Annotated in this window: 66 protein-coding genes (1 of these 66 only partly in view); 9 read left to right on the forward strand and 57 right to left on the reverse strand. The window is 67.7% G+C overall.

Annotated features, from left to right (window positions below; genetic code table 11):
- The first annotated feature begins 161 nt into the window (after positions 1-161).
- Positions 162-635 carry an aminoglycoside 6'-N-acetyltransferase gene (aac(6'), locus tag ABT170_RS28710; protein ID WP_351872206.1) on the forward strand — a complete coding sequence of 158 codons (474 nt, stop codon included), beginning with the start codon at positions 162-164 and terminating at the stop codon, positions 633-635.
- 65 nt (positions 636-700) lie between these two features.
- Here the strand turns inward: aac(6') and ABT170_RS28715 are convergent, their stop codons facing one another.
- From ABT170_RS28715 to ABT170_RS28735, 5 genes are all read right to left on the reverse strand, one after another.
- The gene (locus tag ABT170_RS28715; protein WP_351872209.1) at positions 701-1,276 is read right to left on the reverse strand and encodes a hypothetical protein; all 576 of its coding nucleotides are present in this window, start codon (positions 1,274-1,276) and stop codon (positions 701-703) included.
- Positions 1,273-2,670 carry a hypothetical protein gene (locus ABT170_RS28720; RefSeq protein WP_329940658.1) on the reverse strand — a complete coding sequence of 466 codons (1,398 nt, stop codon included), beginning with the start codon at positions 2,668-2,670 and terminating at the stop codon, positions 1,273-1,275. Before ABT170_RS28720 ends, ABT170_RS28715 begins: the two co-directional genes overlap by 4 nt.
- Entirely contained in the window at positions 2,667-3,473 is an 807-nt protein-coding gene (locus ABT170_RS28725; protein ID WP_329940659.1) for an ABC transporter ATP-binding protein, read from the reverse strand. Before ABT170_RS28725 ends, ABT170_RS28720 begins: the two co-directional genes overlap by 4 nt.
- Before the next feature lie 119 nt (positions 3,474-3,592).
- A complete protein-coding gene (locus tag ABT170_RS28730) occupies positions 3,593-4,408 on the reverse strand; it encodes a zf-HC2 domain-containing protein (RefSeq protein ID WP_351872212.1) in 816 nt (271 codons plus the stop codon).
- Positions 4,405-4,968, reverse strand: a complete 564-nt coding sequence (locus tag ABT170_RS28735) for an RNA polymerase sigma factor (protein WP_329940661.1) — start codon at positions 4,966-4,968, stop codon at positions 4,405-4,407. Before ABT170_RS28735 ends, ABT170_RS28730 begins: the two co-directional genes overlap by 4 nt.
- 180 nt (positions 4,969-5,148) lie before the next feature.
- Here ABT170_RS28735 and coaA point away from each other — a divergent pair, with 180 nt between their 5' ends.
- Positions 5,149-6,144, forward strand: a complete 996-nt coding sequence (gene coaA, locus ABT170_RS28740; RefSeq protein WP_351872216.1) for a type I pantothenate kinase — start codon at positions 5,149-5,151, stop codon at positions 6,142-6,144.
- 13 nt (positions 6,145-6,157) lie between these two features.
- Positions 6,158-7,111 (forward strand): DUF389 domain-containing protein, encoded by a 954-nt coding sequence (locus ABT170_RS28745; RefSeq protein ID WP_329940663.1) that lies wholly within the window; start codon positions 6,158-6,160, stop codon positions 7,109-7,111.
- Positions 7,112-7,351: 240 nt separating this feature from the next.
- Here ABT170_RS28745 and glmM read toward each other — a convergent pair whose 3' ends face one another.
- The 4 genes from glmM to ABT170_RS28765 all read right to left on the reverse strand — a co-directional run bounded on the left by glmM (position 7,352) and on the right by ABT170_RS28765 (position 11,795).
- Positions 7,352-8,710: a phosphoglucosamine mutase gene (gene glmM / locus ABT170_RS28750; protein ID WP_329940664.1), complete on the reverse strand. Its 1,359-nt coding sequence runs from the start codon at positions 8,708-8,710 to the stop codon at positions 7,352-7,354.
- Between the two features lie 211 nt (positions 8,711-8,921).
- A complete protein-coding gene (gene rpsI / locus ABT170_RS28755; protein WP_014154572.1) occupies positions 8,922-9,449 on the reverse strand; it encodes a 30S ribosomal protein S9 in 528 nt (175 codons plus the stop codon).
- Between the two features lie 44 nt (positions 9,450-9,493).
- Entirely contained in the window at positions 9,494-9,937 is a 444-nt protein-coding gene (gene rplM / locus ABT170_RS28760) for a 50S ribosomal protein L13 (RefSeq protein ID WP_037688030.1), read from the reverse strand.
- Between the two features lie 229 nt (positions 9,938-10,166).
- Positions 10,167-11,795 (reverse strand): ABC-F family ATP-binding cassette domain-containing protein, encoded by a 1,629-nt coding sequence (locus ABT170_RS28765; protein WP_329940665.1) that lies wholly within the window; start codon positions 11,793-11,795, stop codon positions 10,167-10,169.
- A 227-nt stretch (positions 11,796-12,022) separates the two neighbouring features.
- Between ABT170_RS28765 and ABT170_RS28770 the strand changes: the two genes are divergently transcribed.
- Positions 12,023-12,877 (forward strand): hypothetical protein, encoded by an 855-nt coding sequence (locus ABT170_RS28770; RefSeq protein WP_351872222.1) that lies wholly within the window; start codon positions 12,023-12,025, stop codon positions 12,875-12,877.
- Positions 12,878-12,938: 61 nt separating this feature from the next.
- On the opposite strand, the gene truA is transcribed toward ABT170_RS28770, so the two are convergent.
- From truA to ABT170_RS28940, 34 genes are all read right to left on the reverse strand, one after another.
- Complete coding sequence (gene truA, locus ABT170_RS28775) at positions 12,939-13,793, reverse strand: tRNA pseudouridine(38-40) synthase TruA (RefSeq protein ID WP_329940667.1); 855 nt, start codon at positions 13,791-13,793, stop codon at positions 12,939-12,941.
- 100 nt (positions 13,794-13,893) lie between these two features.
- Positions 13,894-14,397 (reverse strand): 50S ribosomal protein L17, encoded by a 504-nt coding sequence (gene rplQ / locus ABT170_RS28780; protein ID WP_266931740.1) that lies wholly within the window; start codon positions 14,395-14,397, stop codon positions 13,894-13,896.
- 200 nt (positions 14,398-14,597) lie between these two features.
- Positions 14,598-15,620 (reverse strand): DNA-directed RNA polymerase subunit alpha, encoded by a 1,023-nt coding sequence (locus ABT170_RS28785; protein ID WP_003966937.1) that lies wholly within the window; start codon positions 15,618-15,620, stop codon positions 14,598-14,600.
- A 145-nt stretch (positions 15,621-15,765) separates the two neighbouring features.
- A complete protein-coding gene (gene rpsK, locus ABT170_RS28790) occupies positions 15,766-16,170 on the reverse strand; it encodes a 30S ribosomal protein S11 (RefSeq protein WP_003956432.1) in 405 nt (134 codons plus the stop codon).
- A gap of 105 nt (positions 16,171-16,275) precedes the next feature.
- Positions 16,276-16,656 carry a 30S ribosomal protein S13 gene (gene rpsM / locus ABT170_RS28795; RefSeq protein ID WP_018490826.1) on the reverse strand — a complete coding sequence of 127 codons (381 nt, stop codon included), beginning with the start codon at positions 16,654-16,656 and terminating at the stop codon, positions 16,276-16,278.
- A 194-nt stretch (positions 16,657-16,850) separates the two neighbouring features.
- A complete protein-coding gene (rpmJ, locus tag ABT170_RS28800; RefSeq protein WP_003956441.1) occupies positions 16,851-16,964 on the reverse strand; it encodes a 50S ribosomal protein L36 in 114 nt (37 codons plus the stop codon).
- 60 nt (positions 16,965-17,024) lie between these two features.
- Positions 17,025-17,246, reverse strand: coding sequence for a translation initiation factor IF-1 (gene infA / locus ABT170_RS28805; RefSeq protein WP_003956442.1), 222 nt, complete (start codon positions 17,244-17,246; stop codon positions 17,025-17,027).
- Between the two features lie 165 nt (positions 17,247-17,411).
- Positions 17,412-18,248, reverse strand: coding sequence for a type I methionyl aminopeptidase (map, locus tag ABT170_RS28810; protein WP_329940668.1), 837 nt, complete (start codon positions 18,246-18,248; stop codon positions 17,412-17,414).
- 123 nt (positions 18,249-18,371) lie between these two features.
- Positions 18,372-19,031: an adenylate kinase gene (locus tag ABT170_RS28815; RefSeq protein ID WP_329940669.1), complete on the reverse strand. Its 660-nt coding sequence runs from the start codon at positions 19,029-19,031 to the stop codon at positions 18,372-18,374.
- Complete coding sequence (gene secY, locus ABT170_RS28820; protein ID WP_266931743.1) at positions 19,031-20,350, reverse strand: preprotein translocase subunit SecY; 1,320 nt, start codon at positions 20,348-20,350, stop codon at positions 19,031-19,033. Before secY ends, ABT170_RS28815 begins: the two co-directional genes overlap by 1 nt.
- Before the next feature lie 222 nt (positions 20,351-20,572).
- A complete protein-coding gene (rplO, locus tag ABT170_RS28825; RefSeq protein WP_014047794.1) occupies positions 20,573-21,028 on the reverse strand; it encodes a 50S ribosomal protein L15 in 456 nt (151 codons plus the stop codon).
- Between the two features lies 1 nt (position 21,029).
- Positions 21,030-21,212, reverse strand: coding sequence for a 50S ribosomal protein L30 (rpmD, locus tag ABT170_RS28830; protein WP_003966943.1), 183 nt, complete (start codon positions 21,210-21,212; stop codon positions 21,030-21,032).
- Positions 21,212-21,817, reverse strand: a complete 606-nt coding sequence (gene rpsE / locus ABT170_RS28835) for a 30S ribosomal protein S5 (protein ID WP_266931744.1) — start codon at positions 21,815-21,817, stop codon at positions 21,212-21,214. The genes rpmD and rpsE overlap by 1 nt, the downstream gene beginning before the upstream one ends.
- A gap of 47 nt (positions 21,818-21,864) precedes the next feature.
- Positions 21,865-22,248, reverse strand: a complete 384-nt coding sequence (gene rplR / locus ABT170_RS28840; RefSeq protein WP_266931745.1) for a 50S ribosomal protein L18 — start codon at positions 22,246-22,248, stop codon at positions 21,865-21,867.
- 2 nt (positions 22,249-22,250) lie between these two features.
- Complete coding sequence (gene rplF / locus ABT170_RS28845) at positions 22,251-22,790, reverse strand: 50S ribosomal protein L6 (RefSeq protein ID WP_329940670.1); 540 nt, start codon at positions 22,788-22,790, stop codon at positions 22,251-22,253.
- Between the two features lie 21 nt (positions 22,791-22,811).
- Positions 22,812-23,210 (reverse strand): 30S ribosomal protein S8, encoded by a 399-nt coding sequence (gene rpsH, locus ABT170_RS28850; RefSeq protein WP_028439249.1) that lies wholly within the window; start codon positions 23,208-23,210, stop codon positions 22,812-22,814.
- 224 nt (positions 23,211-23,434) lie between these two features.
- Positions 23,435-23,620 carry a type Z 30S ribosomal protein S14 gene (locus tag ABT170_RS28855; protein WP_003948630.1) on the reverse strand — a complete coding sequence of 62 codons (186 nt, stop codon included), beginning with the start codon at positions 23,618-23,620 and terminating at the stop codon, positions 23,435-23,437.
- A gap of 2 nt (positions 23,621-23,622) precedes the next feature.
- On the reverse strand, positions 23,623-24,180 hold the full coding sequence (gene rplE, locus ABT170_RS28860) for a 50S ribosomal protein L5 (protein ID WP_073718383.1): 558 nt from the start codon (positions 24,178-24,180) through the stop codon (positions 23,623-23,625).
- Positions 24,180-24,503 (reverse strand): 50S ribosomal protein L24, encoded by a 324-nt coding sequence (gene rplX / locus ABT170_RS28865; protein ID WP_018550616.1) that lies wholly within the window; start codon positions 24,501-24,503, stop codon positions 24,180-24,182. The genes rplE and rplX overlap by 1 nt, the downstream gene beginning before the upstream one ends.
- Positions 24,504-24,505: 2 nt before the next feature.
- Positions 24,506-24,874, reverse strand: coding sequence for a 50S ribosomal protein L14 (gene rplN, locus ABT170_RS28870; protein ID WP_003966950.1), 369 nt, complete (start codon positions 24,872-24,874; stop codon positions 24,506-24,508).
- Positions 24,875-25,003: 129 nt separating this feature from the next.
- Positions 25,004-25,288: a 30S ribosomal protein S17 gene (gene rpsQ / locus ABT170_RS28875; RefSeq protein WP_073718385.1), complete on the reverse strand. Its 285-nt coding sequence runs from the start codon at positions 25,286-25,288 to the stop codon at positions 25,004-25,006.
- Complete coding sequence (rpmC, locus tag ABT170_RS28880; RefSeq protein ID WP_014047786.1) at positions 25,288-25,512, reverse strand: 50S ribosomal protein L29; 225 nt, start codon at positions 25,510-25,512, stop codon at positions 25,288-25,290. Before rpmC ends, rpsQ begins: the two co-directional genes overlap by 1 nt.
- Positions 25,512-25,931, reverse strand: coding sequence for a 50S ribosomal protein L16 (rplP, locus tag ABT170_RS28885; RefSeq protein WP_014047785.1), 420 nt, complete (start codon positions 25,929-25,931; stop codon positions 25,512-25,514). Before rplP ends, rpmC begins: the two co-directional genes overlap by 1 nt.
- A gap of 5 nt (positions 25,932-25,936) precedes the next feature.
- On the reverse strand, positions 25,937-26,773 hold the full coding sequence (gene rpsC / locus ABT170_RS28890) for a 30S ribosomal protein S3 (protein WP_007446736.1): 837 nt from the start codon (positions 26,771-26,773) through the stop codon (positions 25,937-25,939).
- A complete protein-coding gene (rplV, locus tag ABT170_RS28895; protein WP_004571827.1) occupies positions 26,773-27,120 on the reverse strand; it encodes a 50S ribosomal protein L22 in 348 nt (115 codons plus the stop codon). Before rplV ends, rpsC begins: the two co-directional genes overlap by 1 nt.
- A gap of 42 nt (positions 27,121-27,162) precedes the next feature.
- Positions 27,163-27,444: a 30S ribosomal protein S19 gene (gene rpsS, locus ABT170_RS28900; protein ID WP_003966956.1), complete on the reverse strand. Its 282-nt coding sequence runs from the start codon at positions 27,442-27,444 to the stop codon at positions 27,163-27,165.
- Positions 27,445-27,456: 12 nt separating this feature from the next.
- A complete protein-coding gene (rplB, locus tag ABT170_RS28905; RefSeq protein ID WP_003966957.1) occupies positions 27,457-28,293 on the reverse strand; it encodes a 50S ribosomal protein L2 in 837 nt (278 codons plus the stop codon).
- A gap of 39 nt (positions 28,294-28,332) precedes the next feature.
- On the reverse strand, positions 28,333-28,656 hold the full coding sequence (rplW, locus tag ABT170_RS28910) for a 50S ribosomal protein L23 (protein ID WP_014154589.1): 324 nt from the start codon (positions 28,654-28,656) through the stop codon (positions 28,333-28,335).
- Positions 28,656-29,306, reverse strand: coding sequence for a 50S ribosomal protein L4 (gene rplD / locus ABT170_RS28915; protein ID WP_073718389.1), 651 nt, complete (start codon positions 29,304-29,306; stop codon positions 28,656-28,658). The genes rplW and rplD overlap by 1 nt, the downstream gene beginning before the upstream one ends.
- A 4-nt stretch (positions 29,307-29,310) precedes the next feature.
- The gene (rplC, locus tag ABT170_RS28920) at positions 29,311-29,955 is read right to left on the reverse strand and encodes a 50S ribosomal protein L3 (protein WP_329940671.1); all 645 of its coding nucleotides are present in this window, start codon (positions 29,953-29,955) and stop codon (positions 29,311-29,313) included.
- 13 nt (positions 29,956-29,968) lie between these two features.
- Complete coding sequence (gene rpsJ, locus ABT170_RS28925; RefSeq protein ID WP_003948644.1) at positions 29,969-30,277, reverse strand: 30S ribosomal protein S10; 309 nt, start codon at positions 30,275-30,277, stop codon at positions 29,969-29,971.
- Between the two features lie 456 nt (positions 30,278-30,733).
- Positions 30,734-30,943: a DUF397 domain-containing protein gene (locus tag ABT170_RS28930; RefSeq protein ID WP_351872235.1), complete on the reverse strand. Its 210-nt coding sequence runs from the start codon at positions 30,941-30,943 to the stop codon at positions 30,734-30,736.
- A gap of 22 nt (positions 30,944-30,965) precedes the next feature.
- Entirely contained in the window at positions 30,966-31,175 is a 210-nt protein-coding gene (locus ABT170_RS28935; protein WP_351872238.1) for a DUF397 domain-containing protein, read from the reverse strand.
- Positions 31,172-32,068, reverse strand: coding sequence for a helix-turn-helix domain-containing protein (locus ABT170_RS28940; RefSeq protein WP_351872241.1), 897 nt, complete (start codon positions 32,066-32,068; stop codon positions 31,172-31,174). Before ABT170_RS28940 ends, ABT170_RS28935 begins: the two co-directional genes overlap by 4 nt.
- 164 nt (positions 32,069-32,232) lie before the next feature.
- On the opposite strand from ABT170_RS28940, the gene ABT170_RS28945 reads away from it, so the two are divergent.
- Both ABT170_RS28945 and ABT170_RS28950 read left to right on the forward strand, forming a co-directional pair.
- Complete coding sequence (locus tag ABT170_RS28945; protein ID WP_329940675.1) at positions 32,233-32,670, forward strand: ATP-binding protein; 438 nt, start codon at positions 32,233-32,235, stop codon at positions 32,668-32,670.
- A gap of 316 nt (positions 32,671-32,986) precedes the next feature.
- Positions 32,987-34,066 carry a hypothetical protein gene (locus ABT170_RS28950; RefSeq protein WP_351872245.1) on the forward strand — a complete coding sequence of 360 codons (1,080 nt, stop codon included), beginning with the start codon at positions 32,987-32,989 and terminating at the stop codon, positions 34,064-34,066.
- Between the two features lie 38 nt (positions 34,067-34,104).
- Here the strand turns inward: ABT170_RS28950 and ABT170_RS28955 are convergent, their stop codons facing one another.
- Positions 34,105-34,365, reverse strand: a complete 261-nt coding sequence (locus tag ABT170_RS28955) for a YbjQ family protein (protein WP_329940677.1) — start codon at positions 34,363-34,365, stop codon at positions 34,105-34,107.
- 122 nt (positions 34,366-34,487) lie between these two features.
- Here ABT170_RS28955 and ABT170_RS28960 point away from each other — a divergent pair, with 122 nt between their 5' ends.
- The 3 genes from ABT170_RS28960 to ABT170_RS28970 all read left to right on the forward strand — a co-directional run bounded on the left by ABT170_RS28960 (position 34,488) and on the right by ABT170_RS28970 (position 37,578).
- Positions 34,488-34,982, forward strand: a complete 495-nt coding sequence (locus tag ABT170_RS28960) for a GNAT family N-acetyltransferase (protein WP_329940678.1) — start codon at positions 34,488-34,490, stop codon at positions 34,980-34,982.
- 78 nt (positions 34,983-35,060) lie between these two features.
- Positions 35,061-36,638 (forward strand): hypothetical protein, encoded by a 1,578-nt coding sequence (locus tag ABT170_RS28965; protein WP_351872249.1) that lies wholly within the window; start codon positions 35,061-35,063, stop codon positions 36,636-36,638.
- Positions 36,639-36,855: 217 nt separating this feature from the next.
- Complete coding sequence (locus tag ABT170_RS28970; RefSeq protein ID WP_329940680.1) at positions 36,856-37,578, forward strand: S1 family peptidase; 723 nt, start codon at positions 36,856-36,858, stop codon at positions 37,576-37,578.
- A 119-nt stretch (positions 37,579-37,697) separates the two neighbouring features.
- Here the strand turns inward: ABT170_RS28970 and tuf are convergent, their stop codons facing one another.
- The 13 genes from tuf to nusG form a co-directional block, all read right to left on the reverse strand.
- Positions 37,698-38,891 (reverse strand): elongation factor Tu, encoded by a 1,194-nt coding sequence (gene tuf / locus ABT170_RS28975; RefSeq protein WP_329940681.1) that lies wholly within the window; start codon positions 38,889-38,891, stop codon positions 37,698-37,700.
- A 160-nt stretch (positions 38,892-39,051) separates the two neighbouring features.
- Positions 39,052-41,181, reverse strand: coding sequence for an elongation factor G (fusA, locus tag ABT170_RS28980; protein ID WP_329940682.1), 2,130 nt, complete (start codon positions 41,179-41,181; stop codon positions 39,052-39,054).
- Positions 41,182-41,219: 38 nt separating this feature from the next.
- Complete coding sequence (gene rpsG, locus ABT170_RS28985) at positions 41,220-41,690, reverse strand: 30S ribosomal protein S7 (protein ID WP_003966970.1); 471 nt, start codon at positions 41,688-41,690, stop codon at positions 41,220-41,222.
- A gap of 2 nt (positions 41,691-41,692) precedes the next feature.
- The gene (rpsL, locus tag ABT170_RS28990; protein WP_003948652.1) at positions 41,693-42,064 is read right to left on the reverse strand and encodes a 30S ribosomal protein S12; all 372 of its coding nucleotides are present in this window, start codon (positions 42,062-42,064) and stop codon (positions 41,693-41,695) included.
- 254 nt (positions 42,065-42,318) lie between these two features.
- A complete protein-coding gene (locus ABT170_RS28995) occupies positions 42,319-42,750 on the reverse strand; it encodes a hypothetical protein (protein WP_351872255.1) in 432 nt (143 codons plus the stop codon).
- 231 nt (positions 42,751-42,981) lie between these two features.
- Positions 42,982-46,881, reverse strand: a complete 3,900-nt coding sequence (locus ABT170_RS29000; RefSeq protein WP_266931763.1) for a DNA-directed RNA polymerase subunit beta' — start codon at positions 46,879-46,881, stop codon at positions 42,982-42,984.
- Positions 46,882-47,009: 128 nt separating this feature from the next.
- Entirely contained in the window at positions 47,010-50,492 is a 3,483-nt protein-coding gene (rpoB, locus tag ABT170_RS29005) for a DNA-directed RNA polymerase subunit beta (RefSeq protein ID WP_329940684.1), read from the reverse strand.
- A 598-nt stretch (positions 50,493-51,090) separates the two neighbouring features.
- Entirely contained in the window at positions 51,091-51,474 is a 384-nt protein-coding gene (rplL, locus tag ABT170_RS29010; protein ID WP_329940685.1) for a 50S ribosomal protein L7/L12, read from the reverse strand.
- A gap of 85 nt (positions 51,475-51,559) precedes the next feature.
- Positions 51,560-52,120 carry a 50S ribosomal protein L10 gene (gene rplJ, locus ABT170_RS29015; RefSeq protein WP_329940686.1) on the reverse strand — a complete coding sequence of 187 codons (561 nt, stop codon included), beginning with the start codon at positions 52,118-52,120 and terminating at the stop codon, positions 51,560-51,562.
- A 288-nt stretch (positions 52,121-52,408) separates the two neighbouring features.
- Positions 52,409-53,332 carry an SCO4651 family lipoprotein gene (locus ABT170_RS29020; protein ID WP_329940687.1) on the reverse strand — a complete coding sequence of 308 codons (924 nt, stop codon included), beginning with the start codon at positions 53,330-53,332 and terminating at the stop codon, positions 52,409-52,411.
- A 173-nt stretch (positions 53,333-53,505) separates the two neighbouring features.
- Positions 53,506-54,228: a 50S ribosomal protein L1 gene (gene rplA / locus ABT170_RS29025; RefSeq protein WP_266931768.1), complete on the reverse strand. Its 723-nt coding sequence runs from the start codon at positions 54,226-54,228 to the stop codon at positions 53,506-53,508.
- Positions 54,229-54,308: 80 nt separating this feature from the next.
- Positions 54,309-54,743, reverse strand: a complete 435-nt coding sequence (gene rplK, locus ABT170_RS29030) for a 50S ribosomal protein L11 (RefSeq protein WP_003967000.1) — start codon at positions 54,741-54,743, stop codon at positions 54,309-54,311.
- 176 nt (positions 54,744-54,919) lie between these two features.
- Positions 54,920-54,924, reverse strand: the 3' portion of a protein-coding gene (nusG, locus tag ABT170_RS29035) for a transcription termination/antitermination protein NusG (RefSeq protein ID WP_351872262.1). The gene runs 919 nt beyond the window's last position; the window shows 5 of its 924 coding nt (coding positions 920-924); its start codon lies beyond the right edge, outside the window; it ends in the stop codon at positions 54,920-54,922.

The raw sequence follows: 54,924 nt of genomic DNA on the forward strand, positions 1-54,924 counted from the left end.
GGCCAACTCTCCCCCTACAACCAACCCCAATACCCCGGCATGCTCGCCTCCCTCCTCATCCGCCAACTACGCGACGTAAAAGTCGTCGAACACCCATGACGGCAAGGGCCGCGTGTACCGAAGGCCGCATGCCCGCCCTCGCCCTCCGGGAGAATGAGGGCATGGAACTGCATGGGGACAAGGTCGTGCTGCGTCCGGTGGCCGACGGCGATACCGAGATCCTCGAAAGGATCGTCCGTGAACCGGAAGTCGCGGCGTGGTGGTCGCCGCCGGATGACTATGAGGGCATGCTGGCCGTGGTGTTCGAGGGGGAGGTCGTCGGCGCCGTCCAGTTCGCCGAGGAGACCGATCCCGAATTCCGCCGTGCGGGCATCGACGTCTTCCTGACGGCGAAGCGTCACGGGCAGGGGCTCGGTGCCGACACGGTGCGCACGCTGGCCCGGTGGCTGGTGCGGGAGCGCGGTCATCACCGGCTGACGATCGATCCCGCCGCGGACAACACGGTGGCGATCCGCTGCTACGGCAAAGTCGGGTTCAAGCCCGTGGGAATCATGCGGGCGTACGGGCGCGACCACCGGACGGGGGTCTGGAAGGACGGGCTGCTCATGGACCTGCTCGCGGACGAGCTGGTCTGAGGCGGTCGGCAGTCACGGCCGCGGGGCACGTACGCCACGACCACCACCACCGGCACCCGCTCCCTCTAACGCCTGGGCCCCCCGACCACGTAGACCGCCGTGCCCACGACGGCCAGGACGGCGGCCGTCCAGGTACCGGCCGTCGTGCCGGACGGCAGCATCATCCAGGTCAGCACCTGCGTCGCGACGCCGTCCGAGGGCGGGACGACGAGGGAGACCGACAGCCCCGCGAACGGCGGGATCCACGCGTACTGCGCCCCGCACCAGGCCGCCCCGAGGGCGACGAGTCCTGCCAGGCCCGCGCTGTCGCGCACGACGAAGGCGGTGGGTGCCTGTTGCCCGCTGATCGCCTGTACCGCCGACAGCACCGCGCCGATGAGCGCCCCGCAGAGCAGTACGTGCGCCGCCCTGCGGGGCATCCAGCGGATGGCTGCCGTGCGGTCCAGTCCGAGGTCCTGCCCGCCCAGACCGACCGAGAACGCGATGGCTCCCGCGGCGAGGACGAGCATGGTCAGCCGCGGGTCTCCCAGTGTTCCGCCGCCGATCCGGGCGAGCGCCCACACCGCCGCCGTGCTGAGCAGCGCCGCGGCGAGCGAGGCGGGGACGTGCCGCGAACGCGCGTACAGCGTCAGCCATCTCACGGGGTGGGACCGCCGTTCAGCAGGTTGAGCGGGTCGCCCGAGCAGGAGACGGCGGCGGCGTGCACGGCGCTGATCCGCTGCCGCTGATCAGCCTTCGGCAGCGCGGTGAACCTCTTCCACACCGGGCGGGCCACGTCGCTCTGGTCCTTCGCGGAATACATGGTCCCGTCGAGCGGGCGGAGGTCTTCCCCGAGGACCCACGCGGTCGCGATGCTCTGCGCGGCGGCGTCCTCCCGGGTGCCGCTCTCGGTGTCGCTGCGGGGGTGGCACAACGGGACCATGCCCTGTGCGACGAGAGCCCGGGTGAGGGGCCGCTCGCCCTCGGCCCCGCCGATCATCCGGTCGTCGAAGTCGAGGAGAACGGCGTCGCGCGACCGTTCCGGTGTGGCGCCGAGCGCCTTCGGCACGGTGGTCTCACGGATGGCGACGGGGGCCCGGTCACCCAGGGCGCCACGCATCAGGCGAAGTGCCTCCTTGCCGGGACCCGCCAGGTCGTCGAGCCGCGGCTGCTGGAGCGAGGTCACGCACACCGGGCCGTCGCACACCTGCTCCGCCGCTGCCCGGTCGACGACGTACGTGTCACGGGCGGCGGCCGGGAGCAGGAGCAGGGCGAGCGCCCCGCCCGCCAGCAGGGGGGTGAGGGCGAGCAGCCGGGTACGCGGGCGGGCGGCGGCCAGCAGGGCCAGGCCCGTCGCGGCCATGCCGAGCAGCCAGATCGTCTGACCGAGGTGGACCGGGACGGAGAGGGTGAGCAGCGTTTCGCGTACGTCCGCCACCGCCGGGGACAGCAGCGAGAAGGAGTTCGGCACGGCGGCGGAGGTCGGCAGCGGGGCGTCCGACGTCTGTACCTGCCGAAGGAAGTTGGTCATCGCGAGCGCGGCCACGGCCAGCGCGGGCGGGGTGAGGACGGAGGGCAGGACCCGCGCGACCCCCATGCCGAGGACGGCCCCGGCGCCCAGTGCGAGTGCGCCCACCAGCGAGAGGGGCAGCCAGCCGGCGTGGGCGTACGAGGCGTCGCCCGCGAGGACCCGTACGGCGCCCAGGAGGACGAGGAGGGTGAAGGCCGCGGCCAGCGTGAACGCCGTCGTGCCCGCCAGGGTGGCCGCTCGGTCCCGGGCGGGGCGCGGGGTGCTGGTCAGCAGTTCGGACATCTTCGAGCGGTGGTCGCGCAGCCCCTGGAGCGCCCCGAGCCCCACGGCGAGCGGCCACAGGAAGATCAGCAGGTACCGGGTCCACAGGGCCATGGAGGTCCACTGGGCCGTCCACAGAGCCGTTCCCTTCGACCACGGTCCGGGGATGAGATGCAGGAACGCGAGCGCGGCCACCAGGATGACGGCGCCGGCCCATGGGGCGACGGAGCGCCGTAGTTCGATGCGCAGGATACGGGTGTTCACCAGGCGCTCCTCGTCTGTGCGGGGTCGGCCAGCAGGGCCGAGTAGCCGCGCTCCAGCGGGCTGTCGCCCACGTGTTCCGGGCCGCCCGCCGCCGCCAGCTCGTCCGGGGTGCCCTGGAAGACCAGCCGTCCCTCGGCGAAGAGCACCACATCGGTGCAGGCGGCGGCCACGTCCTCCACCAGGTGGGTCGAGACGACCACGCAGGCGTCCGTCCCCAGCTCCTGGAGCAGTTCACGGAAGCGCAGCCGCTGTGCCGGGTCGAGGCCGACCGTCGGCTCGTCGAGCAGCAGGACCGAGGGGTCGTTGACGATGGCCTGGGCGATGCCGGCCCGTCGCACCATTCCGCCCGAGAGGGCCTTCATCCGTTCGTCGGCGCGGTCGGCCAGGCCGACCCGCTCCACGGCGCGCTGTGTCGCCGCGGGGATGTCCGCCTTGGGCACCTCCTTGAGCCAGGCCATGTACTCCACGAACTCCCGCACGGTGAAGCGCTTGTAGTAGCCGAACTCCTGCGGCAGATAGCCGATCCGGCGGCGCAGTGCCCGGTGCTCGCCGAGCCCGCCCACGGACTCCCCGAGCAGTTCCAGCTCACCTCCGGCGGGGCGCAGCACGGTGGCCAGCGCCCGGATGAGGGTGGTCTTGCCCGCTCCATTGGGGCCGAGCAGACCGTGTACGCCGGTTCCCAGCGAGAGGTCGAGCCCGTTCACGGCCCATCGGTTTCTGCCGACCTTGACCTTCAGACCGGTCGCCCGGATCTCCCAGGCGTAGGCCGTGGGGGCCAGATCGGCCCTGCTCACTGCGGGCATGGTGCGCTTCCTGTTCTCGCGGGGGGTTCTTCGTACGGTGACCGTTCGGAGGTTCGTGCGGTGATCGTTCGGGGTTCGCACGGTGACCGTTCGGGGTTCATCGGTGACCGAATCGGGGGTCATCTGTGGGCGCGCAGCACGGTGTACGCGCCCCTGCGGGCGATCACGACGGCGACGCCGAGCGCGAGGAGCAGTCCCCACACCGGCAGGCCGTCCGTTCGCAGGGCGGCGGCCGTACCGCTGGTGACCAGGGTCGGCGCCGCCACCACCGCACCCCATACGGCCACCAGGGCGACGGCGGCGCGGGTCACACCGATCAGCCCGCCGAGGGCCAGGGTCATCGAGGTGAAGGCCAGGCAGGGCAGCAGCCACTGCGCGGCCGTCACCCCTGTCGCCCATCCCCCCGCCAGCAGGGCGGGGATCACCACGACGAGCACGGAGGCGGTGCGCCGCAGCACCAGGTGCAGCCCCGCCCTCGGGGTGGAGGCCGTCAGCTCGTACGCCGGGTCCAGGCCGCGCGACCACGAGGCGGCCACCCCGCACACGGGCAGAACGGGGGCGAGCAGCAGCACCAGCGACACCTGACCGGAACCGGGTCCCGCCAGGTCCAGCAGCAGGGCGAGCAGTGTCACGGCCAGGACCATGGCCAGCCACGGCGTCATGGCGGGTGTCGTCCACGCCGACAGCCGGGTCCGGCGCCTGCGCGGCGGTGCCGGGACGGCCGCGGCCAGCTGGGGTTCGAGACCGGCCCAGACGGCTTCGGTCAGCGCCGCGACAGCGGGCGCCTCGGCCGTGACGGCGGCCGACAGCCGGTCACGGCAGACCCGGCACCCCTCCAGATGGGACTCAAGGGCCCACACCTCGTCCGCGACGAGGTCCGTACCGCCGCGGGCGTACCCGTCGATGAGCCGTGCCGACGCGTGTTCCACATTCATGCCAGCGTCTCCCGCATCGCGATCCGGGCCCGGCGGGCGCGGGTCTTGACCGTTCCCTCGGGCAGTCCGAGCAGGACGGCGGTCTCCCGGACGGACAGTCCGTCGAGCACCATGGCCTGCAGTACGTCTCTGAGTTCCGGCGCGAGGCACCGCAGCGCGTCCCCGACGTCACCGCCGACGGTGGCCACCAGCGCCTCGTCCTCCGCCGCGGGCGCCACGGGGTGCGGGGCGGCGGCGGGGGGCGGTTCCGCGTGGTGGGCCCGGCGCCGGAACGCGTCGACGAGGCGGCGGGCCGCGATCGTCCAGAGCCAGCCGACGGCCGTACCTCCGGCCCGGCTCCCGGCGAAGGAACCCGCCGCCCGCCACACCGCCAGATACGTCTCCTGCATGACCTCGGCGACGATCTGCGGGTCCGCGCAGCGACGGCTCAGCCGTACCGCCAGCCACGGTGACGTACGCCGGTACAGCTCCTCGAAGGCGGCCCGGTCACCCCGGGCCACGCGTCGGAGGAGCCGCTCCTCGTCCAGTTCCTGCGGCGGTGCCGCCCCAACCCGTTTCACACCTGCTAGACGCCCGGCCGGGGCCGCGGGTTTTCCCTGGGGAGTGATCCAGGTCACATCCGCTCACCGGCCCCACCGGGCATTCCTACCCGACGGGTGCGCCCTCCCCGCCGGGCGCCCCCTCCCCCACGTGACCGAGCCCACCCCCCACTCCGTTAAAACTCCCGCAACAATGAAGTGGTGATCACTTCGCCGCCACGGAGCAGCCACCGTCGCACCGAGCACGCGCCGACGCCCTACGTCGACCTGTCACGCGCCGAGTGGAGCGCGCTGCGCGACAAGACCCCGCTGCCGCTGACCGCCGAGGAGGTGGAGCAGCTGCGTGGACTCGGCGATGTCATCGACCTCGACGAGGTACGGGACGTGTACCTGCCGCTCTCCCGGCTCCTCAACCTCTACGTCCAGGCCACTTCCGGACTGCGCGGCGCCCTGAACACCTTCCTGGGCGACGCGGGCAACGGCCACGGCGCACAGCGCGGCACCCCGTTCGTCATAGGGGTCGCGGGCAGTGTCGCGGTCGGCAAGTCCACCAGCGCCCGTATCCTCCAGGCCCTGCTGGCCCGCTGGCCGGAGCACCCGCGCGTGGAGCTGGTGACCACGGACGGGTTCCTGCTGCCGATGAAGGAGCTCCAGGCACGCGGCCTGATGTCGCGCAAGGGCTTCCCGGAGTCGTACGACCGGCGCGCCCTGACCCGTTTCGTCGCCGACATCAAGGCCGGCAAGGACGAGGTCACGGCACCGGTCTACTCCCACCTGATCTACGACATCGTGCCCGGCGAACGGCTCACCGTGCGCCGCCCCGACATCCTCATCGTCGAGGGCCTCAATGTGCTCCAGCCCGCCATGCCCGGCAAGGACGGCCGCACCAGGGTCGGTCTCGCCGACTACTTCGACTTCAGTGTGTACGTGGACGCGCGCGCCGAGGACATCGAGACCTGGTACCTCAACCGCTTCCGCCAACTGCGCGAGACGGCGTTCCAGAACCCGTTCTCGTACTTCCGCAAGTACACCCAGGTCTCCGAGGAAGAGGCCATGGACTACGCGCGCACCATGTGGCGGACCATCAACAAGCCCAATCTGCTGGAGAACGTCGCGCCGACGCGCGGCCGTGCCACCCTGGTGCTCCGCAAGGGGCCGGACCACAAGGTCCAACGGCTGTCCCTGCGCAAACTCTGACCCCGGGAGCGCCGTGCTGCATCTGCGTCTGATCGTGCCCGCCGACGCCACGGACAAGGTGGTCCGCCTGCTGGAGACCACCGTGGGCACCGCCCATCTGGCGGTACTGACGGGCGCGGCCCGCGACCCCGCCGGCGATGTGGTGATGTGCGACGTGGCCCGTGAGGCGGGCGACGAGCTGATCGGCGCGCTGCGCGACATGGGCATCGACAAGTCCGGTTCGATCACCGTCGAGAACATGGACCTGACGCTCTCCGCGCACGCGGACCGGGCGGAGAAGGCGGCGCCGGGCGAGGGCGCGGACGCGGTGCTGTGGGCGGAGCTGACGGAGGCGACCCACGAGGAGTCGACGTTCAGCGTCACCTACGTGGCGTTCCTCGCCGTCGCCACGATGCTCGCCGCCTGCGGTGTGATGCTCGACAACGCGATCCTGATCGTGGGCGCGATGGCGGTCGGCCCGGAGTTCGGCCCGCTGGCCGGGATCTCCACGGCCCTGGTCCGGCGCTCCCCGCACCTGGTGTGGCGCGCACTGTGGACGCTGATCGCCGGCTTCGCCATCGCGATGGTGGTGACGGCCGGGTTCGCCTGGCTGATGGACGCCTTCGGCCTGTTCACCCGCTCGATGGTCGAGGGTGACCGGCCGAACACGGCCTTCATCTGGAAGCCGGACTGGATGTCGTTCGTGGTGGCGTTCCTGGCGGGGATCGCCGGGACGCTCTCGCTGACCTCGGCGAAGTCCGGGGCGCTGATCGGCGTGGCGATCTCCGTGACGACGGTCCCGGCGGCGGCGAACGCGGCGGTCGCGTTCAGCTACTCGGACTACACCCAGACGATCGGCTCCACCCAGCAGCTGCTGGCCAACCTGGGCGGCATCGTCCTCGCGGGCACCCTGACCCTGCTGGTCCAGAAGGGCCTGTGGGCGCTTCACCGCCGCTCGGAAACCGCGGTGAGGCGCCCACCCGTCTGATCAGGCCCGGGGCCGACTCGTCTGATCAGGCCCGGGGCCGGCCCGGCCGGGCGGCACTGTCCTGGCCCGGCGCCGGGACACCGGCCCGGCCAGGACCCGTCCGGCCTGGCGCCGGAATCCCGTGCGCGGTCCGGAATCCCGGCCCGGCGCCGGAATCCCGGCCGCCGCCCGGCGTCCGTCCGCAGGCGTCCCCGTGCCCGTGCTCCCGTCCCCGTACCCGCCCCGGCGGTCCCGCGGTCGCTATCCGAGCGCGGACTTCACCACATCGGCCAGCCGGCCCGCCACGGCCCGCGCCTGCTCGATGTCGGCCGCCTCGACCATGACCCGTACCAGCGGCTCCGTACCCGACTGGCGCAGCAGCACGCGTCCGGTGGAGCCCAGCTCGCGCTCCGCCTCAAGCACCGCGGCGGCCAGTTCGGCGCACGTGGCCACCCGGGACTTGTCGACGTCCGGCACATTGATCAGGACCTGCGGCAGGCGCGCCATGACCCCGGCCAGCTCGGCGAGGCTCCGGCCGGTCGCGGCGACCCGGGCGGCCAGCAGCAGGCCGGTCAGGGTGCCGTCGCCGGTCGTGGCGTGGTCCAGGACGATGACATGGCCGGACTGCTCGCCGCCGAGCGCGAAGCCCTCGGCCTTCATCGACTCCAGTACGTAACGGTCGCCGACGGCGGTCTGGACGAGCTGGATGCCCTCCCGCTCCATGGCGATCTTGAAGCCGAGGTTCGACATGACGGTGCCGACCACGGTGTCCTTGCGCAGCTTCCCGGCGTCCCGCATGGCGAGGGCGAGCACGGCCAGGATCTGGTCGCCGTCGATCTCCTCGCCCGCCGCGTCCACGGCCAGGCAGCGGTCGGCGTCGCCGTCGTGCGCGATGCCGAGGTCGGCGCCGTGCTCGACGACGGCGGCCCGCAGCAGCTCCAGATGGGTGGAGCCGCAGCCGTCGTTGATGTTGAGGCCGTCGGGCTCGGCACCGATCGTGACGACCTCGGCCCCGGCGCGGGCGAACGCCTCGGGCGAGACATGGGCGGCGGCGCCGTGCGCCTCGTCCAGGACCACCTTCAGCCCGTCGAGCCGGTTCGGCAGGACCGCGATGAGGTGGGCGACGTAGCGGTCGAAGCCCTCCGTGTAGTCGGTGACCCGGCCGACCCCGGCGCCGGTCGGGCGCGCCCACGGCTCACCGGTGCGGTGCTGCTCGTAGACGGTCTCGATCCGGTCCTCCAGCTCGTCGGCGAGCTTGTGCCCGCCGCGGGCGAAGAACTTCACGCCGTTGTCCGGCATGGCGTTGTGGCTGGCGGAGAGCATCACGCCGATGTCGGCGCCGAGCGCGCCGGTGAGATACGCGACGGCGGGGGTGGGCAGCACGCCCACGCGCAGGACGTCCACGCCCGCGCTGGCGAGGCCCGCCACCACGGCGGCCTCCAGGAACTCTCCGGACGCGCGTGGGTCACGGCCCACCACGGCGGTCGGCCGATGCCCCTCGAAGGTGCCCGCCTCGGCCAGTACGTGCGCCGCCGCGACCGAGAGTCCGAGCGCGAGCTCGGCCGTCAAGTCCGCGTTGGCGACACCGCGCACGCCGTCCGTGCCGAAGAGTCGTCCCACTGGTGTCCTCCGAGATGCTCCGAAACCGCACAATCACAGCAACAAAAACGGGCAAAACGCAACAAGCCACGGCGGCGCGGTGCGCCACCGGACAGGGAAATGCCAATAAGCGTCTTATGCCGTTATACGCCCGCGAGGGGCGATAAACGAACGCCCCAGCAGCACGGAGTGTGCCGCCGGGGCGAACGTGTAAAACAGACGAGCAGGCGATTTAGCGCTTGCTGTACTGCGGGGCCTTACGGGCCTTCTTGAGACCGGCCTTCTTGCGCTCGACCGCACGGTCGTCGCGGGAGAGGAAGCCGGCCTTCTTCAGCGTGGCGCGGTTGTTGTCCACGTCCGCCTCGTTCAGCGCGCGGGCCACACCGAGGCGCAGGGCACCGGCCTGGCCGGAGACGCCGCCACCCGAGATACGGGCGATGACGTCGTAGCGGCCGTCGAGCTCAAGCACCTTGAAGGGCTCGTTGACTTCCTGCTGGTGCACCTTGTTGGGGAAGTAGTCCTCAAGGGTGCGACCGTTGATCTTCCACTTGCCGGTGCCCGGAACGATCCGGACGCGGGCGATGGCGTTCTTGCGACGGCCGAGGCCGGCCGCGGGCTGCGGGTCGCCGAAGCGGCCGGCGAGGGACTCGCTGGTGTACTCGCCCTCGACGGGAACCTCCGACTCGAAGGTGGTCACCTCGGCGAAGGTCTCTTCGCCCTCAGTTCCCTCGACGGGCGTCTCAACAGTGGTCTCGGCCACGATTCTCCTCAGATCTTTCTGTACGTCTTAGGGGGTGGCCGGAACTACTGCGCGACCTGGGTGATCTCGAACGGGACCGGCTGCTGAGCAGCGTGCGGGTGCTGGTCGCCCGCGTAGACCTTGAGCTTCGAGAGCATCTGACGGCCCAGGGTGTTCTTGGGGATCATGCCCTTGATGGCCTTCTCGACAGCCTTCTCGGGGTTCTTCGAGAGCAGCTCGTCGTAGCGCACCGAACGGAGACCGCCCGGGAAGCCCGAGTGGCGGTACGCCATCTTCTGGGTCTTCTTGTTGCCGGAGAGGTGAACCTTCTCGGCGTTGATGATGATGACGAAGTCGCCCATGTCCATGTGGGGGGCGTAGATCGCCTTGTGCTTGCCTCGGAGGAGGTTCGCAGCCGTGGTGGCCAGACGGCCCAGGACGATGTCCTGAGCGTCGATGATGTGCCACTGGCGCGTCACATCTCCGGGCTTGGGGCTGTACGTACGCACGGTCGTAGCCTTCGCTTCTTCAGTGGATGGGGGTCCAGACACATGGCACCTCTGAAGCGATCATGCAGCTGGGGCTCACAGTGCCGGGAACGCTGCCCGTATGCGAGCCACTGGTAACTGCTCCAGGGAACCTACGTAAGGGCCCTTCGCGTGAGAACGACGAAGCCAATACGCATAACAATCGCCGACGATACCCGCCCCGCCCCCGACGGGTCAAAACGCGCCGCCCCTACCGGGCCCGCTCCACCCTCCGCTCGTCCCACACCGGCTCGGTCGTCTCCCGGACCACCCCGTCCGAACCGAACACCAGATACCGGTCGAAGGACTTCGCGAACCACCGGTCGTGCGTGACGGCCATCACGGTGCCGTCGTACGCCTCCAGGCCGTCCTGGAGCGCCTCCGCCGACTCCAGGTCCAGGTTGTCCGTCGGCTCGTCCAGCAGCAGCGCCGTCGTACCCGCCAGCTCCAGGAGCAGGATCTGGAACCGCGCCTGCTGCCCGCCGGACAGCTTCTCGAAGGGCTGGTCCCCCTGCCGCTCCAGCTCGTACCGCCGCAGCACCGACATCGCCCCGCCCCGGTCCTTGGCGTGCTCCGTCCACAGGATCTCGACGAGCGTCTTGCCCAGGAGCTCCGGATGGGCGTGCGTCTGCGCGAAGTGTCCCGGCACGACCCGTGCCCCGAGCTTCCACTCCCCCGAGTGCGCCACCGGCTCCCCCGCCAGCAGCCGCAGGAAGTGCGACTTCCCCGACCCGTTGGATCCGAGGACGGCGACCCGCTCCCCGTAGAAGATCTCCAGGTCGAACGGCTTCATGAGCCCGGTCAGCTCCAGCCCCTTGCAGGTCACGGCCCGCACACCGGTGCGCCCGCCGCGCAGCCGCATCTTGATGTCCTGCTCGCGCGGCGGCTCCGGCGGCGGCCCGGCGTCCTCGAACTTCTTGAACCGGGTCTGCATCGCCCGGTAGCGCGAGGCCATGTCGGGGCTGATCGCCGCCTGCTGCCGCAGCCGGTGGACGAGCGCCTTCAGCCGGGCGTGCTCCTCCTCCCAGCGCCGCAGCAGCTCCTCGAACCGGGCGAACCGGTCCTTGCGCGCCTGGTGGTACGTGTCGAAACCCGCGCCGTGCACCCACACATCGCTGCCCGCCGGGCTCGGCTCCACGCTGACGATCTTCTCGGCGGCCCGGGACAGCAGCTCCCGGTCGTGGGAGACGAAGAGCACCGTCTTACGGGTCTCCTTCAGCTTCCCCTCCAGCCACCGCTTTCCGGGGACGTCCAGATAGTTGTCCGGCTCGTCCAGCAGCAGCACCTCGTCCGGCCCCCGGAGCAGCGCCTCCAGCACGAGCCGCTTCTGCTCACCGCCGCTGAGTGTCCGCACCTCCCGCCACTGCGCCTTCTCGTAGGGGACGCCGAGCGCGGCCATCGTGCACATGTCCCAGACCGTCTCGGCCTCGTACCCCCGGGCCTCCGCCCAGTCGCTCAGGGCCTGCGCGTACGCCATCTGCGCGGCCTCGTCGTCGACCGTGAGGATCAGCTCCTCGGCCACGTCCACGGCCTTCGCCGCTTCCCGGATACGGGGCTGGGCCACGGACACCAGCAGGTCGCGCACGGTCCGCTCGTCCCGTACGGAGCCCACGAACTGGGCCATCACGCCGAGCCCGCCGCTCACCGAGACCGTGCCGCCGTGCGGCTGGAGCTCGCCCGCGAGCAGGCGCAGCAGGGTCGTCTTGCCCGCGCCGTTCGCCCCGACGAGGGCGACGACGGCCCCGTCCGCCACCCGGAACGAAGCATCGCCGAGCAGCACCCGCCCGTCCGGTAGGTAGTACTCCAGGTGGCCTGCTTCAAGATGTCCCATACACAGCATTGTCACGTCCTGCGAAGCCCTGGCCCAACCGGTTTACCGAGGCTCCAGGACCGACCGGCAAATGGGGGCGGGAGAAGGAGCGGGGCTGGGTGCGTGCGGCTGCGAGGCGGAGGATTGAGGCAGATGGGGTCTCCCCTGCTCAAGCGCAGCCGAGAGCTTGGGGAAGGAGCCATGGTGATTGACGACAACGCCGCCCCCCATTTGCCGGTCGGTCTAAGATTCGCCGCATGAGCTTTGGGCAAGGGGGGCCCTCCTGGGGGCCGGGAGATCAGCACACTCCGGACTGGGCGGCACTGGCCGACGAGTCCGCCGCACGCGGCCGACGCAAGAAGTGGCTGATGATCGGCGGCGGGGCGCTCGCCACCGCCGTGGTCGGCGCGATCGTGGCCACGGCCGTCATCTCGACCAACAACGGCAACAAGCCGTCCGGCTCCGACAAGAACGCGAGCGAGCTGCCGGCCCCGGCCGAGCTGCCCTCGGACACCTCCGAGCCCGCGCCGTCCTTCTCCTCGGTGGCGCCGCCGCCCCCGCCGGATCCGAAGGACTACATATCCGACGCCAAGAAGGACAAGGCGCCGATCACCGTCGACGGCTTCTTCCCCGGCAAGAAGCTGACGATGGGCGACCGCGTCCACATCAAGGGCGCCACGAACCGCACCACCAGCTGCGCCGCGGGCACCCAGGGCGCGCTCGGCGCGATCCTCGCGAACAACGGCTGCGAGCAGCTCATCCGCGCCACGTACCGCAAGGGCGGCATCGCGGTCACCGTCGGCGTCGCGGTGTTCAGCACCGAGGCGCGGGCGCAGAAGGCCGCCAAGCAGGCCTCCGGCGGCATCGCGTCGCTCAGCGGCGAGGGCGTCCCCACCTTCTGCCGTGCCGGTACGGTCTGCCGTCGCACCGCCAACTCCTACGGCCGTTACGCGTACTTCACCGTCGGCGGCTTCACCGACGGCAAGCGCGTCACCACGGCCGACAAGAACGTGTACGCGGTCGGCGACGACCTGACCGACTTCACGTTCCGCCAGATCAGGCACCGGGGCGAGGTCCAGGCGTCCAACGCGGCGGCGGCTCCGGCCGGCTGACGCCCCGTCCGGGCACCGCTCGCAGGGGCGGTGCCCGGACGGCCGACGGCGCCGGAGCGGTTCAGCAGCAGCCCGCCCCCGGCAGCGTCCTGACGTTCCGCGCCTCCAGGGCTCGTGCGGCCAGCAACTCATCGGCCGGGTACGCCACTTCCTCCAGCGTCAGCCCGTGCGGTCGCACCACGTGCACCGCGGGGTCCCGCACCTTCGCCGCCAGCACCTCGGCGGGCCACCCGGCCGGCCGCCGCCCGTCGCCCACGAACAGCGCCGCGCCGATCAGCGCCCGCACCATGTTGTGGCAGAAGGCGTCGGCCTGCACGGTCGCCGTGAGCACCCCCGACGCCCCGTCCCGTACCCAGCTCAGCTTCTGGAGCGTACGGATGGTGGTCGCGCCCTCACGCTTCTTGCAGTACGCCGCGAAGTCGTGCTCCCCGACCATGAGGGCAGCCGCCTCGTTCATCGCGTCCACGTCCAACGGCCGGTCGTGCCACAGCACATGACCGCGGGTCAACGGGTCGACGCCGCCGGGGCGGTCCCCCACCCGGTAGGCGTAGCGCCGCCACATCGCCGAGAACCGCGCGTTGAACCCGGCCGGCGCCACCGCCGCCCGCCAGATCCGCACATCCAGCGGCAGCCGCCCGGCCATCCGCCGCAGCAGCTTCTCCTCGTGCTCGGCCCACACCTCGGCCGGCAGGTCGACATGCGCCACCTGCCCCCGCGCGTGCACCCCGGCATCGGTACGCCCGGCCACCGTCAGGTCGTAGGTGCGCGAGGACCGCGTCACGGTCCGCAGCGCGTCCTCGATCTCCCCCTGCACGGTCCGCCTGCTGGTCTGCTTCGCCCAGCCGGAGAAGTCCTTCCCGTCGTACGAAAGGTCCAGTCGCACCCGTACGAATCCGGGCTCCGCCTCGTCACTCACCACGCGTCCCCTCTCGAAACCCGTTCCACCCCGTCACAGCAGAACGGGCCCGCACCGCCCCGAAGGGTGATGCGGGCCCGTCCCGTGGTCCTCAGAACGCTCAGGCGTCCTTGGACTCCGCGTCGGCCTCGGCCGGCTTGGCGTCCTCGACGACCTCGGCCGGAGCCTCGTCCTTCTTGAGGGCGTCCTCCTTGACCGCACGCTTCGTCGCGGCCTCGGCCTCACCGGTGGCCTGCTGGGCCACGGTCAGCGCCTCGACCAGCTCGATGACGGCCATCGGGGCGTTGTCGCCACGACGGTTGCCGATCTTGGTGATGCGGGTGTAACCACCGGGGCGGTTCTCGTACCGCGGGGCGATCTCGGTGAAGAGCGTGTGCACGATGCTCTTGTCCGTGATCGTCTGCAGCACCAGGCGACGGTTGTGGATGTCGCCCTTCTTCGCCTTGGTGACCAGGCGCTCGGCGACCGGACGCAGGCGACGGGCCTTGGCCTCGGTCGTGGTGATGCGACCGTGCTCGAACAGCGACTTCGCCAGGTTGGCGAGAAGCAGACGCTCGTGCGCGGCGCTGCCGCCCAGACGGGCACCCTTTGCGGGACGCGGCATGGTGTTTCTCCTTGTGTGCTGCACCGGCCGTATCAGGTACCGGTGTCAGTTCCCGTGCGGCGGTCGCCACACGGAAGTCCAGGTGCTGGAACGAATCCCAGCCCGTCCGAGCCAAAAACCGACCCGTCCGGCGATTGAGGACAAAGCCCTCGCCCGGCCCGGGGCACCCAGCGATTCCGGGCACCCCTGCCGGAGGCGTACTAGTACTGCTCGGTCTCCACGAAACCGGCATCCGCGTCGTCGTCCGCGCCGAAGGCGTCCGCCGCGGCGGTCGGGTCGAAGCCGGGAGGCGAGTCCTTCAGCGCGAGGCCCATACCGGCCAGCTTCGCCTTGACCTCGTCGATCGACTTCGCACCGAAGTTGCGGATGTCGAGCAGGTCGGCCTCGGAACGCGCCACGAGCTCACCCACGGAGTGGATGCCCTCGCGCTTGAGGCAGTTGTACGAGCGGACCGTGAGCTCCAGCTCCTCGATCGGCAGCGCCAGATCAGCGGCCAGGGCCGCGTCCGTCGGCGACGGGCCCATGTCGATGCCCTCGGCGTCGATGTTGAGCTCGCGCGCCAGACCGAACAGCTCGACCAGGGTCTTACCGGCGGACGCCATGGCGTCGCGCGGGCGCATGGCCTGCTTGGTCTCGACGTCGACGATCAGCTTGTCGAAGTCGGTGCGCTGCTCGACACGGGTCGCCTCGACCTTGTACGTGACCTTGAGCACCGGCGAGTAGATGGAGTCGACCGGAATCCGGCCGATCTCCTGGCCCACCTGCTTGTTCTGGACGGCGGAGACGTAGCCGCGACCGCGCTCGACGGTCAGCTCCATCTCCAGCTTGCCCTTGCCGTTCAGCGTGGCCAGGACCAGGTCCGGGTTGTGGACCTCGACACCGGCCGGCGGGGCGATGTCAGCAGCGGTGACCAGGCCGGGACCCTGCTTGCGCAGGTACATCACGACCGGCTCGTCGTGCTCCGAGGAGACGACCAGCTGCTTGATGTTGAGGATGAGGTCGGTCACGTCCTCCTTGACGCCCGGCACGGTGGTGAACTCGTGCAGGACACCGTCGATCCGGATGCTGGTGACAGCAGCGCCGGGGATCGAGGAGAGGAGCGTGCGGCGCAGGGAGTTGCCGAGGGTGTAGCCGAAGCCCGGCTCCAGCGGCTCGATGACGAACCGGGACCGGAACTCGTCGACGACCTCTTCGGTCAGCGACGGACGCTGAGCGATCAGCATGAGGAGAATCCTTCAGTCGTGGGCACCCACTATTTGATGCCCGACAGATGAAACAAGGGTACGGGCGGCACACCCCCGAAGAGATGTACCGCCCGGTCCCACAGGTGCGCGTTACACGCGGACAGCCGTTACCGGCGTCCGTGCGTCAGACGCGACGACGCTTCGGCGGACGGCAGCCGTTGTGCGGCGTCGGGGTGACGTCCTGGATCGAACCGACCTCAAGGCCCGTGGCCTGGAGGGAGCGGATCGCGGTCTCGCGGCCGGAGCCCGGACCCTTGACGAAGACGTCAACCTTGCGCATGCCGTGCTCCTGCGCGCGGCGGGCGGCCGACTCGGCGGCCATCTGCGCGGCGAAGGGGGTGGACTTGCGCGAGCCCTTGAAGCCGACGTGGCCGGCGGAGGCCCAGGAGATCACGTTGCCCGAGGGGTCCGTGATCGAGACGATGGTGTTGTTGAACGTGCTCTTGATGTGCGCGTGGCCGTGAGCGACGTTCTTCTTTTCCTTGCGACGCACCTTCTTGGCTGCGCCCTGACGACCCTTGGGGGGCATGTCTTGACTCCAGATGGAGAGGGGAGGTGATCGGTCCTACAGCGAAGACCGCTGGATGCTGCGGATGTCCGGGGATCCGGACGCTCGCAGTACGTCCGCTGAGGACTACTTCTTGCCCGGCTTCTTCTTACCGGCGATGGCGCGACGCGGGCCCTTGCGGGTACGCGCGTTCGTGCTGGTGCGCTGGCCGTGGACCGGCAGACCGCGACGGTGACGGATGCCCTGGTAGCAGCCGATCTCGACCTTGCGGCGGATGTCGGCCTGGATCTCGCGTCGAAGGTCACCCTCGGTGCGGAGGTTGGCGTCGACGTACTCGCGGATCTTGACCAGGTCCTCTTCGGCCAGGTCACGAACGCGGGTGTTCGGGTTCACGCCGGTGGTGGCGAGGATCTCCTTGGACCGGGTGCGCCCGATGCCGAAGACGTAGGTGAGGGCAACCTCCACGCGCTTTTCGCGCGGGATGTCAACACCTGAAACGCGTGCCATTCAATGGCTCCAGTTGTTAGATCGGGGGTCTTCCGCAGTGCCGCTCCCGGCCGCCGACCTCTCGCTCGGAGAGGTGGTACGTCCGGGTCCCCGGCCCCCGCCGGAGGTGTCGTCAGCCGTGGCTTGGACGGGCTCTGCGTATGTACGTATTACGTGCGTCGCGCGAAGTGCTGCGAGATGCAGGTGGTCGTGCGTCAGCCCTGGCGCTGCTTGTGGCGCAGGTTGTCGCAGATGACCATGACCCGACCGTGACGGCGGATCACCTTGCACTTGTCGCAGATCTTCTTGACGCTCGGCTTGACCTTCATGGGATGTCAGGTTCTCCGGGTCAGTGCCATCACCGCGCCGAAACGGGGTGGGGGCAAGATCTACTTGTACCGGTAGACGATCCGGCCACGCGTCAGGTCGTACGGAGAGAGCTCCACCACGACCCGGTCGTCCGGGAGGATACGGATGTAGTGCATCCGCATCTTGCCGGAGATGTGCGCGAGGACCTTGTGACCGTTCTGGAGTTCCACCTTGAACATGGCGTTCGGGAGGGACTCGATCACGGTGCCCTCAATTTCGATGGCACCTTGCTTCTTGGCCACGCTTCGCCTTTCGAATCGGCTACCTTGATCGACTCTCGTCGCCGTATGCGGACACACGGATGCACGAGAGCCGACGAGTCAGTCTACGTCAGCGGACTCCAAAAGACGAATCCGTCAAGTTTGCCCCGTACGGATGATCCTTAGACCTGCGGAAGGCCCGCGGGATCAGCCCAGCGGGTCGGGGGCCGCCGTGATGCCGTACTCCGCGAGCTTGGCCCGGCCGCAGTCCACGGCCGTCAGGACCAGCGGGCCGTTCTCCGTCAGGGCGATGGAGTGCTCCCAGTGCGAGGACCAGGTGCCGTCCGTCGTCAGGACGGTCCAGTCGTCGCTGAGCACCTCCGTCTGCGCCGTACCGAGCGAGACCATGGGCTCGATGGCCAGGCAGACGCCGGGGACCAGCTTGATGCCCTTGCCGCGCTTGCGGGAGACGTAGTTCAGCAGGTGCGGGTCCATGTGCATCTCGGTGCCGATGCCGTGGCCGCCGTAGTCCTCGATGATCCCGTACTTGCCGGTGGCCGGCCGGGGCTGGCGGCGGATGTAGGACTCGATCGCCTTCGAGATGTCGACCAGCCGGTTGTTCACCTTCATCGCGGCGATCCCGGCCCACATCGACTCCTCGGTCACCCGGGAGAGCTCGATCAGCTCCGGAGCGTGACCGGTGCCGACGAAAGCCGTGTACGCGGCGTCGCCGTGCCAGCCGTCGATGATCGCGCCGGCGTCGATCGAGATGATGTCGCCGTCCTTGAGGACGGTCTTCTCGTCGGGGATGCCGTGCACGACGACCTCGTTGACCGAGGTGCAGATGGTCGCGGGGAATCCGCCGTACCCGAGGAAGTTCGACTTCGCCCCGTGGTCGGCGATCACCTTGCGCGCGACCTCGTCCAGGTCCTTCGTGGTGGCGCCCGGCACGGCCGCCTCACGGGTGGCGGCGTGAATGGCAGCGACCACCAGGCCGGCCTCGCGCATCTTCGCGATCTGCTCGGGGGTCTTGATCTGCACCATTGCTCGGCGCCTCTCTGCATCGAAGGATGGCGGCTGCGGCCGTACCCAACGATACGGCGCAAACAGTCGGCCGCGGCGCCCCTGGGGCGCCGCGGCCGACTGCGGAGGTGAAACGGGGCGTCGCTAGTCCTGGTCGGACTTCTGGAGCGCCTCCATGGCACGCGCGGTCACATCGGTGACCTTGCCGAGCGCGGAGATGGTCACCACCAGGCCCTGGGCCCGGTAGTAGTCGATGATCGGCTCGGTCTGCGTGTGGTAGACCTCCAGCCGGGTACGGACCGTCTCCTCGCTGTCGTCGTCCCGCTGGTACAGCTCGCCGCCGCAGGTGTCGCAGACACCCTCGGTCTGCGGCGGGTTGTACGTCACGTGGAAGACGTGCGCGCTGTCGCTGCGGCAGATGCGGCGGCCCGCGATCCGCTTCACGACCTCGTCCTCGGGGACCTCCAGGTCGAGGACCGCGTCCAGCTTTACGCCCTCGTCCTTGAGCATCGCGTCAAGGGCTTCGGCCTGGCCCACGTTGCGCGGGAAGCCGTCGAGCAGGAAGCCGTTCACGGCGTCCGGCTGAGCCATGCGGTCCTTGGCCATCCCGATGGTGACCTCGTCCGGCACCAGCTGACCGGCGTCCATGAAGGCGCGGGCCTGCTTGCCGAGGTCGGTGCCCCGGCTGATGTTGGCGCGGAAGAGATCGCCCGTCGAGATGTGCGGAATCGACAGGTTCTTGGCAAGGTACGCAGCCTGCGTTCCCTTGCCGGCACCAGGAGGCCCGACGAGGACGATTCGCATCAGCGGAGGAACCCTTCGTAATTGCGCTGCTGGAGCTGACTCTCGATCTGCTTCACGGTTTCCAGACCCACACCCACGATGATGAGGATGCTCGTCCCGCCGAACGGGAAGTTCTGGTTAGCGCCGCCGAAGCCTGCCAACGCCATCGTCGGCACCAGAGCGATCAGACCCAGGTACAGCGAGCCCGGCCAAGTGATCCTGTTGAGCACGTAGCTCAGGTACTCGGCAGTAGGTCGACCAGCCCGGATACCCGGGATGAAGCCACCATACTTCTTCATGTTGTCGGCGACTTCCTCGGGGTTGAACGAGATCGCCACGTAGAAGAAGGCGAAGAACACGATCAACAGGAAGTACGTCGCGATGTAGTACGGGTGGTCACCCTTGACGAAGTGGTCCTGGATCCAGGTCGCCCAGCCCGCCTGGGAACCGGAGAACTGGACGATCAGGGCCGGGATGTAGAGCAGCGAAGAGGCGAAGATGACGGGAATCACACCCGCCTGGTTCACCTTCAGCGGGATGTACGTGGACGTACCGCCGTACGACCGGCGGCCGATCATGCGCTTCGCGTACTGCACCGGGATACGGCGCTGGGCCTGCTCGACGAAGACGACGAGCGCGACCATCACGAAGCCGATGAGGATGACCGTGCCGAACTCGATCCAGCCGTCGGCCAGCTTGCCGCTCTCCTTGATGGCCCACAGGGCACCCGGGAAGCTCGCGGCGATCGAGATGAACATCAGGATCGACATGCCGTTGCCGATGCCGCGGTCCGTGATGAGCTCACCGAGCCACATGACGGCGGCGGTACCGGCGGTCATGGTGAGCACCATGACGACGGTGGTGAAGATCGACTGGTTCGGGACGATCTGGTCGCCCACGGAGCAGCTGCTGAACAGCGCACCGCTGCGGGCGGTTGCCACCAGACCCGTGCCCTGGAGGATGGCGAGCGCCACGGTCAGATAACGCGTGTACTGCGTGATCTTGGCCGTGCCGGACTGCCCCTCCTTCTTGAGTGCCTCCAGCCGGGGGATGACGACGGTCAGCAGCTGGAGAATGATGCTGGCCGTGATGTACGGCATGATGCCGAGCGCGAAGATCGTGATCTGCAGCAGTGCACCACCGCTGAACATGTTCACCAGGCCGAAGAGGCTGTTGTTGCCCTTGCTTGCCTGGTCAACACAAATCTGGACGTTCTCGTAGCTCACACCGGGCACCGGGATGTGTGCCCCGAGCCGGTAAAGCACGATGATGCCGAGCGTGAAGAACAGCTTCTTGCGCAGGTCGGGCGTCTTGAACGCCCGGGCGAACGCGGTGAGCACGGTGCCTCCTGCGACCCCCGCGCAATGCGTAGAGGTGACGGTCTTGAGGATCGACGAATACGAAACAGTCAAAGGTCCCCGGGCAGTTGCCCAGGGAGATAGCACAACAACGCACGCCACCTTACCGGCGACCATGCCCGCCTAGGAACGACCAACCGGGGATGCCCCAAATGAGAGGCATCCCCGGTCGGATGTTCAGTACATCGAGTTGTCCGAGTTGTCTCAGACGAGCTCGGTGACGGTGCCGCCGGCGGCGGCAATCTTCTCCTTGGCGGAGCCGGAGACGGCGTCAACCGAAACCTGCAGCGCCACGGAGATCTCGCCCTGGCCAAGGACCTTGACGAGGTGGTTGTTGCGCACAGCGCCCTTGGCGACCAGATCGGCCACCGTGACCTCTCCACCCTCGGGGTAGAGCGTCGCGAGCTTGTCCAGGTTCACGACCTGGTACTCCGTGCGGAACGGGTTCTTGAAGCCCTTGAGCTTCGGGAGACGCATGTGGAGGGGCATCTGGCCACCCTCGAAGCGCTCCGGAACCTGGTAACGGGCCTTCGTACCCTTGGTACCACGGCCTGCGGTCTTACCCTTGGACGCCTCACCACGACCCACACGGGTCTTGGCGGTCTTGGCGCCCGGGGCAGGCCGGAGGTTGTGGGCCTTCAGCGGGCTGTTCTCCGCCATGTCAGTCAACCTCCTCAACCGTCACGAGGTGGCGGACGGTGTGAACCATTCCGCGGAACTCGGGGCGGTCCTCCTTGACAACCGAGTCGTTCAGGCGCTTGAGCCCGAGCGAACGCAGGGTGTCGCGGTGGTTCTGCTTGCTGCCGATGTACGACTTCGTCTGCGTGATCTTGAGGCGAGCCATTACGCACCCGCTCCCGCACGTGCACGAAGCAGAGCCGCGGGGGCGACGTCCTCAAGGGGCAGACCACGGCGAGCCGCGATCTCCTCGGGACGCTGCAGGCCCTTGAGGGCCGCCACGGTCGCGTGCACGATGTTGATCGGGTTCGAAGAACCGAGCGACTTCGACAGGATGTCGTGAACGCCGGCGCACTCCAGAACGGCGCGCACCGGGCCACCCGCGATCACACCGGTACCGGGGGAAGCAGGCTTGAGCAGGACGACGCCCGCAGCCTTCTCGCCCTGGATCGGGTGAGGGATGGTGCCCTGGATACGCGGAACCTTGAAGAAGCTCTTCTTGGCCTCTTCAACGCCCTTGGCGATGGCCGCGGGAACTTCCTTGGCCTTGCCGTATCCGACACCGACGGTGCCGTCACCATCGCCCACCACGACCAGCGCGGTGAAGCTGAAGCGACGACCACCCTTCACAACCTTGGCGACGCGGTTGATCGCGACGACGCGCTCAACGTACGCGGTCTTCTCGGCGGCGCTGGCGCCACCGTCACGGCCCTTCCGGTCCCGCCGCTCGCCGCCACCGGCACCGCTTCCGCGGCGCTGGGGTCCAGCCATTGGAATTACCTCTCTCTGTTACGTCCGCTGTGCGTAGGAACCGGGGCTTAGAACTTCAGCCCGGCTTCACGGGCGGCGTCAGCCAGAGCGGCAATCCGCCCGGCGTACTGGTTACCACCGCGGTCAAACACGACGGCCTCGACGCCTGCGGCCTTGGCACGCTCGGCGACCAGGGCGCCGACCTGCTGGGCCTGGGCGCTCTTGTCACCCTCGCCACCACGGATGGACACGTCCAGGGTCGACGCCGACGCGAGCGTGTGGCCCGCGATGTCGTCGATCACCTGAGCGACCATGTGGCGGTTGGAACGCGTCACGACCAAGCGGGGACGCTCCGGCGAACCGGAGATGTGCTTGCGGACGCGGATGTGGCGGCGCTTGAGAGCGGCACGCTTGTACGCGTCGCCCTTGGCGATCTTCACACCGTATGCCATGGCTACTTACCAGCCTTTCCGACCTTGCGGCGGATGACCTCGCCCGCGTACTTGACGCCCTTGGCCTTGTACGGGTCGGGCTTCCGCAGCTTGCGGATGTTGGCGGCTACCTCGCCGACCTTCTGCTTGTCGATGCCCTCGACGCTGAGCTTCGTGGGCGACTCGACCTTGAAGGTGATGCCTTCCGGAGCCTCGATGAGGATCGGGTGGCTGTAGCCCAGGGCGAACTCCAGGTTGGAGCCCTTCGCCTGGACGCGGTAACCGACACCGCTGATCTCGAGCGCCTTGCTGTATCCCTGGGTCACACCGGTGATCATGTTCGCCACCAGCGTGCGGGACAGGCCGTGGAGGGCCTTGTTCTGACGCTCGTCGTTCGGGCGGACGACGTTCAGAACGCCGTCCTCACCCTTGGAGACCTCGATCGGCGATGCGACGGTGTGCGTGAGGGTCCCCTTGGGGCCCTTCACCGCGACCGTGCGGCCATCGATGGTGACGTCCACACCGGCGGGAACCTGGATGGGGAGCTTGCCGATTCGCGACATGAGCTATTCCTCCGTTCCCGACTACCAGACGTAGGCGAGGACTTCCCCACCTACGCCCTTCTTGCTGGCCTGCTGGCCGGTCAGGAGACCGTGGGACGTGGAGATGATCGCCACGCCCAGGCCGCCGAGAACCTTCGGCAGGTTGGTGGACTTTGCGTAAACACGCAGACCCGGCTTCGAGATTCGCTTGATGCCGGCGATCGAGCGCTCGCGGTTCGGGCCGAACTTCAGCTCAAGGACGAGGTTCTTGCCGACCTCGGCGTCCTCGACCTTCCAGCCGGTGATGAAGCCCTCCTGCTGGAGGATCTCCGCGATGTGCGACTTGATCTTGCTGTGCGGCATCGCGACGTCGTCGTGATACGCCGAGTTCGCGTTGCGCAGACGCGTGAGCATGTCTGCGATGGGATCAGTCATGGTCATGAGTTGGCCTTCGGCCTCTCTCGCCGGGGTTTCCTGTATGCGCCATCCCTCTCCCCACTCAGTGGCGGGACGGGTGCGGTGCGGGGACCTACGGCGTAGTAAGTCGGTCTTGGGCGGCAGGCGCCCAACCCTTCAAGCCTACGGCATGAAAGGAGGGGCTCCTGCCGACCAGATGCTTACCGAGAGTCTCCGGGTAATCCCAACGCCCAAAGGGCGAGGGGAAATTACCAGGAGCTCTTGGTCACGCCCGGCAGCTCGCCACGGTGAGCCATCTCACGAAGGCACACGCGGCACAGGCCGAACTTGCGGTAGACGGAGTGGGGCCGGCCGCAGCGCTGGCAGCGGGTGTACCCGCGAACGCCGAACTTCGGCTTGCGGGCGGCCTTAGCGATCAGAGCCTTCTTCGCCACGGTCAGTTCTCCTTGAACGGGAAGCCGAGGTGACGAAGGAGGGCACGACCCTCGTCGTCGTTGGTCGCCGTGGTGACCACGGTGATGTCCATGCCCCGGACCCGGTCGATCTTGTCCTGGTCGATCTCGTGGAACATGACCTGCTCCGTGAGACCGAAGGTGTAGTTGCCACGGCCGTCGAACTGCTTGGGCGACAGGCCGCGGAAGTCACGGATACGCGGAAGCGCGAGCGACAGCGTACGGTCCAGGAACTCCCACATCCGGTCACCGCGGAGGGTGACGTGGCAGCCGATGGGCTGGCCCTCGCGCAGCTTGAACTGCGCGATGGACTTGCGGGCCTTGGTGACGGCCGGCTTCTGACCGGTGATCGTGGTGAGGTCCTTGACGGCCCCGTCGATCAGCTTGGAGTCGCGGGCGGCGTCGCCCACACCCATGTTGACCACGATCTTGACCAGACCGGGAACCTGCATGACGTTCTCGTAGGAGAACTCCTCACGCAGCTTGCCGGCGATTTCCTCGCGGTAGCGCGTCTTCAGACGCGGCGCAGTGGTGGTAGTCATCAGATGTCCTCACCGGTGCGCTTGGCAACGCGGATCTTGTTGCCCTCGTCGTCAAAGCGGTAGCCGACGCGAGTAACGACCTTGTTGCCGTCCTTCTCAACAACCAGCTGCACGTTGCTGACGTGGACGGGAGCCTCGGTCGTCACAATGCCACCGGTCTGCGAACCGCGAGCGGTCTGACCGGCCTTCGTGTGCTTCTTGACCCGGTTGACACCCTCGACGAGGACGCGGTCCTGAGCAGGGTAGGCAACGATGACCTTGCCCTGCTTGCCCTTGTCCTTACCGGTGATGACCTGAACCAGGTCGCCCTTCTTGATCTTCATGCTTACAGCACCTCCGGCGCGAGCGAGATGATCTTCATGAACTTCTTCTCGCGCAGCTCTCGGCCAACCGGGCCAAAGATGCGGGTGCCGCGGGGGTCGCCGTCGTTCTTCAGAATGACGGCGGCGTTCTCGTCGAAGCGGATGTACGAGCCATCCTGACGACGACGCTCCTTGACGGTGCGAACGATGACGGCCTTGACGACGTCACCCTTCTTCACGTTGCCACCGGGGATCGCGTCCTTGACGGTGGCGACGATGACGTCACCGATACCCGCGTAGCGGCGACCCGAGCCACCGAGAACACGAATGGTGAGAATTTCCTTCGCACCCGTGTTGTCGGCGACGCGCAGTCGCGACTCCTGCTGGATCACGTCTATCTCCTGATCGTCTGCCGGTTCCCGGCGGGGAGTTCCATGAGTGACTTACGAGGACGTAAGCGACTTACGGAGACTCCCCACCGAGCCTGGCGGAACTTGCCTGAGGGGAATGCCCCTCAGGAATTACTTGGCCTTCTCGAGGATCTCGACGATGCGCCAGCGCTTCGAGGCGGACAGCGGCCGGGTCTCCATGATGATGACACGGTCGCCGACGCCGGCAGCGTTCTGCTCGTCGTGGGCCTTGAGCTTGTTCGTACGGCGGATGACCTTGCCGTACAGCGCGTGCTTGACACGGTCCTCGACAGCGACGACGACGGTCTTGTCCATCTTGTCGCTGACGACCAGACCCTCACGGGTCTTGCGGAAACCGCGGTCGGTGTTGGTCTCAGTCACAGTCTTCTCGCTCATCAGACGCTCTCCACCGTCTCGATGCCCAGCTCGCGCTCACGCATCAGGGTGTAGATCCGGGCGATGTCCTTACGGACGGACTTGAGCCGGCCGTGGTTCTCGAGCTGACCAGTCGCCGCCTGGAAGCGGAGGTTGAACAGCTCTTCCTTGGCCTCGCGAAGCTTGTTGAGAAGCTCCTCGTTGCCCAGCTCGCGCAGCTCGGACGCCTTGGTACCGGCCGACATCACGACTCACCTGCCTCGCGCCGAACGATCCGGCACTTCATCGGAAGCTTGTGAGCAGCGCGGGTAAGCGCCTCACGAGCAATCTTCTCGTTCGGGTAGGACAGCTCGAACATCACCCGACCGGGCTTGACGTTCGCGATCCACCACTCGGGAGAACCCTTACCGGAACCCATGCGGGTCTCGGCAGGCTTCTTCGTCAGGGGGCGGTCCGGGTAGATGTTGATCCAGACCTTGCCGCCACGCTTGATGTGGCGGGTCATCGCGATACGAGCTGCCTCGATCTGGCGGTTCGTCACGTACGCCGGAGTCAGCGCCTGGATGCCGTACTCGCCGAACGCAACCTGCGTGCCACCCTTGGACATACCGCTGCGCTTCGGGTGGTGCTGCTTGCGGTGCTTGACCCTACGGGGGATCAGCATTTCGGTCAGGCCTCCGTTCCGGTGCTCTCAGCAGCCGGAGCAGCGGCGGCGGGAGCGTCGGCCTTGGGGGCCTCGGCTGCCGGCGACTGCTGCGGCTTGCGGCCGCGACCGCCACGCTCGCCACCACGGCCACCGCGGCCGGCCGGGCGGTCAGCGCCGCCACGAGCCGGACGGTTGCCGGCGCGGGCTGCGGCGTTCTCGGCGCGGACCTCGGCGATGTTCTTGACGTCGCCCTTGTAGATCCAGACCTTCACGCCGATGCGGCCGAAGGTCGTCTTGGCCTCGAAGAAGCCGTAGTCGACGTTCGCACGGAGCGTGTGCAGGGGCACGCGGCCCTCGCGGTAGAACTCCGAGCGGGACATCTCGGCGCCGCCGAGGCGACCGCCGCACTGGATCTTGATGCCCTTGGCGCCGGCCTTCATCGAGCTCTGCATGCTCTTGCGCATGGCACGACGGAAGGAGACGCGGGAGGAGAGCTGCTCGGCGACGGCCTGGGCCACCAGCTGAGCGTCCACCTCGGGGTTCTTGACCTCGAGGATGTTCAGCTGGACCTGCTTGCCGGTCAGCTTCTCCAGCTCGCCACGGATGCGATCGGCCTCGGCGCCGCGGCGGCCGATGACGATGCCCGGACGGGCGGTGTGGATGTCAACGCGGACGCGGTCGCGGGTGCGCTCGATCTCGACCTTCGAGATGCCGGCCCGCTCCATGCCCTTCGTCATCATGCGACGAATGGCGACGTCTTCCTTGACGTAGTCCTTGTACAGCTTGTCGGCGTACCAACGGGACTTGAAGTCCGTGGTAATGCCGAGCCGGAACCCGTGCGGGTTTACCTTCTGGCCCATTACCGGGTTCCTTCCTTGCTGCTGACGACCACGGTGATGTGGCTGGTCCGCTTACGGATCCGGTAGGCACGGCCCTGAGCACGCGGACGGAACCGCTTCAGGGTCGGGCCCTCGTCCACGTACGCCTCGCTGATGACCAGCGAAGAGGCGTCGGTGTGGTCGTAGTTGTGTGCAGCGTTGGCAATGGCGCTGTCAAGCACCTTGCCAACCGGCACGCTCGCGGCCTGCGGGGCGAAACGCAGGACCGCCTGAGCCTCCGTGGCATCCATGCCACGGATGAGGTCCACCACGCGGCGGGCCTTCATGGGCGTGACGCGGATGTACCGCGCCTGGGCCCTGGCTTCCATGGTTGTCCCTTCGGTGTAAGTCATAGTCGTTTCCACCCCGCGCTAGCGGCGCTTCGACTTCCGGTCGTCCTTGACGTGGCCGCGGAAGGTGCGAGTCGGCGAGAACTCGCCGAGCTTGTGGCCGACCATCGACTCGGTGACGAACACCGGGACGTGGATCTTGCCGTTGTGCACCGCGATGGTGTGACCCAGCATGGCCGGGACGATCATCGAGCGACGGGACCAGGTCTTGATGACGTTCTTGGTGCCTGCCTCGTTCTGTACGTCCACCTTCTTGATGAGGTGGCCGTCGACGAAGGGCCCCTTCTTGAGACTGCGCGGCATCTAAACCCGCTCCTAGCGCTTCTTGTTCGTCTTGCGGCGGCGGACGATGTACTTGTTGCTCGCCTTCTTGGGAGAACGAGTACGACCCTCCTTCTGACCCCACGGCGAGACCGGGTGACGTCCACCGGAGGTCTTGCCTTCACCACCACCGTGCGGGTGGTCAACCGGGTTCATCGCGACACCGCGGACGGTCGGGCGAACGCCCTTCCAGCGCATACGGCCGGCCTTGCCCCAGTTGATGTTCGACTGCTCGGCGTTGCCGACCTCACCGATCGTGGCGCGGCAGCGGGCGTCGACCAGGCGGATCTCACCCGACGGCATACGAAGGTGGGCCATGGTGCCCTCCTTCGCCAGCAGCTGCACGGAGGCACCCGCGGAACGGGCGAACTTCGCGCCGCCGCCGGGCCGCAGCTCGATGGCGTGGATGGTCGTACCGACCGGGATGTTGCGCAGCGCCAGGTTGTTGCCCGGCTTGATGTCTGCGGTCGGACCGTTCTCGACACGGTCACCCTGCGACAGGCCACGGGGAGCGACGATGTAACGCTTCTCGCCGTCCGCGTAGTGCAGCAGCGCGATGCGCGCGGTGCGGTTCGGGTCGTACTCGATGTGCGCGACCTTGGCCGGCACGCCGTCCTTGTCGTGACGACGGAAGTCGATCACGCGGTAGGCGCGCTTGTGGCCACCACCCTGGTGGCGAACGGTCACACGACCGGCGTTGTTACGGCCGCCCTTGCTGTGCAGGGGGCGGACCAGCGACTTCTCCGGCGTGGACCGCGTGATCTCGACAAAGTCGGCGACGCTGGAGCCACGACGGCCCGGGGTCGTCGGCTTGTACTTGCGGATACCCATTTCTCAGTCCTCGTCCGATTCCGGACGACTCGACCTCCGTCAGGAGGTCGGGCCGCCGAAGATGTCGATACGGTCGCCCTCGGCGAGGGTCACGATGGCGCGCTTGGTGTCAGCACGCTTGCCGAAGCCGGTCTTGGTCCGCTTGCGCTTGCCCTGCCGGTTGATCGTGTTGACCCCGGTGACCTTGACCGAGAAGACCGCTTCCACGGCCTGCTTGATCTGGGTCTTGTTGGAGCCGGGCGCGACGATGAACGTGTACTTGTTCTCGTCGAGCAGCGCGTAGCTCTTCTCGGAGACCACGGGCTTGACGAGAACGTCACGCGGGTCCGAGTACGTCTTGCTGGTAACGGTCGCCTCGCTCATCAGGCGTCGCTCCCTTCGGTCTCAGCGGTCTGGGGGCCAGACACGAAGGACTCGAAAGCGGCCTGGGTGAAGACCACGTCGTCAGAGACGATCACGTCGTACGTGTTCAGCTGGCCCGGCTCCAGGATGTGCACCTGGGGCAGGTTGCGTGCGGACAGCCACGCGGCCTCGTCGGCGCGGTCGACGACCAGGAGCACGTTGTTGCGCTCACTGATCTTGCCGAGCAGCGTCTTGGCGGCCTTCGTGGAGATCGCACCCTCGACCACGCCGGTGACGACGTGGATACGGGAGTGACGCGCCCGGTCGGAGAGGGCACCGCGCAGGGCGGCGGCCTTCATCTTCTTCGGGGTGCGCTGCGAGTAGTCACGCGGCTGCGGGCCGTGGACGACGCCACCGCCGGCGAACTGCGGCGCACGGGTCGAACCCTGGCGCGCGCGGCCGGTGCCCTTCTGGCGGTACGGCTTGCGGCCACCGCCTCGGACCTCGGCGCGGGTCTTGGTCTTGTGCGTGCCCTGACGGGCAGCTGCCAGCTGTGCGACGACGACCTGGTGGATCAGCGGAACGCTGGTCTTGGCGTCGAAGATCTCCGCGGGGAGCTCGACGGTACCGGCCTTGTCGCCTGCCGGCGAAAGGATGTCAATGGTGCTCATTACCTCAAGCCCCCTTGGCCGCGGTACGGACCAGGACGAGGCCGCCGTTCGGACCGGGGACCGCGCCCTTGATGAGGAGCAGACCCTTCTCCGCGTCAACCGCGTGGATGGTCAGGTTCTGGGTGGTGACCCGCTCGTTGCCCATGCGACCCGCCATGCGCATGCCCTTGAAGACACGGCCGGGGGTGGCACAGCCACCGATGGAGCCGGGCGAACGGTGCTTGCGCTGCACGCCGTGGCCGGCGCCGAGGCCCTTGAAGTTGTGACGCTTCATGACACCGGCGAAGCCCTTGCCCTTGCTCTTGCCCGTGACATCAACCTTGATGCCGGACTCGAACACCTCGGCGGTGATCTCCTGGCCCAGCGTGTACTCGCTGGCGTCAGGGGTACGGAGCTCCACCAGGTGGCGGCGCGGGGTGACGTCGGCCTTGGCGAAGTGACCCTTGAGGGGCTTGTTCACCTTGCGCGGGTCGATCTCGCCGAAGGCGATCTGGACCGACTCGTAGCCGTCGTTGTCGTTGGTGCGGACCTGGGTCACGACGCAGGGCCCGGCCTTGACGACGGTCACCGGGACAACCCGGTTGTTCTCGTCCCAGACCTGGGTCATGCCGAGCTTCTCGCCCAGGACGCCCTTAATGTTCTTAGCCATCTCGCGCGTCACCTCAGAGCTTGATCTCGATGTCGACGCCCGCCGGCAGGTCGAGACGCATGAGCGAGTCAACCGTCTTCGGCGTGGGGTCGAGGATGTCGATGAGGCGCTTGTGCGTGCGCATCTCGAAGTGCTCGCGCGAGTCCTTGTACTTGTGCGGCGACTTGATGACGCAGTACACGTTCTTCTCAGTGGGCAGCGGCACCGGGCCCGCGACCGACGCACCAGTGCGGGTCACCGTCTCGACGATCTTCTTCGCCGAAGAGTCGATGACCTCGTGGTCGTAGGCCTTGAGCCGGATGCGGATCTTCTGTCCCGCCATGGCTACTAGTAGTCCTGTCTCTCGAAACGCTCTGGAACCCGGGGGTTCTCGTAACTCCTCCGCCGACCCACGCGGTCGGGCGTGTCGCATCCCCTCTACGAAAATCTCCCGAAGGAGATCCCAACCAAGGGGGTGCGGGCCCGAGGACCGCGGAACCGGGGGCGGAACACCCACCGGGTGCCTGGCCGGCGCCCTGCTTTGCTTCCCGGAAGATTCCCGTACGTCCGGCCCGCATGGGGCCGACGAGTACTGTGGGACTCGCTTCCGGTCCTCCCGGCGGGAGGCGCGCAGCATTGACACTCAACCGAGCAACCTGGTCAGTGTGCCATACGGGGTGTGAGCCTGGCCAATCGGGCCCAGGATCTTACCCCCCGCGAGGGAGCGGTCAAACGCGGGCGCGCATTCGGCGCGCCCCCGGCCCGGCGACGACCATGGGCTGGGGCGCGCGCAGAGGGGTCAGTGCCCGGCGGCGTACGGGACGAAGCGCACCCACGCGGCGGGAGTAACGGCGAGACGCGGGCCCTGGACGTCCTTGGAGTCGCGGACGTGGACGGTACCGAGGGCGGTCGCGACCTCGACGCAGTCGTTGCCGTCGCCACTGCTGCTGTAGCTGCTCCTGAACCACTCCAGCGCGGAAGCGTCCCAGGCAGTCGGCTTACGGATCATGTCGCCCCCACTCCTGAAGAGGTCAATGCCCGGCGGCGTACGAGACGAAGCCAGCCCACGCGGCGGGAGTAACGGCGAGACGCGGGCCCTGGACGTCCTTGGAGTCGCGGACGTGGACGGCGCCAGGGGTGGTCGCAACTTCGACACACTCATTGCTGTTACTGCTGTCGCTGTAGCTGCTCCTGAACCACTCCAGCGCGGAACCGTCTCCGTCAGAGGCTTCGCTGATCATGTCTCTCCCAGCACTTGCTCGATGAACGCCATCGACTCCCCTGGAGTGAGAGCCTGCGCCCGGATGATGCCACACCGCAGCTCGATGATCCGGAGGTGTTTCGGGTCCGAGACCGGCCGACTCCCGAAGTCTCCCTCGGAGCGCCCCACCGCCGAGCCGTCCCCGAACTTCAGTACCTGCATCTCTCCGCCCATTCCAGCATGCTCATCGCGACCGGTTGGCATCACCTGAATTTCGACATTCCGCAACTGCCCGACCTCCAAGAGCCGTTCGAGCTGCTGGCGCAACACCATTCTGCCTCCGAGGGGGCGTCGCAGCGTCACCTCTTCTTGGACAAAGCTGAGCTCCGGGGCAGGCAATCGGCCGAAGATGGACTGTCGGGCTACGCGCGCGGCCACGAGCCTCTCCACCTCGTCCTGTGAGAACGAGGGCCTCCGCATCCCGAACAATGCCCGCGCATACTCTTCGGTCTGCAACAGACCGTGAATGTTGTGGCTCCCGAACGCCGAGAGCTCCACCGCCCGAGCTTCCAGCTTGGCCAGCTCCCGCACCTTCTTCGGGTACCGCACCTCCGCGACATCCGTCTTCATCGCCGCGAGCTTCCCGCCCGCCCCCAGCACCGCGTCCGCGCGGTCCAGGAACTCCGGACGGGGGATACGCCGGCCGCCCTCCACCTTGTAGACGAGATCCTCGCCGTACCCCATCTCCGCCCCGAGCTCGCACGCCCGCATCCCCGCCGCCTCGCGCCACGCCTTGATCTGGCGGCCCACGGCGGCGACCACCGCCACCCCCGACTCGTCGTCGGGATCGACGTCCCAGCCGGGCTCGTCCGCCCCGCCGTCCCCGTGCCCCGTACCGTCCCCGTGCCCCGTACCGTCGCCCATCACGCTCATGCGAGCTCCACCTCCGACGTGCGTGCCGTTCTCCCGTCAACCGCGTCCGTTCCCGGTGCGTCACGCCGGACAGTCAGGACAGCGCCGGACAAGCCCTGGACAATCACCGTACGCAAGGGCTCAGTCACTGGGCACGGTACGCAGAGGCGGCCACGCTGAGTGACATGAACCAAGAAATGGTCCGCACCCAACGCCCCGCCGCGAGCCGGACGTTCACCGTGCTGCTCTCGCCCACCCGGCGGGCGGCCAGGCTCGCCCGGCTGCTCACCGTGGCCCGTCTCGGCGCCTGGGGGCTCCCTTCGGAGTCGGCGGCGCACATCGTCGCTGAGCTGGCGGCGAACGCCTCGGTGCACGGCCGGGTACGGGGCCGGGACTTCCGGCTGCACCTCGCTGTCCATGGCGAGGCCCTGTTGCGGATCGAGGTGGCCGACACCCGGGGCGACAGCGTTCCGCCCGGTCCGGGGGCCGTCAAGGCGCCCGAGGACGACGCGGAGAGCGGGCGGGGCCTGCTCATCGTCGAGGCCCTGGCCGACCACTGGGGCGTCGTCCCCGGACCCGTACCGCTCAAGACGGTGTGGGCCGAACTCGACCTCGCGCGCTGACCGGCTCCACCGGATCGTGAAGCGCCACGACCCGGTACGCCCCCCACCGGATCGTGGGCGGCCACGACGCGGTGGTCCTCGACGTCAACTACGTAAAGAACCCGGAGAAATAACCCCACCCGACCCCACCCCGTCCACTACCTGAAGCACCCCGGGGGCTCGTCACTCACACGGGTGAGGTTTGCCAACTCCACTGGCTTTCGCGCTGGTTGGGAGGCATATGCTCGCGCCACCACACCAGCACATACGTCGGCCCCCGGCCGGGACAGCAATCCCGATCGAGGGCCTGACCAACGAGGAAGAGAACCGCTTCCCGATGGATACGCAGCAGAGTACTGCCCTCACCCGCGCCCTGGCGGAGGTTCCCGGACCTCTCCCGGCCTCCGGCGTGATCCACATCGTGATCCCGCACACCAGCCGCTTCACGGTCGTCGGCAACCACCTCGCCCAGCACCCCGGCCTCAGCTCCACCGCCGTGGGCATCGCCGTGCGCATCCAGTCGCTGCCCCCGGGGGCCGACGTGGGGATCAAGGCGCTCGCCGCCCGCTTCCCCGAAGGCGAGAGCCGCATCGCCGCCGCCCTGCGCGAGCTGGAGGCCCACGGCTACCTGCAACGGACACGTACCCGCCTGCCGGGGGGCAGGATCGTCACCCGCACCGTGTTCTGCAACCAGCCCGCAGAGCTTTTACGCTCACGCACGGCGGCGGCCCCACCACCGTCCACGCCCCTTCCAGGACGGGTCGCAACAGAATCACCGGCACCGGCACCGATGCCCGAGCCACTCGCGCCACCCACGCCACAGGCACCCGCAGCTCCCGCCGTACCGGAAGCGCCCGGCCCCGACGCCGCACCGGAGCCCCACGAGTCGGTCCCGGCCCCGGCCAGCACACCGGCCCCGGCACCCGCCCCGCCGTCACCGCCCTGCGCTCCCCCACGCACCTCACGCTTCGTACCGCCGCCGACCGCGCCCAGGCCGCCGCCCCCACCGCTCCCCCGGCCCCGCGAGCTCACCCCGGAACTGCACCGCACCGCCACCGCGCTCGTCACCGGTCTGCGCCGCCATGCGCCCCAGCTCGCGCTGTCCGAGAACGACGTCCGCCATCTGGCACCCGGTGTCGCGGCCTGGCTCGAACGCGAGGCTCACCCCGACACCATCCGCCACGCGCTCACCAGCGACCTTCCCCATCCGCTCAGGCACCCGGCGAAACTTCTCAGGCACCGGCTGACCGCCCTGCTGCCCCCACCGCTCCCCGGCGCCCACGACCTCGCGCCGCCCCGCCGCCGTGTCACGGTCACCCCGTTCCAGACCTGCGACGGCTGCGACCGCGCGTTCCGCTCCCACAGCCCCGGCCACTGCCGCGACTGCCGAACCGAACCGGCGCGGATCGCCGCCTGAGAACTGCCCGCCGGGCGCTCGCAGCCGCCCGCCCCGCCCTATCCGTACGTGATCGCGGTCCCGTAGGCCACTACGTACCAGGAACCGGCGTCCACCCCTTTCTGGATGGACGTCAGGCGCGCGCCGATGACCTCACCGGCCCCGACCTGGGCCGCGTTCACGCTCAGGGACGAGAACGCTTCGCCGGGGAAGACCTGTTGGTCGCCCCAGACGACCCAGCTGTTGGTAACGGGGCGGTTGATCTGCTGGGGGGTGTCGACCGTGAGTACCGGGACCGGAAAAGAGAGTCTTCTCGCCATAACCACGGCATGGTGCCAGGGTCCGACCCGTTCGACAACGGACGGTGCACACGCGTGACCGGGCGGTAGGGCGGCGATGTTCCCTCGGGTGGGTGCATCAGCCCGCCTGAGAGAATCCGGTCATGTCTACGCGCACGAAACCCGGCTGGGCCTTCCGCACCGCCACCCCCGAGGACATCGAGCCCCTGGCCGAACTGCGGGCCCTCGTGATGCGCCCCGACCTGGAGCGTCTGGGGCGGTACGACGAGCACCGCGTACGGCAGCGGCTGCGCGACGCGTACGCCCCGGAGCACACCTCGGTGATCCTCGTGGACGGAGCGCTCGCGGGCTGCGTGTCCCTGCGCCCCGGTACGGACGGCACGACGGACGGCACCGCGGACCACGCGCCGGACGGATGGTGGCTGGAGAACTTCTACCTCTCCCCCGCGCTCCAGGGCCGCGGCATCGGCACCGGCGTACTGCGCTCCCTGCTGGAGCGGGCCGACCGGGAGGGCGCCCGCGTGCGGCTGGTCGTGCTCCGGGGCAGCGCGGCACGGGCCCTGTACGAGCGGCACGGCTTCGTCGAGGAGCGCCGGGACCCGGTCGATGCGTTCATGGTCCGCGAGCCGGTGGCCTGACACCACTTTCCCCGTTCGCCCGGACCTGTCCGGCCCGGCGGCCTAACCTGGTCCCCCACAGCTCTCGGGGGAGGCTCGGTGCGTCTGCTGATCGATGTCGTTGAAGGTGACTGGGCCGCCTTCTACGGCCGCTACGGGGACCGGACCGCATGGCGGCTCAAACGCCTGGAATCCTTCTGCTCCGATACGGGCACCGCCTCGTCCGACACCGCCTCGTCCGGCAGCGCGGACGACGCCTCGGCCCGCTGGCACGAGCTGCACGACGCCGCGCTCGGCGAGGCCTTCGAGATCTCCGTACCGCCGTCCATGACCGTGGCCGACTGCCGGAGACTCGCGCTGGGCGAGGCCCGTCGGCGCGGTGTCGCCCGGCCGGATGCGGGGCCTCCGGCGGACGGGAGGGACCCGTTCGCGGACCGGGTCCTGCGGACCTGGCTGGCCGACCCCGTCACCGACGAACGGTTCGACGAGGGGCTGACGCTGGAGCGGGCCGGTCTCGGCGAGGACGACCTCGTCGTCCTGTGCATCGAGCGCACCGCCAAGGGCTGCTACGCCATGGGCCCGGCCATGAACCCGGCCGTCCTGCTGGAGCGGATGCAGCTCGCCATGAACGGGACCGCCCCCGACGACGGGCCGAGGCTGTGGGGCGTACTCCTCTACACCACGGCCGACGTGGAGCTGGCGACGTACGTCCGGACGCACTTCGAGGACCTCAACGCCCTGTCCGGGCCGAACACCCGGGTCTTCGTCGTCGAGCGGCAGGCCAGATGGGCCGAGGCACGGAAATACTGGCGCGCGCACCTGGAGCCGGAGCTGTACCGGGTGCTCTCGTCGATGCGGTGGCTCCACTGGCAGCCGTACGACCCCCAGGGCGCGTACGAGATCGCCGCGCAGCTCAAAGTGGACCCGGAGCATGTGCCCTGCCTGGTCTTCTTCGACGGCCGGCCGGGACTGCCCTGGGGCGAGCGAAGGATCGTCTTTCCGGTGGAGGACGTCACCCCGAGGTACTTCCGTACTCTCTTCGGCCGCATCACCAGAGCTCTCGAAACAGCCCCTCCGCTGGGGGAGGCACCCCCGGGCGGCAGCTACTACGGACCGCTGTCGTACGAGAGCGATCGGAACAGCGCCACGAGCGACAGCCGTACCGTACTGGGCGCACTGCTGCGCAGCGGCCGGGGCGGCGACGCCGCGGCCTTCGCCTCGGTCGAAGCGGCCCAGCGGGCGATCAGGGCGGCCCTGCGGCCGGCCCCCGCGCCGAGCACCGATTACCACCTCGACAACTGCCGGGTCATTCTCACGCCAGGAGCATCCGTGACCGAGAATTTCCACTTCCACGGGCAGAACACCACCTTCATCAACCGCCCCGTGAACACCGTCGTCCAGGACTTCCAGAACCAGCACGGAACGGGCCTGTGCCACGAGGAGCTGCGCAATCTGCTCCGGCTGACCCTCTCCAGTACGGACCTCGCCGACGCCGACCGCGACGAGGCCGCGGCGGCCGTGCACGACCTGGCCCGGCTCTCCGCGGAACCCGAGCCGGACGGGCCCGCGGTCCGGCTGCGGGCGGAGCGGCTGCGGGAAATGCTCGCGGGGGCCGCCGATATCGCGCAGCCCGCCCTGGCGATCATCGCCTCGGTCGTCGCGGCCGTGGCCGGGTAGCGGGCGCCCGCACAGCCGTACGCCCACACCCCGCCGCCGCACTCCACGCGCGGGGCGGGTACCGGGAGGCAGGTACCCGAGGCAGTTACCGCGAGGCAGGTATAACGCCGCGTTGTGTCCAACCGTTAGTACCCGGTTCACTCCGTCTTCGGGACCCTGGGGCCGACCGACCCCCACAGACACGCCCACCGGCGTGCCTCCCCCGAAACGAGGAACCATGCGAATAGCCAGGCTCGTGCCCGCCGTCGCCGCCGCGGCGGTCTCCGTCCTCGCCCTTCTCGCACCCACCGCCTCGGCCTCCCAGGCCACCCCGCCCCCCACGGCCCAGGCCGTCCAGCCGATCATCGGCGGCGGCTACGCGCAGAACGCCCCGTGGGCCGCGCGTCTCTTCTCCAACGGCCAGGAGACCTGTTCGTCGACGATCATCGCGCCGACATGGATCCTCACGGCGAAGCACTGCGTCACCGGCGGCGGGCTGTCGTTCCGGATCGGCAGCCTCGACCAGCACAGCGGCGGCACGGTGGCCAACGGTGTGCAGACCTACACCCACAGCTCGGACCTGGCGCTGGTGCGGCTGGACCGGTCCGTACAGGGCACGTACTCCCCGCTCGGTCAGCCCGGATCGGTGAGCGTCGGGCAGAGCGTCCAGGTGTTCGGCTGGGGCGCCACCTCGCAGTGCGGCTCCGAGATCAACTGTCAGTCGCGCTATCTGAAGGTGGCCAATGTGACCGTCAGCGGCGGCTGCACCGACGCGTACGGCGGCTCGGCGATCTGTGCGCGCCGCGGCAACGGCATCACCGCCGGCGGGGACTCGGGCGGCCCGATGACGGCGGGCGGTGTCCAGGTGGGCGTCGCCTCGACGAGTGACCGGCAGACCACGACCGCGTACACGAACGTCACCGCGTACCGCTCCTGGATCCGGTCCATCGCGGGCGTCTGACCTTCGGCCGTACGGGTTCCCCCCCAGCACAGAGCGAAGGGCCCCCTACCTCTCTCACGAGAGGTAGGGGGCCCTTCTTGCAGCTCAGCGAGCTACCAGGTCAGACGATCAAGCAGAAACTACTTGATGATCTTGGTGACCTGGCCGGCGCCCACGGTCCGGCCACCCTCACGGATGGCGAACTTCAGGCCCTCTTCCATGGCGACCGGCTGGATCAGCGCGACGTCCATGAGGGTGTTGTCACCCGGCATGACCATCTCGGTGCCCTCGGGGAGGGTCACAACGCCCGTTACGTCCGTGGTACGGAAGTAGAACTGCGGGCGGTAGTTGTTGAAGAACGGGGTGTGACGGCCACCCTCGTCCTTCGACAGGATGTAGGACTGCGCCTGGAACTCGGTGTGCGGCGTGACCGAACCCGGCTTGATGATGACCTGGCCGCGCTCGACGTCCTCGCGCTTGATGCCACGGAGGAGCAGACCGACGTTCTCACCGGCCTGGCCCTCGTCGAGCAGCTTGCGGAACATCTCGATGCCGGTGACCGTGGTGGTGGTCTTCTCGGTCTTGATACCGACGATGTCGACGGTCTCGTTGACCTTCAGGACACCACGCTCGATACGGCCGGTGACGACCGTACCGCGACCGGTGATCGTGAAGACGTCCTCGATGGGCATGAGGAACGGCTTCTCGACGTCACGCTCGGGCTGCGGGATGGACTCGTCGACGGCGGACATCAGGTTCAGGACCGACTGGCCCCACTCCTTGTCGCCCTCAAGAGCCTTGAGCGCCGAGACACGCACGACCGGAAGGTCGTCGCCCGGGAACTCGTACTCGGAGAGGAGCTCACGGACCTCAAGCTCGACGAGCTCCATGATCTCCTCGTCGTCCACCATGTCGGCCTTGTTCAGGGCGACGACGATGTACGGGACACCGACCTGGCGGGCCAGGAGCACGTGCTCCTTGGTCTGCGGCATCGGGCCGTCGGTGGCCGCGACCACGAGGATGGCGCCGTCCATCTGCGCCGCACCCGTGATCATGTTCTTGATGTAGTCCGCGTGACCCGGGCAGTCGACGTGCGCGTAGTGACGCGACTCCGTCTGGTACTCGACGTGCGCGATCGAGATCGTGATACCGCGCTGGCGCTCCTCGGGAGCCTTGTCGATCTGGTCGAAGGCCGAGGCCTCGTTCAGGTCCGGGTACGCGTCGTGCAGCACCTTGGTAATGGCGGCCGTGAGGGTCGTCTTACCGTGGTCAATGTGACCGATGGTGCCGATGTTGACGTGCGGCTTAGTCCGCTCGAACTTTGCCTTCGCCACTGGGTCCTCCTGCGGAGTGGTTCTGTACGCCTTGCTTCATCGGCGCCAGGTGATCTTTGCTGGGATGCCGGGGCCGGGGGCATTCGGCACATTGCTTGCGCTATGTGCCGAATGCCGCACCGGGCTCCGGTGACAAGCCTAAAGCGTGAACTCGGGAGAGTTACTCGCCCTTGGCCTTCGCGATGATCTCCTCGGCGACGTTCCGCGGAACCTCGGCGTAGGAGTCGAACTGCATCGAGTAGCTTGCGCGACCCGAGGTCTTGCTGCGGAGGTCTCCGACGTAGCCGAACATCTCCGAGAGGGGCACGAGGCCCTTCACGACGCGAGCACCGCTGCGCTCCTCCATGGCCTGGATCTGGCCACGGCGGGAGTTCAGGTCGCCGATGACATCGCCCATGTAGTCCTCGGGCGTGGTGACCTCGACGGCCATCATCGGCTCAAGGAGCACGGGAGAGGCCTTGCGGGCACCCTCCTTGAACGCCTGCGAACCGGCGATCTTGAATGCGAGCTCCGAGGAGTCGACCTCGTGGTAACCACCGTCGAGAAGGGTGACGCGGACGCCGACCATCTCGTAACCGGCCAGGATGCCGAACTGCATGGCTTCCTGAGCACCCGCGTCCACCGAGGGGATGTACTCACGGGGGATGCGGCCACCGGTGACCTTGTTGACGAACTCGTAGGAGGCGTCGCCACCCTCGATGGGCTCAAGGGCGATCTGCACCTTCGCGAACTGGCCGGTACCACCAGTCTGCTTCTTGTGCGTGTAGTCGATGCGCTCGACGGCCTTGCGGATCGTCTCGCGGTACGCGACCTGGGGCTTGCCGACGTTCGCCTCGACGCGGAACTCGCGCTTCATGCGGTCGACGAGCACCTCAAGGTGAAGCTCGCCCATACCACCGATGATGGTCTGGCCGGTCTCCTCGTCGGAGTGCACCTGGAAGGAGGGGTCCTCCTCCGAGAGGCGCTGGATGGCGACACCCAGCTTCTCCTGGTCACCCTTGGACTTGGGCTCGATGGCGACCTGAATGACCGGCGCCGGGAAGTCCATGGACTCCAGGATGACCGGGTTCTTGTCGTCACACAGCGTCTCACCGGTGGTGGTCTGCTTCAGGCCCATGACGGCGATGATGTCACCGGCGCCCACCGACGCGATCTCCTCACGCTTGTTCGCGTGCATGCGGTAGATCTTGCCGATGCGCTCCTTCTTGCCCTTGACCGAGTTCAGCACCGCGGTGCCGGCCTCAAGGCGACCGGAGTAGATCCGGACGAAGGTGAGCTTGCCGAGGTGCGGGTCGCTCGCGATCTTGAACGCCAGGCCGGAGAACGGCTCGTCGTCCGAGGGCTTGCGCGAGACGACCTTCTCCGGGTCCTTCACGTCGTGGCCCTCGATGGCCTCGACGTCCAGGGGGGAAGGCAGGTAGCGCACAACGGCGTCGAGCAGGGGCTGGACGCCCTTGTTCTTGAACGCCGTGCCACAGAACACCGGGGTGATGGTGACCGAGTCGGCACTGCCCTTGGACGCCAGCGTGATCCGACGGATCGCCGCGTGCAGCTGCTCCTGGGTGGGCTCGTTGCCCTCCAGGTACAGCTCCATCATGGCGTCGTCGTTCTCGGCCACGGCCTCAAGGAGCTTGCCACGCCATTCGGCGGCGCTCTCCTTGAGGTTGTCCGGGATCTCGGTGACGTTGTACATCTCGCCCTTGGCGGCCTCTTCGGGGTACACGAAGGCCTTCATCGACACGAGGTCGACGACACCCGTGAAGTCGGCCTCCGCGCCAATGGGGAGCTGCATGACGATCGGGGTCGCGCCGAGGCGGTCCACGATCATGTTGACGCAACGGAAGAAGTCCGCACCGGTGCGGTCGAGCTTGTTGACGAAGCAGATACGCGGCACGCCGTAGCGGTCCGCCTGACGCCACACGGTCTCGGACTGCGGTTCGACGCCGGCCACACCGTCGAACACGGTGACAGCACCGTCGAGGACGCGGAGCGAACGCTCCACCTCGACGGTGAAGTCGACGTGACCCGGGGTGTCGATGATGTTGATGGTGTGGTCAACATCATTGAGCGGCCAGTGACAGGTCGTCGCGGCGGACGTGATCGTGATGCCGCGCTCCTGCTCCTGCTCCATCCAGTCCATCGTGGCAGCGCCGTCGTGGACTTCACCGATCTTGTACGAGACGCCGGTGTAGAACAGGATCCGCTCAGTGGTGGTCGTCTTGCCCGCGTCGATGTGGGCCATGATCCCAATGTTGCGGACCTTGGCCAGGTCAAGCGAAGTGGTGGCCATAAGGCTCAATCTTCTCTCGGTCTCGATGTGGGTAGCGACTACCAGCGGTAGTGCGCGAAGGCCTTGTTCGACTCGGCCATCTTGTGGGTGTCCTCACGCTTCTTGACCGAAGCGCCGAGGCCGTTGGAGGCGTCGAGCAGTTCGTTCATGAGGCGCTCGGTCATGGTCTTCTCGCGGCGGGCGCGGGAGTAACCGACGAGCCAGCGCAGAGCGAGGGTGGACGCGCGACCGGGCTTGACCTCGATCGGCACCTGGTAGGTGGCGCCACCGACACGGCGGGACTTGACCTCGAGCGAGGGCTTGACGTTCTCAAGCGCGCGCTTCAGCGTGATGACCGGGTCGTTACCGGTCTTCTCGCGGAGGCCTTCCATGGCGCCGTACACGATCCGCTCGGCGGTGGAACGCTTGCCGTCGAGGAGGATCTTGTTGATCAGCGAGGTGACAAGAGGAGAGCTGTAGACCGGGTCAATGATGACCGGGCGCTTCGGGGCGGGGCCCTTACGAGGCATTCTTACTTCTCCTTCTTGGCGCCGTAGCGGCTGCGGGCCTGCTTGCGGTTCTTGACACCCTGGGTGTCAAGGGAACCGCGGATGATCTTGTAACGAACACCCGGCAGGTCCTTCACACGGCCACCACGCACGAGCACGATGGAGTGCTCCTGCAGGTTGTGTCCCTCACCCGGGATGTAGGCCGTGACCTCGATACCGGAGGTCAGACGCACACGCGCGACCTTACGGAGTGCCGAGTTCGGCTTCTTCGGGGTGGTCGTGAACACACGCGTGCAGACGCCGCGGCGCTGGGGCGAACCCTCGAGCGCGGGCGTCTTGTTCTTCTCGACCTTGTCCTGCCGGCCCTTCCGGACCAGCTGCTGGATCGTAGGCACTACTTCTCCGGTTTCTGTGTGCCGTTCGTGAAACTAACCTGGAACATCGCCGACCCACGCGGTCGGGTGTGTCGAATACTGCAGGCTCCTGCCCTGAGGCAGAAGGGGCGCAGATTGCGGTGGCCACTTACGGACTCGCCATGCGGTTGAGGACACGCACCCGAGCCCAGGCACACCCCAGGCACAAGGCTTGAGCGTACCTACCTCACGGACTCCGGTCAAAACAAATGCTGTCCATCACGACACGCCGGGGCTCATTCATGATCCAGTACTTCGCGGTCCAGGTGCTTCTGGATCAACAGAATGTCCTTCAGGTCCTTCTCGCGCAGCGCGGTTCTCTTCCATTCCAGCACCTCCCGCAGCGGGCAGAAAGGGAGGCCTTGTATCCATTCGGCGCCCGCGATGAGCGCGTCGGGTCCGGGCGTTCCCGGAAGCCATCGGTCGAAGATCTCCAGGCCACCGTCGAACAGCAGCACCATCAGCCCGTACCCGGAGGGGGCCGGCACCGGATCGGCCAGTTCGGTGGCCCGCTTCCAGGCGTCGCCCCTGGCGACGATGTCCAGATCGCCCACTGAACTCCTGAGCCCGTGTGCCAGCAGCGGTCCGCTGCCCGCCACCACGAAGTCACCCCGTTCCAGCCCGAGCGATATGAGCTTTCCGACCAGCGGGTGATCGCAGAGATCCAATGGTTCCCCTTCCGGAGGGCCGGCAGATGCCGCCGTCCCGAAAGAGACCTGTGCCGTGTCCATAGCGCTCCCCCACCGTCCCCGAGCCCCGACTTCCCTCCACGTCCGTCCTCGGAGCCCTGAGCGGCCCCTGGTGGCGCGGAGAGGTGTACCGGAGGCCCCTACCCACGCCACAGGGCGGCCACCCCGTGTCCGGGGTGACCGCCCTGTGGTCAGTCGCAAACGACTCGCTTACTGGTTGTACGGACCGTAGTCGTAGTCCTCCAGCGGAACGGCCTGGCCGGAGCCCGTGCCGAACGGCGAGTAGTCGATGTCGTCGTAGCCGACGGCCGAGTACATCGCGGCCTTGGCTTCCTCGGTCGGCTCGACCCGGATGTTGCGGTAGCGGGACAGACCCGTACCGGCCGGGATGAGCTTACCGATGATGACGTTCTCCTTGAGGCCGATCAGGGAGTCCGACTTGGCGTTGATCGCCGCGTCGGTCAGAACCCTGGTCGTCTCCTGGAAGGACGCCGCCGACAGCCACGACTCGGTGGCGAGCGAGGCCTTGGTGATACCCATCAGCTGCGGACGGCCGGAGGCGGGGTGACCGCCCTCGGTGACCACACGACGGTTCTCGGTCTCGAACTTCGACCGCTCGACCAGCTCGCCCGGCAGGAGCTCCGCGTCGCCGGACTCGATGATCGTCACCCGGCGCAGCATCTGCCGGATGATGATCTCGATGTGCTTGTCGTGGATCGACACGCCCTGCGAGTTGTAGACCTTCTGGACTTCGCCGACCAGGTGGACCTGGACCGCACGCTGGCCGAGGATGCGCAGCACGTCGTGCGGGTTGGTGGCACCCACGGTGAGCTTCTGGCCCACCTCGACCGGGTCGCCCTCGCCCACGAGCAGACGGGCACGCTTGGAGATCGGGAACGCCGTCTCCTCGCTGCCGTCGTCCGGGGTGACGACGAGCTTCTTGGTCTTCTCGGTCTCCTCGATCCGGACGCGGCCGGCCGCCTCCGAGATCGGGGCGACACCCTTGGGCGTACGGGCCTCGAAGAGCTCGACGACACGGGGCAGACCCTGGGTGATGTCGTCACCGGCCACACCACCGGTGTGGAAGGTACGCATCGTCAGCTGGGTACCGGGCTCACCGATGGACTGGGCGGCGATGATGCCGACCGCCTCACCGATGTCGACCAGCTTGCCGGTGGCGAGCGAGCGTCCGTAGCAGAAGGCACAGGTGCCGACCGCGGACTCACAGGTCAGGACCGAACGGGTCTTGACCTCCTCGACGCCGGCGCCCACCAGGGCGTCGATCAGGACGTCACCGAGGTCGACGTTGGCAGGCGCGATGACCTTGCCGTCGACGACGACGTCCTCGGCGAGCATACGGGCGTACACCGAGGTCTCGACGTCGTCCGTCTTGCGGAGCACGCCGTCGGCACCCTTGACCGCGATCTTCAGCTTGAGGCCGCGGTCGGTGCCGCAGTCCTCCTCGCGAATGATCACGTCCTGCGAGACGTCCACCAGACGACGGGTCAGGTAACCCGAGTCGGCGGTACGCAGGGCGGTGTCCGCCAGACCCTTACGGGCACCGTGCGTGGAGATGAAGTACTCCAGAACGGTGAGGCCCTCACGGAACGACGCCTTGATGGGACGCGGGATCGTCTCGTTCTTCGCGTTCGACACCAGACCACGCATACCGGCGATCTGACGCATCTGCATCATGTTTCCTCGGGCACCCGAGTCAACCATCATGAAGATGGGGTTCGTCTTCGGGAAGTTCGCGTTCATCGCCTCGGCAACCTCGTTGGTCGCCTTGGTCCAGATCGCGATGAGCTCCTGCGTGCGCTCGTCCTTGGTGATCAGACCGCGCTCGTACTGCTTCTGGACCTTCTCGTCCTGCTCCTCGTAGCCCTTGACGATGGCCTTCTTGGCCTCGGGCACGACGACGTCGGAGATGGCCACGGTGACGCCGGAACGCGTCGCCCAGTGGAAGCCCGCCGCCTTCAGGTTGTCGAGCGTCGCCGCCACGATGACCTTGGGGTAGCGCTCGGCCAGATCGTTGACGATCTCGGAGAGCTGCTTCTTGCCCACCGAGTAGTCGACGAACGGGTAGTCCTCGGGCAGCAGCTCGTTGAAGAGCGCGCGGCCCAGGCTCGTACGCAGCCGGAAGGTGTCACCCGGCTGGTACTCGGGCTCGCCCTCCTCGGCGACCGGCGGCACCCAGCCACGCGGCGGCATGGTGCCGACCGGGAAGCGGATGTCGACCTTCGCCTGGAGCGAGAGCTCCCGGGCGTCGAAGGCCATGATCGCCTCGGCCGTGGAGCCGAAGGAACGGCCCTGGCCGATGACCTTGCGCTCCTCCTCGTCCGTGGTGAGGAAGAACAGGCCCAGCACCATGTCCTGGGTCGGCATGGTGACGGGACGGCCGTCGGCCGGCTTCAGGATGTTGTTCGAGGACAGCATCAGGATGCGGGCCTCGGCCTGCGCCTCCGCGGAGAGCGGCAGGTGCACGGCCATCTGGTCACCGTCGAAGTCCGCGTTGAACGCGGTGCAGACGAGCGGGTGGATCTGGATGGCCTTGCCCTCGACCAGCTGCGGCTCGAAGGCCTGGATGCCGAGGCGGTGCAGCGTGGGCGCACGGTTCAGCAGCACCGGGTGCTCGGCGATGACCTCTTCGAGGACGTCGTACACGACGGTGCGGCCGCGCTCGACCATGCGCTTGGCCGACTTGATGTTCTGCGCGTGGTTCAGGTCCACCAGGCGCTTCATCACGAACGGCTTGAAGAGCTCCAGCGCCATGGCCTTCGGCAGACCGCACTGGTGCAGCTTGAGCTGCGGGCCGACGACGATGACGGAACGCGCGGAGTAGTCCACACGCTTGCCGAGCAGGTTCTGACGGAAACGGCCCTGCTTGCCCTTGAGCATGTCGCTCAGGGACTTCAGCGGGCGGTTGCCGGGACCGGTGACCGGGCGACCGCGGCGGCCGTTGTCGAACAGCGCGTCGACGGCCTCCTGCAGCATCCGCTTCTCGTTGTTCACGATGATCTCGGGGGCACCGAGGTCGAGGAGACGCTTGAGGCGGTTGTTGCGGTTGATCACACGGCGGTACAGGTCGTTCAGGTCGGAGGTCGCGAAGCGGCCACCGTCCAGCTGCACCATCGGACGCAGGTCCGGCGGGATGACCGGCACGCAGTCGAGCACCATGCCCTTGGGCTTGTTGCTGGTCTGCAGGAACGCGGAGACGACCTTGAGGCGCTTGAGCGCACGGGTCTTCTTCTGGCCCTTGCCGGTGCGGATGATCTCGCGAAGCCGCTCGGCCTCTTCATCCAGGTCGAAGGACTCCAGGCGCTTCTGGAGCGCCGCGGCGCCCATGCAGCCGTCGAAGTACGTGCCGAAGCGGTCACGCAGCTCGCGGTAGAGCAGCTCGTCGCCCTCCAGGTCCTGGACCTTGAGGTTCTTGAAGCGGTTCCACACCTCGTCGAGGCGGTCGATCTCGCGCTGCGCACGGTCGCGCAGCTGCTTCATCTCACGCTCGGCACCTTCGCGCACCTTGCGGCGTACGTCGGCCTTGGCGCCCTCGGCCTCCAGCTCGGCCAGGTCGGTCTCGAGCTTCTTGGCGCGGGCCTCCAGGTCGGAGTCGCGACGGTTCTCGGTCTGCTGGCGCTCGACGGAGACGTGGGCCTCCAGCGAGGGAAGGTCGCGGGTACGACGCTCCTCGTCGACGAACGTGATCATGTACGCGGCGAAGTAGATGACCTTTTCCAGGTCCTTCGGCGCGAGGTCCAGCAGGTATCCGAGGCGCGACGGGACGCCCTTGAAGTACCAGATGTGGGTGACGGGAGCGGCAAGCTCGATGTGGCCCATCCGCTCACGACGCACCTTGGCGCGAGTGACCTCGACGCCGCAGCGCTCACAGATGATGCCCTTGAAGCGGACACGCTTGTACTTGCCGCAGTAGCACTCCCAGTCCCGGGTCGGACCGAAGATCTTCTCGCAGAAGAGTCCGTCCTTTTCGGGCTTGAGCGTGCGGTAGTTGATGGTCTCCGGCTTCTTCACTTCGCCGTGCGACCAGGTCCGGATGTCGTCCGCGGTGGCAAGGCCGATCCGCAGCTCGTCGAAGAAGTTGACGTCGAGCACTTGTCGTCAATCCCTCTTTCGGGGGTTCGAGCCCCTCGCGTCAAAGCGAGAAATGGGGCACTTCAGCAATGGTCTGAACGGGTCCGGGGAGAGCCGGCCGGATCACAGGGATCCGGCCGGCCAACCCGTCAGACCTCTTCGACGCTGCTCGGCTCGCGCCGGGACAGGTCGATACCGAGTTCCTCCGCCGCGCGGAAGACGTCCTCGTCCGTGTCACGCATCTCGATGGACATACCGTCCGAGGACAGCACCTCCACGTTGAGGCAGAGCGACTGCATTTCCTTGATGAGCACCTTGAAGGACTCAGGGATGCCCGGCTCGGGGATGTTCTCGCCCTTGACGATCGCCTCGTAGACCTTCACGCGGCCGGTCACGTCGTCGGACTTGATCGTCAGCAGCTCCTGGAGGGCGTAAGCGGCGCCATAAGCCTCCAGCGCCCACACCTCCATCTCACCGAAGCGCTGTCCACCGAACTGAGCCTTACCACCCAGCGGCTGCTGGGTGATCATGGAGTACGGACCGGTCGAACGAGCGTGCAGCTTGTCGTCGACCAGGTGGTGGAGCTTGAGGATGTACATGTAGCCGACCGAGACCGGCTCCGGGAACGGCTCGCCGGAGCGGCCGTCGAACAGGTTGGCCTTGCCGGAGGGCTGGACCATCCGGTTGCCGTCGCGGTTCGGGATCGTGGACTCGAAGAGGCCGGAGATCTCGTCCTCGCGGGCACCGTCGAAGACCGGGGTCGCGACGTTGGTGCCGGCGGCGACATCGTCGGCGCCGATCGACTTCAGCCGCTCCATCCACTCCTCGCTGCCCTCGACCTTCCAGCCCTGGCTGGCGAGCCAGCCGAGGTGGATCTCAAGGACCTGTCCCGGGTTCATTCGGGACGGGACACCCAGCGGGTTGAGGATGATGTCGACCGGGGTGCCGTCCTCCAGGAACGGCATGTCCTCGATCGGCAGGATCTTCGAGATGACGCCCTTGTTGCCGTGACGGCCGGCGAGCTTGTCACCATCGGTGATCTTGCGCTTCTGCGCGACGTAGACGCGGACCAGTTGGTTCACGCCCGGCGGCAGCTCGTCGCCCTCTTCGCGGTCGAAGACGCGGACGCCGATGACCTTGCCGATCTCGCCGTGCGGGACCTTCAGCGAGGTGTCGCGCACCTCGCGCGCCTTCTCACCGAAGATCGCGCGGAGCAGGCGCTCCTCGGGGGTCAGCTCGGTCTCACCCTTGGGCGTGACCTTGCCGACGAGGATGTCACCGGCGACGACCTCGGCACCGATACGGATGATGCCTCGCTCGTCGAGATCCGCGAGGACCTCTTCGGAGACGTTCGGGATGTCCCGGGTGATCTCCTCCGGGCCGAGCTTGGTGTCACGGGCGTCGACCTCGTGCTCCTCGATGTGGATCGAGGAGAGGACGTCGTCCTGCACGAGGCGCTGCGACAGGATGATCGCGTCCTCGTAGTTGTGACCCTCCCACGGCATGAACGCCACGAGCAGGTTCTTGCCGAGGGCCATCTCACCGTTCTCGGTGGCCGGACCGTCGGCGAGGACCTGGTCGGCGATGACCCGGTCGCCCTCGGAGACGACAACCTTCTGGTTGACCGAGGTGCCCTGGTTGGAGCGCATGAACTTGGCGATGCGGTACGTGGTGTACGTGCCGTCGTCGTTCGTGACGGTGATGTAGTCCGCGGAGACCTCCTGGACCACACCGTCCTTCTCCGCCTTGAGCACGTCACCGGCGTCGGTGGCGCAGCGGTACTCCATACCGGTGCCGACGAGCGGGGCCTCCGACTTGATGAGCGGCACCGCCTGCCTCATCATGTTCGCGCCCATGAGGGCACGGTTGGCGTCGTCGTGCTCCAGGAAGGGGATCATCGCGGTGGCGACGGACACCATCTGGCGCGGCGAGACGTCCATGTAGTCGACGTCCGTGCCGGGCACGTAGTCGACCTCTCCGCCACGGCGGCGGACCAGGACGCGGGGCTCGGTGAAGCGCAGCTCGTCGGAGAGCGTCGCGTTCGCCTGGGCGATGACGTAGCGGTCTTCCTCGTCGGCCGTGATGTAGTCGACCTCGTCGGTGACCTGGCCCTCGACGACCTTGCGGTACGGCGTCTCGATGAAGCCGAACGCGTTGACGCGTCCGTACGAGGCGAGCGAACCGATCAGACCGATGTTCGGGCCTTCAGGGGTCTCGATCGGGCACATGCGTCCGTAGTGGGACGGGTGCACGTCACGGACCTCGAAGCCGGCCCGCTCACGGGAGAGACCACCCGGGCCAAGAGCCGACAGGCGGCGCTTGTGGGTGAGACCCGACAGCGGGTTGTTCTGGTCCATGAACTGCGACAGCTGGCTGGTGCCGAAGAACTCCTTGATGGAGGCGACGACCGGCCGGATGTTGATCAGGGTCTGCGGCGTGATCGCCTCGACGTCCTGGGTGGTCATGCGCTCACGCACGACGCGCTCCATACGGGCCAGACCCGTGCGGACCTGGTTCTGGATGAGCTCGCCGACGTTGCGCAGACGACGGTTGCCGAAGTGGTCGATGTCGTCGGTCTCGACGACGATCGAACGACCGGACTCGCCGACCGTCTCGGTCTCCCCGGCGTGCAGCTTGACCAGGTACTTGATGGTCGCGATGACGTCGTCGGTGGTGAGCACCCCGGCGTCCAGCGGCTCATCGGCGCCGAGCTTCTTGTTCACCTTGTAGCGGCCGACCTTCGCGAGGTCGTAGCGCTTCGGGTTGAAGTAGAGGTTCTCGAGCAGCGTCTGAGCGGCCTCGCGCGTGGGCGGCTCGCCCGGGCGGAGCTTGCGGTAGATGTCGAGCAGCGCGTCGTCCTGGCCCTGGGTGTGGTCCTTCTCCAGGGTGGCGCGCATGGACTCGTACTCGCCGAACTCTTCGAGGATCTGCTCGGTGGTCCAACCGAGAGCCTTGAGGAGGACGGTCACGGACTGCTTGCGCTTGCGGTCGATGCGGACACCGACCATGTCGCGCTTGTCGATCTCCATCTCCAGCCAGGCACCCCGGGACGGGATGATCTTGGCGGAGAAGATGTCCTTGTCGGACGTCTTGTCGATGGAGGAGTCGAAGTAGACACCCGGCGAGCGGACCAGCTGCGACACGACGACACGCTCGGTGCCGTTGATGACGAAGGTGCCCTTGTTGGTCATGAGCGGGAAGTCGCCCATGAAGACCGTCTGGGACTTGATCTCGCCGGTCTCGTTGTTGGTGAACTCGGCCGTGACGAAGAGCGGTGCGGCGAACGTGAAGTCGCGCTCCTTGCACTCGTCGATCGAGTTCTTCGGGGGCTCGAAGCGGTGGTCGCGGAACGTGAGCGACATCGACCCGGAGAAGTCCTCGATCGGTGAGATCTCCTCGAAGATCTCCTCCAGGCCGGACTTGGTGGGGACGTCCTGTCCACTGTCCAGAGCAGCCTCGACGCGAGCCTTCCAGGCGGCGTTGCCGAGGAGCCAGTCAAAGCTCTCGGTCTGCAGCGCGAGGAGGTTCGGAACCTCGAGGGGCTCCTTGATCTTTGCAAAAGAGATGCGCAGCGGGGCGGTGCTGGCACCGTTGTTCGTATTCGCGGTCGAGGCGTTGCGCGAGGCGGCCAAGAGGGGGTCCTTCCGAGGGCTCGGACTCACTACGCGCGTACCGGTCCCAAGTTGGACACAAAGACAGATATCCCAGGTCAGGGAGGATCGGTCATCGGTGCTCAAGCGTGGGCATGCCCCTGGTGACGGGCAGGAGGCAGCTAACAGGCAGCGCAAAGGGTCAGTGTAGCCAAGTGCCACACTGATGTCCAGTCGGGGTTCTCAGAGACCCACGTTGCCATCAACAGCTGTTCTCAACACCTATGCCTAGCCCTTGCGCGGGGTGCGCTCTTCTTTACTGCCCTCTTCGCACTCGATCCATGCCTCGGATTCGGATCGATGTGATGACGCGTCCTGAGAATTGCGCGCCTCGTGCGGTTCGTCAAGGCCCCCCAGCCGGGACGAACCGTCGGCAACCCTCACCAGCCGCCCCTGGAGCCCGTGGGACGCCTCCGAGAGGCGCACGGCGAAGATCACCATACTCGCCGCCGCCGGAAGAGCAAGGCAGGTGCCGAGGGCACGCCAAAGGGCGACCACCCGGATGGGTGATCGCCCTTTGCGATGTGACATCCCCGCCTCGCGGCAGAGACGGTCCTGAGGAGTCAGATGACTCGCAGGGTCACTTGACCTCGACGGAAGCGCCGGCGGCCTTGAGGGACTCGGCAGCCTTCTCGGCGGCCTCCTTGGCGACCTTCTCGAGGACCGGCTTCGGGGTGCCGTCGACGAGGTCCTTGGCCTCCTTCAGACCCAGCGAGGTCAGCTCACGCACGACCTTGATGACCTGGATCTTCTTCTCGCCGGCGCCGGTGAGGATGACGTCGAACTCGTCCTGCTCCTCCGGGGCGTCCGCGGCGGCGGCAGCGCCACCGGCGGCGGCGACGGCGACCGGGGCGGCAGCCTTGACGTCGAACTTCTCCTCGAAGGCCTTGACGAAGTCAGCGAGCTCGATGAGGGTCAGGTTCTCGAACTGCTCGAGCAGGTCTTCCTGGGACAGCTTCGCCATGATGGCGTCCTTCCACTAAGTCGGCAGGTGCCGGGTGTATATGAAGGCGGGCGTACGGGCCCGCTGCGAGCCGTGGAGCGGAGGGTTACTCCGCCACCTCGGCGTCGGCGGGAGCCGGCGTACCGGCACCGCCCTGCTCGACCTTGGCGCGAAGGGCGTCCGCGGTGCGGACGAACTCCGACAGCGGGGCCTGGAACGTCGCCGCGGCCTTGGCCATCGACGCCTTGATTCCACCGGCCACCTTGGCGAGCAGAACCTCGCGGGACTCGAGGTCCGCGAGCTTCTTGAACTCATCGGCGGACAGCGCCTTACCGTCAAGGACACCGCCCTTGATGATGAGGTTGGGGTTGTCCTTGGCGAAGTCACGAAGACCCTTCGCCGACTCCACCGGGTCACCGGTGACGAAGGCAACCGCCGTCGGACCCGTGAACAGGTCGTCCAGCGTGTCGATCCCGGCCTCGTTGGCCGCAATCTTGGTCAGCGTGTTCTTCACCACGGCGTACTGGGCGTTCTCACCGAGCGAACGGCGCAGCTCCTTGAGCTGTGCCACGGTGAGACCCCGGTACTCGGTCAGCACGGCGGCGTTCGAGCTGCGGAACTGGTCCGTCAGCTCGGCTACCGCGGCAGCCTTGTCGGGCCTTGCCATGAGCGTCGGCCTCCTTCCGGGTGATGAGGACCGCTCAGAAGGGGCCGGAAAAGACGAAACGCCCCAGCACAAGTGCCAGGGCGTAGCTCGACCGGACGAAGTCCGGGAGCTTTCCACAGTCACCTGCGCAGGTCGTCCGTTCTCAGCGGATCCTTCGGTCGTTGTCCCCTCTTGCGAGAGCACAGCGACGACCAGCGGTCTTTGGCTTCTTCAGGAGAGTACGCGACCGGAGCCGCGCCGAGCAAATCCGTCCCGGTTCGGGTGGGTGGGGAAGGTTCCGTACGCCTCTCAGGACGCGTCCGCGCCCGCTCCCGCCGCGGCGTCCTGCTGCTGCTTCATGATGTCCTTGAAGTCGACGGTGTCGGAGGCCGACGGCTTCTGCACCGCGGCCTCGGTGCCGTAGTCGCTGTAGAAGACGGTGGAATTGAGCTCCCCGGTCTTCATCGTGCCGCGCTCGGTCTTCTTCACCAGCAGGTTGTTCTTGTCGACCCAGATGTCCACGGTCTCCGTGGTGATGCCGGCCTGGTCGAGCTGCTTCTTGAGCGTGGCGAGCTGCGCGGCGTCCAGGCCCGCGTTCTTGCCGGTGAGCTCCGCCACGTCGACCGTGCCGGAGTAGTGCGTCGTGGCCACCCCGCGCACCTCCTCCTGGCCGACCTTCTTCACATCGCCGGAGGCCAGGAGCGCCTTCACACCCTGCTCGGGGGTGCTGTTCTCTACCTGGCCCTTCATCACGTCGCCGGAGGCGCCGGACACGGCGGCCAGGTCCTTGTACGCGTAGCGGATCCAGTGCTTGCCCCCGATGTTGGCGGCGAAGGCGTCGCCCATGTTGGCGAAGTACTCGTCCTTGAGGTAGCGGGCCTCCATCGAACCGTCGCCACCGGTCTGCTTCAGGGCCTCGCCCATCGTGCCCCCGGTGTACGTGATCTTCAGGGAGCCCTTGAGGCCGTCGCTCCAGTCGATGACACCGCTCTGCGTCATCGACATGTCGGTGCCGATCTTCGTGGAGCCCTCGATCCTGGCCGACTTGGCTCCGCCGGTCTTCTCCTGCACCTGACGCAGCGCGGTGATCTGTTCGTTCTTCACCGCTCCGCCCGCACGCGTGCCGTCCTTGCCCGCGCCGCCGTCGTCGGACCCGCTGCAGGCCGCCACCGACGTCAGTGCCGCCACCGAAGCGAACGCCACGCACACCCGTCGTACAGTCCTGGTCGTCATCTGCCGCTCCACCCTCGTCTCGTCCTGTCGCCCCACACTGGCACAGGGCACCGACAGTTACTCGTACTATCGCCCGCATCCTTCGGATACGAGGACGGGCCCCGCACCTCGAAAGGTTGCGGGGCCCGTCAGCGAGCACGCGTGTGACGCGGCTACCGGGTGAGCGCGGTGGCTCAGACGGCGGCCGGGTCCTCCTCGACGAGGAGGTTGCGGGTGCGGTTGGCGTCCAGCGGGATGCCGGGGCCCATCGTGGTGGCCAGCGTGGCCTTCTTGATGTAGCGGCCCTTGGCGGCGGACGGCTTCAGACGGAGGATCTCCTCCAGCGCCGCTGCGTAGTTCTCCACCAGCTTGGTCTCGTCGAAGGAGACCTTGCCGATGATGAAGTGCAGGTTCGAGTGCTTGTCGACGCGGAACTCGATCTTGCCGCCCTTGATGTCGTTGACAGCCTTGACGACATCGGGGGTGACGGTGCCGGTCTTCGGGTTCGGCATCAGACCACGCGGACCGAGCACGCGGCCGAGACGGCCGACCTTGCCCATGAGGTCCGGGGTGGCGACGACGGCGTCGAAGTCCAGACGGCCCTTCGCCACCTCGTCGATGAGCTCGTCGGCGCCGACGATGTCGGCGCCCGCGGCTTCCGCGGCCGCAGCACGGTCACCGGTCGCGAAGACCAGGACCCGGGCGGTCTTGCCGGTGCCGTGCGGGAGGTTCACGGTGCCACGGACCATCTGGTCGGCCTTGCGAGGGTCAACACCCAGGCTGAACGCGACCTCGACGGTGCCGTCGAACTTCGTGGCGGAGGTCTCCTTGGCGAGCCGGACGGCCTCGAGCGGGGCGTAGTTGCGCTCCCGGTCGATCTTGGCGTCCGCAGCGCGGAGGGTCTTGCTGCGCTTCACTTCTACTCCTGTGGTTTCAGAGTGTGGAGTCGTGGTGCGGACCAGCGCTTGGTCCTACCACTGAGGGCTACGGGGCTGAATCAGCCTTCGACCGTGATGCCCATGGAACGGGCGGTGCCAGCGATGATCTTCGACGCGGCGTCGAGGTCGTTGGCGTTCAGGTCGGGGAGCTTCGTCGTGGCGATCTCGCGGACCTGGGCAGCCGTGAGCTTGGCGACCTTGGTCTTGTGCGGCTCGCCGGAGCCCTTGTCCACACCTGCGGCCTTGAGGATCAGCTTGGCGGCCGGCGGAGTCTTGGTGACGAAGGTGAACGAACGGTCCTCGTAGACCGTGATCTCCACCGGCACGACCATGCCACGCTGCGACTCGGTCGCGGCGTTGTAGGCCTTGCAGAACTCCATGATGTTGACGCCGTGCTGACCGAGCGCGGGGCCGACCGGCGGGGCCGGGTTCGCCGCACCGGCGTTGATCTGGAGCTTGATAAGCCCCGTGACCTTCTTCTTCTTGGGAGGCATTGCTCTCTCCGGGTCCTAGTGAGAGTGTTTCGCCGCCGTTCCGGTCATCCGGATGGAGGCATACCGCACAACGATAACGGGTATAGCTGCGCGACCAAAAACCAAGCAGGTCAGACGGGCTGCGAAGCCCCTCTGACCTGCTGGGTAGGCATGTGTCCAGAAACCGGCGGGAAGCGCTAGT

The organism is Streptomyces sp. NPDC001787 (assembly GCF_040297465.1).
Taxonomy (GTDB): domain Bacteria; phylum Actinomycetota; class Actinomycetes; order Streptomycetales; family Streptomycetaceae; genus Streptomyces.

What these genes read in the sequence shown, in the direction of transcription:
- ABT170_RS28725 (WP_329940659.1), bottom strand. Translation starts at nt 3,473, where the DNA reads ATGCCCGCAGTGAGCAGGGCCGATCTGGCCCCCACGGCCTACGCCTGG.
- ABT170_RS28730 (WP_351872212.1), bottom strand. Translation starts at nt 4,408, where the DNA reads ATGAATGTGGAACACGCGTCGGCACGGCTCATCGACGGGTACGCCCGC.
- ABT170_RS28765 (WP_329940665.1), bottom strand. Translation starts at nt 11,795, where the DNA reads ATGCTGTGTATGGGACATCTTGAAGCAGGCCACCTGGAGTACTACCTA.
- ABT170_RS28770 (WP_351872222.1), top strand. Translation starts at nt 12,023, where the DNA reads ATGAGCTTTGGGCAAGGGGGGCCCTCCTGGGGGCCGGGAGATCAGCAC.
- rplQ (WP_266931740.1), bottom strand. Translation starts at nt 14,397, where the DNA reads ATGCCGCGTCCCGCAAAGGGTGCCCGTCTGGGCGGCAGCGCCGCGCAC.
- ABT170_RS28785 (WP_003966937.1), bottom strand. Translation starts at nt 15,620, where the DNA reads ATGCTGATCGCTCAGCGTCCGTCGCTGACCGAAGAGGTCGTCGACGAG.
- rpsK (WP_003956432.1), bottom strand. Translation starts at nt 16,170, where the DNA reads ATGCCCCCCAAGGGTCGTCAGGGCGCAGCCAAGAAGGTGCGTCGCAAG.
- rpsM (WP_018490826.1), bottom strand. Translation starts at nt 16,656, where the DNA reads ATGGCACGCGTTTCAGGTGTTGACATCCCGCGCGAAAAGCGCGTGGAG.
- rpmJ (WP_003956441.1), bottom strand. Translation starts at nt 16,964, where the DNA reads ATGAAGGTCAAGCCGAGCGTCAAGAAGATCTGCGACAAGTGCAAGGTG.
- map (WP_329940668.1), bottom strand. Translation starts at nt 18,248, where the DNA reads ATGGTGCAGATCAAGACCCCCGAGCAGATCGCGAAGATGCGCGAGGCC.
- ABT170_RS28815 (WP_329940669.1), bottom strand. Translation starts at nt 19,031, where the DNA reads ATGCGAATCGTCCTCGTCGGGCCTCCTGGTGCCGGCAAGGGAACGCAG.
- rplO (WP_014047794.1), bottom strand. Translation starts at nt 21,028, where the DNA reads ATGGCGGAGAACAGCCCGCTGAAGGCCCACAACCTCCGGCCTGCCCCG.
- rpmD (WP_003966943.1), bottom strand. Translation starts at nt 21,212, where the DNA reads ATGGCTCGCCTCAAGATCACGCAGACGAAGTCGTACATCGGCAGCAAG.
- rpsE (WP_266931744.1), bottom strand. Translation starts at nt 21,817, where the DNA reads ATGGCTGGACCCCAGCGCCGCGGAAGCGGTGCCGGTGGCGGCGAGCGG.
- rplR (WP_266931745.1), bottom strand. Translation starts at nt 22,248, where the DNA reads ATGGCATACGGTGTGAAGATCGCCAAGGGCGACGCGTACAAGCGTGCC.
- rplF (WP_329940670.1), bottom strand. Translation starts at nt 22,790, where the DNA reads ATGTCGCGAATCGGCAAGCTCCCCATCCAGGTTCCCGCCGGTGTGGAC.
- rpsH (WP_028439249.1), bottom strand. Translation starts at nt 23,210, where the DNA reads ATGACCATGACTGATCCCATCGCAGACATGCTCACGCGTCTGCGCAAC.
- rplE (WP_073718383.1), bottom strand. Translation starts at nt 24,180, where the DNA reads ATGACTACCACCACTGCGCCGCGTCTGAAGACGCGCTACCGCGAGGAA.
- rplX (WP_018550616.1), bottom strand. Translation starts at nt 24,503, where the DNA reads ATGAAGATCAAGAAGGGCGACCTGGTTCAGGTCATCACCGGTAAGGAC.
- rpsQ (WP_073718385.1), bottom strand. Translation starts at nt 25,288, where the DNA reads ATGAGCGAGAAGACTGTGACTGAGACCAACACCGACCGCGGTTTCCGC.
- rpmC (WP_014047786.1), bottom strand. Translation starts at nt 25,512, where the DNA reads ATGTCGGCCGGTACCAAGGCGTCCGAGCTGCGCGAGCTGGGCAACGAG.
- rplP (WP_014047785.1), bottom strand. Translation starts at nt 25,931, where the DNA reads ATGCTGATCCCCCGTAGGGTCAAGCACCGCAAGCAGCACCACCCGAAG.
- rpsC (WP_007446736.1), bottom strand. Translation starts at nt 26,773, where the DNA reads ATGGGCCAGAAGGTAAACCCGCACGGGTTCCGGCTCGGCATTACCACG.
- rplV (WP_004571827.1), bottom strand. Translation starts at nt 27,120, where the DNA reads ATGGAAGCCAGGGCCCAGGCGCGGTACATCCGCGTCACGCCCATGAAG.
- rpsS (WP_003966956.1), bottom strand. Translation starts at nt 27,444, where the DNA reads ATGCCGCGCAGTCTCAAGAAGGGGCCCTTCGTCGACGGCCACCTCATC.
- rplB (WP_003966957.1), bottom strand. Translation starts at nt 28,293, where the DNA reads ATGGGTATCCGCAAGTACAAGCCGACGACCCCGGGCCGTCGTGGCTCC.
- rplW (WP_014154589.1), bottom strand. Translation starts at nt 28,656, where the DNA reads ATGAGCGAGGCGACCGTTACCAGCAAGACGTACTCGGACCCGCGTGAC.
- rplD (WP_073718389.1), bottom strand. Translation starts at nt 29,306, where the DNA reads ATGAGCACCATTGACATCCTTTCGCCGGCAGGCGACAAGGCCGGTACC.
- rplC (WP_329940671.1), bottom strand. Translation starts at nt 29,955, where the DNA reads ATGGCTAAGAACATTAAGGGCGTCCTGGGCGAGAAGCTCGGCATGACC.
- rpsJ (WP_003948644.1), bottom strand. Translation starts at nt 30,277, where the DNA reads ATGGCGGGACAGAAGATCCGCATCCGGCTCAAGGCCTACGACCACGAG.
- ABT170_RS28930 (WP_351872235.1), bottom strand. Translation starts at nt 30,943, where the DNA reads ATGATCCGTAAGCCGACTGCCTGGGACGCTTCCGCGCTGGAGTGGTTC.
- ABT170_RS28935 (WP_351872238.1), bottom strand. Translation starts at nt 31,175, where the DNA reads ATGATCAGCGAAGCCTCTGACGGAGACGGTTCCGCGCTGGAGTGGTTC.
- ABT170_RS28940 (WP_351872241.1), bottom strand. Translation starts at nt 32,068, where the DNA reads ATGAGCGTGATGGGCGACGGTACGGGGCACGGGGACGGTACGGGGCAC.
- ABT170_RS28945 (WP_329940675.1), top strand. Translation starts at nt 32,233, where the DNA reads ATGAACCAAGAAATGGTCCGCACCCAACGCCCCGCCGCGAGCCGGACG.
- ABT170_RS28950 (WP_351872245.1), top strand. Translation starts at nt 32,987, where the DNA reads ATGGATACGCAGCAGAGTACTGCCCTCACCCGCGCCCTGGCGGAGGTT.
- ABT170_RS28955 (WP_329940677.1), bottom strand. Translation starts at nt 34,365, where the DNA reads ATGGCGAGAAGACTCTCTTTTCCGGTCCCGGTACTCACGGTCGACACC.
- ABT170_RS28960 (WP_329940678.1), top strand. Translation starts at nt 34,488, where the DNA reads ATGTCTACGCGCACGAAACCCGGCTGGGCCTTCCGCACCGCCACCCCC.
- ABT170_RS28970 (WP_329940680.1), top strand. Translation starts at nt 36,856, where the DNA reads ATGCGAATAGCCAGGCTCGTGCCCGCCGTCGCCGCCGCGGCGGTCTCC.
- fusA (WP_329940682.1), bottom strand. Translation starts at nt 41,181, where the DNA reads ATGGCCACCACTTCGCTTGACCTGGCCAAGGTCCGCAACATTGGGATC.
- rpsG (WP_003966970.1), bottom strand. Translation starts at nt 41,690, where the DNA reads ATGCCTCGTAAGGGCCCCGCCCCGAAGCGCCCGGTCATCATTGACCCG.
- rplL (WP_329940685.1), bottom strand. Translation starts at nt 51,474, where the DNA reads ATGGCGAAGCTGTCCCAGGAAGACCTGCTCGAGCAGTTCGAGAACCTG.
- rplJ (WP_329940686.1), bottom strand. Translation starts at nt 52,120, where the DNA reads ATGGCAAGGCCCGACAAGGCTGCCGCGGTAGCCGAGCTGACGGACCAG.
- ABT170_RS29020 (WP_329940687.1), bottom strand. Translation starts at nt 53,332, where the DNA reads ATGACGACCAGGACTGTACGACGGGTGTGCGTGGCGTTCGCTTCGGTG.
- rplK (WP_003967000.1), bottom strand. Translation starts at nt 54,743, where the DNA reads ATGCCTCCCAAGAAGAAGAAGGTCACGGGGCTTATCAAGCTCCAGATC.